Annotated in this window: 57 protein-coding genes and 1 other RNA gene (1 of these 58 cut by a window edge); 32 read left to right on the forward strand and 26 right to left on the reverse strand. The window is 63.5% G+C overall.

What is annotated here, in order from left to right:
• Window positions 1-287: 287 nt before the first annotated feature.
• Window positions 288-1412 (reverse strand): SPFH domain-containing protein, encoded by a 1125-nt coding sequence (locus tag PVW51_RS19195; RefSeq protein WP_274576847.1) that lies wholly within the window; start codon window positions 1410-1412, stop codon window positions 288-290.
• A gap of 426 nt (window positions 1413-1838) precedes the next feature.
• Between PVW51_RS19195 and PVW51_RS19200 the strand changes: the two genes are divergently transcribed.
• Window positions 1839-2552, forward strand: coding sequence for an SDR family oxidoreductase (locus tag PVW51_RS19200; protein WP_274576849.1), 714 nt, complete (start codon window positions 1839-1841; stop codon window positions 2550-2552).
• A 27-nt stretch (window positions 2553-2579) separates the two neighbouring features.
• Here PVW51_RS19200 and PVW51_RS19205 read toward each other — a convergent pair whose 3' ends face one another.
• The gene (locus tag PVW51_RS19205) at window positions 2580-3395 is read right to left on the reverse strand and encodes an alpha/beta fold hydrolase (RefSeq protein ID WP_274576851.1); all 816 of its coding nucleotides are present in this window, start codon (window positions 3393-3395) and stop codon (window positions 2580-2582) included.
• An 88-nt stretch (window positions 3396-3483) separates the two neighbouring features.
• Between PVW51_RS19205 and PVW51_RS19210 the strand changes: the two genes are divergently transcribed.
• Window positions 3484-4110 (forward strand): CGNR zinc finger domain-containing protein, encoded by a 627-nt coding sequence (locus PVW51_RS19210; RefSeq protein ID WP_274576852.1) that lies wholly within the window; start codon window positions 3484-3486, stop codon window positions 4108-4110.
• A gap of 122 nt (window positions 4111-4232) precedes the next feature.
• On the opposite strand, the gene PVW51_RS19215 is transcribed toward PVW51_RS19210, so the two are convergent.
• The 6 genes from PVW51_RS19215 to PVW51_RS19240 all read right to left on the reverse strand — a co-directional run bounded on the left by PVW51_RS19215 (window position 4233) and on the right by PVW51_RS19240 (window position 9398).
• Window positions 4233-5174 carry a DUF2927 domain-containing protein gene (locus PVW51_RS19215; RefSeq protein WP_274576853.1) on the reverse strand — a complete coding sequence of 314 codons (942 nt, stop codon included), beginning with the start codon at window positions 5172-5174 and terminating at the stop codon, window positions 4233-4235.
• Between the two features lie 25 nt (window positions 5175-5199).
• Window positions 5200-6396 (reverse strand): toxic anion resistance protein, encoded by a 1197-nt coding sequence (locus tag PVW51_RS19220; protein ID WP_274576854.1) that lies wholly within the window; start codon window positions 6394-6396, stop codon window positions 5200-5202.
• 39 nt (window positions 6397-6435) lie between these two features.
• A complete protein-coding gene (locus PVW51_RS19225; protein WP_274576855.1) occupies window positions 6436-7326 on the reverse strand; it encodes a 5-bromo-4-chloroindolyl phosphate hydrolysis family protein in 891 nt (296 codons plus the stop codon).
• Between the two features lie 2 nt (window positions 7327-7328).
• On the reverse strand, window positions 7329-7559 hold the full coding sequence (locus PVW51_RS19230; protein ID WP_274576857.1) for a hypothetical protein: 231 nt from the start codon (window positions 7557-7559) through the stop codon (window positions 7329-7331).
• A 44-nt stretch (window positions 7560-7603) separates the two neighbouring features.
• Window positions 7604-8422: a TerC family protein gene (locus PVW51_RS19235; protein WP_274576858.1), complete on the reverse strand. Its 819-nt coding sequence runs from the start codon at window positions 8420-8422 to the stop codon at window positions 7604-7606.
• 145 nt (window positions 8423-8567) lie between these two features.
• A complete protein-coding gene (locus tag PVW51_RS19240; RefSeq protein WP_274576859.1) occupies window positions 8568-9398 on the reverse strand; it encodes a pseudouridine synthase in 831 nt (276 codons plus the stop codon).
• Between the two features lie 62 nt (window positions 9399-9460).
• On the opposite strand from PVW51_RS19240, the gene PVW51_RS19245 reads away from it, so the two are divergent.
• From PVW51_RS19245 to PVW51_RS19255, 3 genes are read left to right on the forward strand one after another with little or no spacing between them, the layout of a single operon-like run.
• Window positions 9461-9919 carry a nucleoside deaminase gene (locus PVW51_RS19245; RefSeq protein WP_274576861.1) on the forward strand — a complete coding sequence of 153 codons (459 nt, stop codon included), beginning with the start codon at window positions 9461-9463 and terminating at the stop codon, window positions 9917-9919.
• Complete coding sequence (locus PVW51_RS19250) at window positions 9920-10540, forward strand: DUF5671 domain-containing protein (protein ID WP_114275885.1); 621 nt, start codon at window positions 9920-9922, stop codon at window positions 10538-10540.
• Window positions 10537-10983, forward strand: coding sequence for a hypothetical protein (locus PVW51_RS19255; protein WP_274576862.1), 447 nt, complete (start codon window positions 10537-10539; stop codon window positions 10981-10983). Before PVW51_RS19250 ends, PVW51_RS19255 begins: the two co-directional genes overlap by 4 nt.
• Here PVW51_RS19255 and PVW51_RS19260 read toward each other — a convergent pair.
• On the reverse strand, window positions 10973-11665 hold the full coding sequence (locus PVW51_RS19260; protein ID WP_274576863.1) for a metal-dependent hydrolase: 693 nt from the start codon (window positions 11663-11665) through the stop codon (window positions 10973-10975). The two genes, PVW51_RS19255 and PVW51_RS19260, sit on opposite strands and share 11 nt — an antisense overlap.
• Window positions 11666-11834: 169 nt before the next feature.
• Between PVW51_RS19260 and gatC the strand changes: the two genes are divergently transcribed.
• The 8 genes from gatC to PVW51_RS19300 all read left to right on the forward strand — a co-directional run bounded on the left by gatC (window position 11835) and on the right by PVW51_RS19300 (window position 17630).
• A complete protein-coding gene (gene gatC, locus PVW51_RS19265) occupies window positions 11835-12122 on the forward strand; it encodes an Asp-tRNA(Asn)/Glu-tRNA(Gln) amidotransferase subunit GatC (protein ID WP_274576865.1) in 288 nt (95 codons plus the stop codon).
• 78 nt (window positions 12123-12200) lie between these two features.
• Window positions 12201-13688 (forward strand): Asp-tRNA(Asn)/Glu-tRNA(Gln) amidotransferase subunit GatA, encoded by a 1488-nt coding sequence (gene gatA, locus PVW51_RS19270; RefSeq protein ID WP_274576866.1) that lies wholly within the window; start codon window positions 12201-12203, stop codon window positions 13686-13688.
• Between the two features lie 38 nt (window positions 13689-13726).
• Entirely contained in the window at window positions 13727-14485 is a 759-nt protein-coding gene (locus PVW51_RS19275) for a hypothetical protein (RefSeq protein WP_269366670.1), read from the forward strand.
• Window positions 14486-14497: 12 nt separating this feature from the next.
• Complete coding sequence (locus PVW51_RS19280; RefSeq protein WP_274576868.1) at window positions 14498-15139, forward strand: N-acetylmuramoyl-L-alanine amidase; 642 nt, start codon at window positions 14498-14500, stop codon at window positions 15137-15139.
• Between the two features lie 94 nt (window positions 15140-15233).
• An RNA gene (gene rnpB, locus PVW51_RS19285) (RNase P RNA component class A) lies at window positions 15234-15655 on the forward strand.
• Window positions 15656-15846: 191 nt separating this feature from the next.
• The gene (gene rpmG, locus PVW51_RS19290) at window positions 15847-16014 is read left to right on the forward strand and encodes a 50S ribosomal protein L33 (RefSeq protein WP_067289923.1); all 168 of its coding nucleotides are present in this window, start codon (window positions 15847-15849) and stop codon (window positions 16012-16014) included.
• A gap of 274 nt (window positions 16015-16288) precedes the next feature.
• Entirely contained in the window at window positions 16289-17371 is a 1083-nt protein-coding gene (locus PVW51_RS19295) for a Hint domain-containing protein (protein ID WP_274576876.1), read from the forward strand.
• Between the two features lie 112 nt (window positions 17372-17483).
• A complete protein-coding gene (locus PVW51_RS19300; RefSeq protein WP_162792969.1) occupies window positions 17484-17630 on the forward strand; it encodes a hypothetical protein in 147 nt (48 codons plus the stop codon).
• A 7-nt stretch (window positions 17631-17637) separates the two neighbouring features.
• Here PVW51_RS19300 and PVW51_RS19305 read toward each other — a convergent pair whose 3' ends face one another.
• The 3 genes from PVW51_RS19305 to PVW51_RS19315 all read right to left on the reverse strand — a co-directional run bounded on the left by PVW51_RS19305 (window position 17638) and on the right by PVW51_RS19315 (window position 19161).
• Window positions 17638-17946, reverse strand: a complete 309-nt coding sequence (locus PVW51_RS19305; protein WP_274576883.1) for a DUF1272 domain-containing protein — start codon at window positions 17944-17946, stop codon at window positions 17638-17640.
• A 68-nt stretch (window positions 17947-18014) separates the two neighbouring features.
• Window positions 18015-18791, reverse strand: coding sequence for a Bax inhibitor-1/YccA family protein (locus tag PVW51_RS19310; protein ID WP_114275877.1), 777 nt, complete (start codon window positions 18789-18791; stop codon window positions 18015-18017).
• A gap of 139 nt (window positions 18792-18930) precedes the next feature.
• Entirely contained in the window at window positions 18931-19161 is a 231-nt protein-coding gene (locus PVW51_RS19315; RefSeq protein ID WP_269366657.1) for a DUF1127 domain-containing protein, read from the reverse strand.
• Window positions 19162-19284: 123 nt separating this feature from the next.
• On the opposite strand from PVW51_RS19315, the gene PVW51_RS19320 reads away from it, so the two are divergent.
• From PVW51_RS19320 to PVW51_RS19335, 4 genes are all read left to right on the forward strand, one after another.
• Window positions 19285-20160, forward strand: coding sequence for a LysR family transcriptional regulator (locus PVW51_RS19320; protein ID WP_269366655.1), 876 nt, complete (start codon window positions 19285-19287; stop codon window positions 20158-20160).
• 289 nt (window positions 20161-20449) lie between these two features.
• Window positions 20450-20824 (forward strand): helix-turn-helix domain-containing protein, encoded by a 375-nt coding sequence (locus PVW51_RS19325; protein ID WP_274576888.1) that lies wholly within the window; start codon window positions 20450-20452, stop codon window positions 20822-20824.
• 62 nt (window positions 20825-20886) lie between these two features.
• The gene (hisN, locus tag PVW51_RS19330) at window positions 20887-21687 is read left to right on the forward strand and encodes a histidinol-phosphatase (protein WP_274576890.1); all 801 of its coding nucleotides are present in this window, start codon (window positions 20887-20889) and stop codon (window positions 21685-21687) included.
• 114 nt (window positions 21688-21801) lie between these two features.
• Complete coding sequence (locus tag PVW51_RS19335) at window positions 21802-23142, forward strand: 8-oxoguanine deaminase (protein WP_274576892.1); 1341 nt, start codon at window positions 21802-21804, stop codon at window positions 23140-23142.
• Window positions 23143-23362: 220 nt separating this feature from the next.
• On the opposite strand, the gene guaD is transcribed toward PVW51_RS19335, so the two are convergent.
• The gene (gene guaD, locus PVW51_RS19340) at window positions 23363-24667 is read right to left on the reverse strand and encodes a guanine deaminase (protein ID WP_274576895.1); all 1305 of its coding nucleotides are present in this window, start codon (window positions 24665-24667) and stop codon (window positions 23363-23365) included.
• Between the two features lie 200 nt (window positions 24668-24867).
• On the opposite strand from guaD, the gene mgtE reads away from it, so the two are divergent.
• The 6 genes from mgtE to PVW51_RS19370 all read left to right on the forward strand — a co-directional run bounded on the left by mgtE (window position 24868) and on the right by PVW51_RS19370 (window position 31451).
• Entirely contained in the window at window positions 24868-26271 is a 1404-nt protein-coding gene (gene mgtE / locus PVW51_RS19345; protein ID WP_269366648.1) for a magnesium transporter, read from the forward strand.
• Window positions 26268-26831 (forward strand): 5-formyltetrahydrofolate cyclo-ligase, encoded by a 564-nt coding sequence (locus tag PVW51_RS19350; RefSeq protein ID WP_274576899.1) that lies wholly within the window; start codon window positions 26268-26270, stop codon window positions 26829-26831. Before mgtE ends, PVW51_RS19350 begins: the two co-directional genes overlap by 4 nt.
• A complete protein-coding gene (locus PVW51_RS19355; RefSeq protein ID WP_274576901.1) occupies window positions 26821-27309 on the forward strand; it encodes a DUF2127 domain-containing protein in 489 nt (162 codons plus the stop codon). Before PVW51_RS19350 ends, PVW51_RS19355 begins: the two co-directional genes overlap by 11 nt.
• Before the next feature lie 187 nt (window positions 27310-27496).
• Complete coding sequence (locus PVW51_RS19360; RefSeq protein ID WP_274576903.1) at window positions 27497-28687, forward strand: hypothetical protein; 1191 nt, start codon at window positions 27497-27499, stop codon at window positions 28685-28687.
• Between the two features lie 58 nt (window positions 28688-28745).
• Window positions 28746-29558: a TIGR00282 family metallophosphoesterase gene (locus PVW51_RS19365; RefSeq protein WP_274576904.1), complete on the forward strand. Its 813-nt coding sequence runs from the start codon at window positions 28746-28748 to the stop codon at window positions 29556-29558.
• A gap of 120 nt (window positions 29559-29678) precedes the next feature.
• Window positions 29679-31451, forward strand: coding sequence for an SLC13 family permease (locus PVW51_RS19370; RefSeq protein WP_274576993.1), 1773 nt, complete (start codon window positions 29679-29681; stop codon window positions 31449-31451).
• Between the two features lie 24 nt (window positions 31452-31475).
• Here PVW51_RS19370 and PVW51_RS19375 read toward each other — a convergent pair whose 3' ends face one another.
• Complete coding sequence (locus PVW51_RS19375) at window positions 31476-32510, reverse strand: hypothetical protein (RefSeq protein ID WP_274576905.1); 1035 nt, start codon at window positions 32508-32510, stop codon at window positions 31476-31478.
• A gap of 334 nt (window positions 32511-32844) precedes the next feature.
• Here PVW51_RS19375 and PVW51_RS19380 point away from each other — a divergent pair, with 334 nt between their 5' ends.
• Window positions 32845-34260: a hypothetical protein gene (locus tag PVW51_RS19380; protein WP_274576908.1), complete on the forward strand. Its 1416-nt coding sequence runs from the start codon at window positions 32845-32847 to the stop codon at window positions 34258-34260.
• 104 nt (window positions 34261-34364) lie between these two features.
• Here PVW51_RS19380 and PVW51_RS19385 read toward each other — a convergent pair whose 3' ends face one another.
• Window positions 34365-36137, reverse strand: a complete 1773-nt coding sequence (locus PVW51_RS19385) for an SLC13 family permease (protein WP_274576910.1) — start codon at window positions 36135-36137, stop codon at window positions 34365-34367.
• A 252-nt stretch (window positions 36138-36389) separates the two neighbouring features.
• Here PVW51_RS19385 and PVW51_RS19390 point away from each other — a divergent pair, with 252 nt between their 5' ends.
• A complete protein-coding gene (locus PVW51_RS19390; protein WP_274576911.1) occupies window positions 36390-37136 on the forward strand; it encodes a YebC/PmpR family DNA-binding transcriptional regulator in 747 nt (248 codons plus the stop codon).
• Between the two features lie 87 nt (window positions 37137-37223).
• Here PVW51_RS19390 and PVW51_RS19395 read toward each other — a convergent pair whose 3' ends face one another.
• Together PVW51_RS19395 and PVW51_RS19400 are read right to left on the reverse strand one after the other, a co-directional pair.
• Complete coding sequence (locus PVW51_RS19395; RefSeq protein WP_269364720.1) at window positions 37224-37466, reverse strand: hypothetical protein; 243 nt, start codon at window positions 37464-37466, stop codon at window positions 37224-37226.
• A 103-nt stretch (window positions 37467-37569) separates the two neighbouring features.
• Window positions 37570-38454: a LysR family transcriptional regulator ArgP gene (locus PVW51_RS19400; protein WP_274576914.1), complete on the reverse strand. Its 885-nt coding sequence runs from the start codon at window positions 38452-38454 to the stop codon at window positions 37570-37572.
• Window positions 38455-38543: 89 nt separating this feature from the next.
• Between PVW51_RS19400 and PVW51_RS19405 the strand changes: the two genes are divergently transcribed.
• The 7 genes from PVW51_RS19405 to PVW51_RS19435 all read left to right on the forward strand — a co-directional run bounded on the left by PVW51_RS19405 (window position 38544) and on the right by PVW51_RS19435 (window position 46422).
• Window positions 38544-39143 (forward strand): LysE/ArgO family amino acid transporter, encoded by a 600-nt coding sequence (locus PVW51_RS19405; RefSeq protein ID WP_274576915.1) that lies wholly within the window; start codon window positions 38544-38546, stop codon window positions 39141-39143.
• A gap of 37 nt (window positions 39144-39180) precedes the next feature.
• Window positions 39181-40083 carry a DMT family transporter gene (locus PVW51_RS19410; protein ID WP_269364726.1) on the forward strand — a complete coding sequence of 301 codons (903 nt, stop codon included), beginning with the start codon at window positions 39181-39183 and terminating at the stop codon, window positions 40081-40083.
• An 85-nt stretch (window positions 40084-40168) separates the two neighbouring features.
• Window positions 40169-40741, forward strand: a complete 573-nt coding sequence (gene betI, locus PVW51_RS19415; RefSeq protein ID WP_269364728.1) for a choline-binding transcriptional repressor BetI — start codon at window positions 40169-40171, stop codon at window positions 40739-40741.
• Window positions 40741-42249 carry a choline-sulfatase gene (gene betC, locus PVW51_RS19420; protein WP_274576921.1) on the forward strand — a complete coding sequence of 503 codons (1509 nt, stop codon included), beginning with the start codon at window positions 40741-40743 and terminating at the stop codon, window positions 42247-42249. The genes betI and betC overlap by 1 nt, the downstream gene beginning before the upstream one ends.
• Before the next feature lie 59 nt (window positions 42250-42308).
• A complete protein-coding gene (betB, locus tag PVW51_RS19425; RefSeq protein ID WP_114275858.1) occupies window positions 42309-43766 on the forward strand; it encodes a betaine-aldehyde dehydrogenase in 1458 nt (485 codons plus the stop codon).
• 283 nt (window positions 43767-44049) lie between these two features.
• Window positions 44050-45708, forward strand: a complete 1659-nt coding sequence (betA, locus tag PVW51_RS19430) for a choline dehydrogenase (RefSeq protein WP_274576923.1) — start codon at window positions 44050-44052, stop codon at window positions 45706-45708.
• Window positions 45709-45795: 87 nt separating this feature from the next.
• Window positions 45796-46422, forward strand: a complete 627-nt coding sequence (locus PVW51_RS19435; RefSeq protein ID WP_274576925.1) for a thermonuclease family protein — start codon at window positions 45796-45798, stop codon at window positions 46420-46422.
• On the opposite strand, the gene PVW51_RS19440 is transcribed toward PVW51_RS19435, so the two are convergent.
• From PVW51_RS19440 to PVW51_RS19480, 9 genes are all read right to left on the reverse strand, one after another.
• Complete coding sequence (locus PVW51_RS19440; protein ID WP_114275964.1) at window positions 46423-47823, reverse strand: helix-turn-helix domain-containing protein; 1401 nt, start codon at window positions 47821-47823, stop codon at window positions 46423-46425. It lies immediately after the preceding gene.
• Between the two features lie 99 nt (window positions 47824-47922).
• Complete coding sequence (locus tag PVW51_RS19445) at window positions 47923-48216, reverse strand: putative quinol monooxygenase (RefSeq protein WP_274576930.1); 294 nt, start codon at window positions 48214-48216, stop codon at window positions 47923-47925.
• Window positions 48213-49832, reverse strand: a complete 1620-nt coding sequence (locus PVW51_RS19450; protein ID WP_274576932.1) for a GMC family oxidoreductase — start codon at window positions 49830-49832, stop codon at window positions 48213-48215. The genes PVW51_RS19445 and PVW51_RS19450 overlap by 4 nt, the downstream gene beginning before the upstream one ends.
• A 116-nt stretch (window positions 49833-49948) precedes the next feature.
• Complete coding sequence (locus PVW51_RS19455) at window positions 49949-51466, reverse strand: FGGY-family carbohydrate kinase (protein ID WP_274576934.1); 1518 nt, start codon at window positions 51464-51466, stop codon at window positions 49949-49951.
• On the reverse strand, window positions 51459-52301 hold the full coding sequence (locus tag PVW51_RS19460) for a class I fructose-bisphosphate aldolase (protein WP_269364747.1): 843 nt from the start codon (window positions 52299-52301) through the stop codon (window positions 51459-51461). The genes PVW51_RS19455 and PVW51_RS19460 overlap by 8 nt, the downstream gene beginning before the upstream one ends.
• Window positions 52301-54013, reverse strand: coding sequence for a glycerol-3-phosphate dehydrogenase/oxidase (locus tag PVW51_RS19465; protein WP_274576936.1), 1713 nt, complete (start codon window positions 54011-54013; stop codon window positions 52301-52303). Before PVW51_RS19465 ends, PVW51_RS19460 begins: the two co-directional genes overlap by 1 nt.
• Before the next feature lie 62 nt (window positions 54014-54075).
• Window positions 54076-55071 carry an aldo/keto reductase gene (locus PVW51_RS19470; protein WP_274576937.1) on the reverse strand — a complete coding sequence of 332 codons (996 nt, stop codon included), beginning with the start codon at window positions 55069-55071 and terminating at the stop codon, window positions 54076-54078.
• Window positions 55061-56041 (reverse strand): sugar-binding transcriptional regulator, encoded by a 981-nt coding sequence (locus tag PVW51_RS19475; protein WP_274576938.1) that lies wholly within the window; start codon window positions 56039-56041, stop codon window positions 55061-55063. Before PVW51_RS19475 ends, PVW51_RS19470 begins: the two co-directional genes overlap by 11 nt.
• Before the next feature lie 3 nt (window positions 56042-56044).
• Window positions 56045-56233, reverse strand: partial view of an ABC transporter permease gene (locus PVW51_RS19480; protein ID WP_274576940.1) — the final stretch only. It continues 801 nt past the right edge of the window; 189 of the gene's 990 nt are visible here — the last part of the coding sequence; its start codon lies beyond the right edge, outside the window; its stop codon occupies window positions 56045-56047.

Consider the following 56233-nt stretch of genomic DNA (forward strand, 5'->3'; position numbering starts at 1 on the left):
GCTGGCTATTCCTGCGCTCTCTTGCCTGGAACTGAGCAATTTTGGACTGAAACGGGTGGGCGACAATGAATGTCAACACGACCTAGGACACGGCCCATGCCGTCGCCCAGGAACCATGCGGCGGCGATGAGGATGGCGATCAGCCAATGCAGCGTGATCTGAAAGCCGGAGTAGGCGGATCTGGTGGCCATGACCGTGGTTCCGATGTCTTCCGACAGGTGGTCCTGTGTCACAGGCCCGCCCGCCGCTTTTCCCTGCACGTGCAGCAGCTACTTTTGCCCGTCGGCTCAGGCCCCGGGCGGCGGGGGTGGTGGCAGAACCGTGAACAATTGCGCCAGTTCGGTCACATCCTCGGCCCGCCGCCAGCCGTCCTGACCGGGGGTCCAGACATGGGTTTCGCGGGTCAGCTTGCCTTCGGTCACCATGCGCCCCAGGCGCGCCTTGGAGTAGGGGCCGCTGGTCTCGCCGCCTTCGGCGATGTGCCAGACATGTTCCACCGGTGGCGGCGGGGGCGGGGCCATGCCTGCCGGTGCCGCTGTGCCGGCGGGGCGGGTGCCCCATGGTCCTGCGCTGGCTGCGGCCTGCTGGCCGATCTGCATGCCCAGACCCGCGCCCAGACCCGCCTGCATTGCATCGCTTGCGCCGCCCTCGCGGCCCAATGCCTCGGCCGCCTGGAACTGCGTATAGCGGTTCAGATCGCCGATCACGCCCATGGAGGAGCGCTTGTCCATGACCTCTTCCACGGCGGGGGGGAGGGAGATGTTTTCGATGTAGAGTTCGGGGATGGTCAGCCCGTATTCGGCGACGGTGGCCGAGATTTCGGTGCTGACCAGCTTGCCCAGCTCGCGGGTATTGGCGGCCATGTCCAGCACGGGGATCTTGGACTGGGCGATGGTGCGGGAGAATTCCTGCACGATGATGTTGCGGATCTGGAAGCTGATCTCGTCCATGGTGAACTCACCATCGGTGCCGACAATCTCGGTCAGGAACCTGGCCGGGTCGCTGACCCGCACCGAATAGGTGCCGAAGGCGCGCAGGCGGACCGGGCCGAATTCGGGATCGCGCAGGATGATCGGGTTCTTGGTGCCCCATTTCAGGTCGTTGAAACGGGTGGTGTTTACAAAGTAAATCTCTGATTTGAATGGGCTTTTGAAGCCATGGTCCCAGTGCTGAAGGCTGGTCATGACCGGCATGTTGTTGGTTTCGAGCATATAGAGACCGGGGGTGAACACATCGGCCAGCTGGCCCTCGTGGACAAAGACGGCGGCCTGTCCCTCGCGGACTGTCAGCTTGGCACCATACTTGATCTCATGGCCCTCCCGCTCGAACCGCCAGACCATGGTGTCGCGGGTGTCGTCGGTCCAGTGGATGACGTCGATGAATTGCCCTGAGAGGAAGTCGAGAATGCCCATGATGTCAGCCCTTGGAGTGGATGTCAGGTCGAGGATATGGTGCGGGGCGGGGGTTATCAAGGTGCGGGGTGGTCCCGCCCCCTGGCAGAATGGTCGACAGCCCTGTTTTGTTGGGCGAGTCGGGGCACACCCCCTGCACAGGCTGTACAGGATGCGTGCACGGGCAGATGCGCAATCGTCTGTTGCGTGCAGATGTGAATGCGCCGGGCGGCCTGTTGCGTTAAGAAAGTGTTCCGTCCGACCGCAAAACGATCGCCTTGGACAAGGAAAATGGACGGGGCCTGTCAGGGACGGCCGACCGTCGCCCGCAGGCGCGCTGGCAAGGCGGAAATAGTTGCCAGGCATGTTTATGCTTGCCCTCAAGTTAGCTTGAACTTTTAGGGTGACAACAATCGAACCCGCAGATGCGTGAACAAGGTGAAGAACATGAACCTCTCAAATCGGAAATTTGCCATCACCGGTGCAAGTCGCGGGCTGGGTGCTGCATTGGCAATTGAAATGGCCCGGTGCGGGGCGCGGCTTGTCCTGCTGGCGCGCAGCAGCGCGGCCCTTCAGGATGTTGCCAGCGCCATCCTTGAGGAGACAGGCCAACAGGTCGTCACGATGACCTGTGACCTGGCGAGCAGCGCAAGCGCGACAGAGGCCGGGGCGCGACTGGCGGCAGAGCACAAGGATCTGGACGGGCTCATTCACAACGGTGCCATGTGGCTGTCGGGGCCGATGGGGGAGGTCTCGGACATCGACATTCAGGCCTGCATCGCCTCGGCCGCGATCGGGGCGCTGATCCTGACGCGTCACCTGTTGCCGCTGCTGAGGGCAAGAGAACATGCAGATATCCATACCGTGGTGTCGACCAATGGCCTGCCCAATCGGCCGCTTGACGGGGCATCGGTTCCTTTTGCGGCTGCAAAATCAGCGCAGGCAGGGTTTGTTCACGGTCTGGCGCAGGAGCTTGAGCATACGAACGTCCGGGTGACGTCGGTCTTTCCGGGAGACTTTGACGACAAGTCGCCCCTGGACCCGGATTGGGACGCATTGGCACCGGACCACACCCTGTGCAGTCGCGAGGTCGTCGAGGCGATCCTCTTCATACTGAACCAGCCGCGCAAGGTCGCCATACGTTCATTGGTGATCCAATAACCCGGTATCACGTCTGAGCGGCATTGGTCAGAAGAACTTTCTGATTTGATCGACAACCGCTTCCGGCGCTTCGAGTTGTGGCAAGTGGCCAATGCCCGGCATCGTGGCAAATGCCGCCCCGGGCATCAGCCTGTGCAGGGCCTTGCCGCGCGCCAGGGGAATCCAGGGGTCTGCGTCACCCCAAATGATCTTTGCCGGGCATCGGAGCTTGCCAAAATGCGGTTCGACCTCTGCGGTGTATTTTTCATCGGCCTGGGCGAACTGGCGATAAAAGCTGGATGACCCGTCTTCGGTCAGCCAGGGTGCGACAAGATTTGCAAGGTCTTCTGCGGCAATCCCGGTGACAAGGGCACCCTCGATATAGGCCTGTACGATTGCGCGATGGATATGGGCGGGCAATCCCTGGAAGGCATCGGCATGTTGGCCCATGTGATCGAAAAACGCCGATCCCCAGGGGCGCATCGCAACGACGTTCATCAGCATGTAGCGTTCAAAGTCGCATCCCTGCAGCAGATGCGCCCGCAGCGTTGTCGCGCCGCCGAAATCATGTGCGACCACGCGGGGGCGGGACAGCCCCCAATGATCCATCATTTCGACAAAGACCTCGCCCTGCACGTCGAGCGATGTGCGCTGATCCGCGCTTTTCGCGGATTTCCCATAGCCCGGCATGTCATACCAATGCAGGCGAAAGTCCTGTGCCAGCGCCGGGATCACACGATGCCAGGCAAAGGAGGACCAGGGCCAGCCGTGGGCAAGAACCAGGTCCGGTCCGTCGCCGGTCCGGCCCGCTGCGACCGTACCGGCCGAGGTTTCGTAACGTTCATCCAGGTGCCAGCCAGCCATCGCGCCCTCCAATCTTACCTTCTAATTTACTTTGTAGGTGAGATAGCAAAGCTATTCACACCGTCAAGTTTATATTTTATGGTGAGGAATGAGCGAATGGGATCAGAGCGCGTGGACAAAGGACGATTTGGTCGGAGGTCATCCGGTTCTTGATTTCGTCAACACGGTGGCTGGCCGAAGCAAGGAACGCAGTGTCGAGCGGCTGACGGATTATGGCGCGTATCTGAACTGGGCGGTTGCTGCGGAAGTGCTTTTCCCGGGCGAGGCGGCAGGTTTGCGGAACCTCGGTCTGAATGATCCGGCAGAGGCCGGTGCGGCCTTGGCAGCGGTGGTGGCGTTTCGTGAAGTCTTGCATGCCTGTCTGATGGCGGAACAGGCGGGGGAGATATGGCCGGAACCAGAGCGCCGCCAGGTGATGCAGGTCATTCGCGACGCGCTGCTTGATGCGCGGCTTGAAAAGGGAACCCAGAGCTATGCCTGGAGTGCGCCCGTCATCGAGACCGACTTGGCGCTTCCGGTGAAACGGATCGCCCTTGCAACCGAGGATCTGCTGCGAAGCGATGATCTGCCCCGGATGAGAAACTGTGATCGGTGTTCCTGGCTGTTCATTGATCGCGGACGTGGACGCGCGCGCCGGTGGTGCAGCATGGCAGCATGCGGAAGCCGCGCGAAGTCGGCGCGATACTACAAGCGGCAGAAAGCGCGCCACGCCTAGCTGTCATTGGCGCGCCAGATTTTCTGTGGCGCACCTTTGGTGCGACTGATGGGGTGTTTTGGGCGCGGGCCCGCTTCAAGGGAAGGGCAGTGTCCCTGGCCGGAATGTCCCTAGAAATGTCCCTAGACCGGCCCGCCTGCCAGTTCCTCGGCGATTTCGCGCACGATGGGTTGGGCCTCTGCCGCGTTCATGCCGATCTGCAGGCGCGGATCGTAGAGCATCTTCAGCAGCAACTCGTCATGACGGGTCAGCAGGGCAAATTCATCGTCATCGTTGAAGATCGACGGGCGCGCGGCGGGGCTGTCGTTGGCCAGTCCCATGCCCTGGGCCAGTTCCTCGTGAATGCAGCTGAGCCGCAGCAGATCGGGGTTTTCCGAGCGGATCACCGCGACCGCCGCCGTATAGGTATTGGCCGAGGGGCCAGCGGCATAGGCGGCGACAGCGCAATAGGTGTCGCGGCGCATGTCGCGCAGGGCGCGCAGGCTGTTGGCCGAAATGCCGGGCAGATGCCTGGAGATCGAGGCCAGGGTCGCGGCGCGGTCGTCTTCCGACGCGATGACAACCAGAAAGTTGGGCCGCCCGCCGGTGGAGACCGGATGGCCGGTGACCTGCGCCAGACGCCGGGCGTAGCTGCGGACATCTTCCGTGTCGGTCTTGCGCTGGGAGGGTGGCACGCTGTCGCCAAAGATCACTTCCATCCGCACGGGGCCCGCCCAGCGGCGCAGGGGGCTGGCCCCGCCACGGCCGGTAAAGGCACCGTCATATTCGTTGAAAAACGCGATCTGTTCAAAGTTCCGCGCCAGCACGGAGGCGGTATAGGGCGTGTCGAGGCCGCCGCCATCCTGGCGCAGCAACCCCTGGCTGAGCTGTGCCACCTGCACCTGGTTGAGATAGCTGCGCAGCGCCGCACTTTTCTGTGAGGTCGGCTGCGCGACCTGAGGCGGGATGGCGGCGGCAGCCTGCGCGGGGCGCGACTGTGGTTTCAGCGAGGGTTCGACCGGGGCGGCGACATCGCAAGCCAACAGGCTGGCGGACAATGCGCCCGCCAGACCCCATTTCAGCATTTCGGTTCGCCGCCGCACCGTGGTTCTATCCCGGCACGCTGGTGGAGGCGCTGTCGCCGAGGCCGGTCTTGGTCGCCTTGGCAGAGGCCAGCGTGTCGCGCAGCCTGGCTTCCATTTCCTTGAGCTCCACCTCTGCGGCGGCGCGGCGGGCCTTGCCTTCGTCGGCGATTTGCAGCGATTCCTCGATGGTGCCGATCAGGTCGGCGTTGGCCTGTTTGACCGCTTCGATGTCGAAGACGCCGCGTTCCATTTCCTCGCGGATGACCTTGTTGGATTCGCGCAGGTTCCTGGCGTTGGAGGTCAGCAGTTCATTGGTCAGGTCATTGGCCTCGCGGACCGCTTCCGCGGCCTCGGCAGAGCGCTGGATGGTCACCGCCTGTGCCAGCTGGGTTTCCCACAGCGGCACGGTGTTGACGAGGGTCGAGTTGATCTTGGTCACCAGGCTTTTGTCGTTCTCCTGCACCAGCCGGATGGAGGGCAGCGACTGCATGGTCACCTGGCGGGTCAGTTTCAGGTCGTGGACCCGGCGCTCAAGGTCGTCGCGGGCGGCGCGCATGTCGCGCAGCTCCTGGGCGACCATCACCTGATCGTCCTCGGCGGCGGCTTTCACCTCCGCTTCCTTGGCCGGGATCACGGTGCTGTCGAGTTCGGCCAGCTTTGCCTCGCCCGCGGCGATATAAAGCGCCAGTTCGTCATAGAACTGGAGCGTCTTTTCATAAAGCATGTCCAGCGATTTGATGTCCTTGAGCAGGGTGTGCTCATGGCTCAGCAGGTTGTCGGTGATGCGGTCGATCTGGCTCTGCACCTTTTCGAACTGGGCGGTGAACTTGGCAAAAGGGGCGGCGCGGCCCAGCAGTTTTTCCCACCAGCTGCGGTCGCGGCGCACATCCAGTTCAGAGACCGAAAAGCCCCGGATCGTGCTGACGATGCTGCGCAGGCTGTCGCCTGCGGGGCCCACGTCCTTGTTGCGCACATCGGCCAGCATCGCCTGGCTGATCTCTTGCAGTTCCGCCTGCGCGGCGGAGCCGAAGGAGACGATCGACTGGGTGTCGTTCATGTCGATTTCCGCCATGCGGGATCTGATCTCGTCGCCCAGGGGCTTGTCTGCCTTTTCCAGCGAGACTACCGCGTTGGCATCGGCGGGTTCGGGCAGGACGAGGGCGGTTACCTCTTCGACCATGCTGCGGGATTGAGTTGCTTTTTCACGAACGGAATCAGACATATACAGGGCTTCCTTGAAGGGTTGGATGAAGGGCGCAGGTCATTTGAGCCGGACCCCTTCACGCGACAGCCGCTCACGCAGCACATCAATTTCGACAGTCAGGTCGCTGCGGTCGTCGAGCAGCGATTTCTCGGTCCGGGCGGCGAAGTTCTGTTCCAGGTCGGTGAGCAGCGCGAGGTAGTCGTCGCGTGCCTGGCTGTCCCGGGTCCGGGCGTAGATATCGGCGAATTTCACGGTCGCATCCCGGGCACCGTGCAGATAGACGCTGAGGTACTTGCGCGCCGCGGTCAGGTCGCGCGGGTCTTCCTCGACGGTGCGGATCAGGGTGCGCGCGGCGTCCTGGAACTGGGTCAGCTGCGCCTCTGCCCGGCGGTCGCCGGCGCGGGCGATGGCGTCGGTCATCTGTGCCAGCGTCTTTTCGGCCTCGTCCACCACCCGGGCCACGCGGTCCTGCTGGAAGGTGTCGATGCCTTCCATCCCCTTGGATTTCAGCGGGTCGATGCCGAAGGCGGCCAGGTGCAGCGCGGCGGCGCAGAGGCCAAAGAGCAAGGGCGCCAGTATCTCCGACAGGCCGTTCTGGTGCGCGGCAACGGCCAGCGCGGTGCCCAGGCCGGCGGCGGCCGCGGCAAAAATCTTGCGCGGCAGGGCCGGACGGCGCGCGACCTTGCGTTCGGCAAAGGCGGCCTCGGCGCGCAGCCCTTCGCGCAGCAGCCAGGCCCCCAGCGCCAGCACGCCCGCGCCGATCATGCCCAGGGTCAGGCCACTTGCCCCGCCGCCAAAGCTTGTGGCCAGCAGCACCACAGGAGGCACGAACAGGATGTTGGCACGCCCGCCCACGGGATCGACGGTGATCCTTGCGCGTGGTGTCGGGGCCGCGGCATTGCCCGGCGCATCGTCGGGGCTGTATTTGCCGCCAAAGCGTTTTGCCATGGTCAGAGCCCCCCCAGCAGGCCGGAGGCGGTGCCGAGCAGCAGGGCGATCAGCGCGACATAGGCGACTTTCTGCAAACCGTTGGGGGCCATCATACCATCCTCTGTCGGGCCAAAGAAAGGCCGGAGGGCGCGGCGGCCCTGATCCACTGTATTGCTCCAGATTGATGCCAGAATGACAACAATGGCAATGATAACGCCCACAGCGAGCGCGAAAAGAAACAATCTGCCCATACCGACCTCACTGCGACGAACATAGGCTGTTTCCCCTGACCTTGCTAGTGCCGCGCCGCGGTGCGGCGTTCGGCGTTGAGCTTGCGGGTATAGCCGGACTGGATCACTTCGACCGCCACCAGGACCATGACCGAGAAATAGAAGGTCGTTTTCGACATCGGCACGACCTCATATCCGAAGAAGCGCAGGGCGAGGTCGGGGTCATGCATGGCATGGGCGGCGGCCTGGCCGGATTCACCCAGCAGGACAATGCCCACGATCAGCAGGATGAACAGGCCCAGGACCTCGTACATGCGGTTGGTTTCCAGAAAGGCGGTGACCCGGTCCGCCAGCAGCAGCATGGCCAGGCCGGACAGGATGATCGCGGTGGCCAGAACGATGAAGACATCGGTGATCGCCAGTGCCGAAAGCACGGAATCGAATGAGAAAATCAGGTTCATGAAGACGATCAGCATCACGACCTGCACCGCCGATTTGCCGGATTTCGCATCCAGGTCCGTGCCCAGATGTTCGAGCGCCAGCATATGGCTGATTTCCTTGACGGCAGTATAGATGATGAAGACACCGCCGATGACAAAGACCAGCGTGGCAAAATTGACCCCGCCGGTCAGCACGCCCTCCCAGTTCAGCACGAAGAAGGGGTCGGCCATGGCGTCGATCAGGCGTATCATGGCAAAGAGCAGCACGATGCGCAGGGCCACGGCGATCACGATGCCCCATTTGCGGACGGCCGCCTGCTGGGCGACGGGGGCGCGCTGGCTTTCGATGGAGATGTAGAGAAGGTTGTCAAAGCCAAGAACGGCCTGCAGGAAGCACAGCACCAGCAGATTGCCCAGGTTCTCGATGGTCAAAAGATCGGTCATGGCGTCCCCCGCTTTGGTTTCGGTGCTGTCTTAGGGATTTAGCGGCGGGATGTGAATTGCCTGTGACGGGGAATTTTCGCCGTCGGGTTGCAGGAAGGAGGCAGACTTTTCAAAAAGTCTGGTCCGTTTTTTTCAAAAAAATCGGTCAGCGCTTCGGTGGACGGTTCGGTTTCTTCCGCTGCGGGCGCTGCAGGGTTCTTGGCTTTTTCGCCGCCGTGCCGCTGTCATCCGCCAGTTCCAGCCCCAATTGATCGCGCACGATCTTGCGGCGGATCTCCTCGACCTCTCCGGCCTTCAGCTCACCCAGCTGAAACGGGCCATAGCTGACCCGGATCAGGCGGTTCACGGCCAGGCCCACTGCCTCCATCGCGCGGCGGATTTCGCGGTTCCTGCCTTCGCGCAGGCCCACGGTCAGCCAGGCATTGGCGCCCTGCTGCCGGTCAATGGTCACCGTCATCGGTTGAAAGCGTTCGCCGTCGATTGTCAGCCCGCGGCGCAGCGGTTCCAGCGTCTTGTCTTCCGGGCGTCCGTTCACCCGGACCCGGTACTTGCGCAGCCAGCCGGTGCTGGGCAACTCCAGCTTGCGCTTGATGCCGCCGTCATTGGTCAACAGCAGCAGCCCTTCGGAGTTGATGTCGAGCCGGCCCACCGACATCACCCGCGGCATGTCCTCGGGCAGGGCGTCATAGATGGTCTGGCGGTCTTTCTCGTCCCGGTCGGTGCTGACCAGCCCGATGGGCTTGTGATAGAGCCACATGCGCGGCGGTTCGGGGGCCGAGACATCCTTGCCATCCACCGTGATCTGGTCGCTGGCGGTGACGTTCAGGGCGGGGGACATGATCTGCGCGCCGTTCACGCTGACCCGGCCCGCCTCGATCATGCGTTCGGCTTCACGGCGCGAGGCGACGCCTGCGCGGGCAAGCACCTTGGCGATGCGGTCGCCCTTGGGCGGTTCGGATGGCGTTGACGTGTTCATCGCTTCCGCTTAGCGGGTTTGCGTCGCTTGCGAAAGAGCGGCTTTTGCAGCCAAGGTGGGTCATGACGTTTCGCTCTTTCATGGATCTGGCATTGACAGAGGCGCGCGCCGCCGCTGCGCGGGGCGAGGTGCCTGTGGGTGCCGTGGTCGTGGATCGGGCGGGGCAGGTCGTGGCGCAGGCCGGCAACCGCACCCGCGAATTGCATGATCCGACCGCCCATGCCGAGGTTCTGGCGATCCGTGCGGCCTGTGCGCAGCTCGGGTCGGAGCGGCTGGTGGGTCATGACCTCTATGTCACGCTGGAACCCTGCGCGATGTGTGCCGCGGCCCTTGCATCGGCACGGATTGCGCGGTTGTACTATGGTGCATCCGACCCCAAGTCGGGCGGTGTCGCGCAGGGCGCGCGGGTCTTTGCCCATGCGCAGTGCCATCATGTGCCGGAGGTCTATGACGGCATTGATGCCGCTGCCGCCGAAGCATTGCTCAAGGCGTTTTTCGCGCAAAAAAGGGAAGGGAACTGAATGGCCGTGAACAAGCAATTGTCGCGTTTCGTGCGCGATGCGCTGTCATCGGGCAAGACCCGGGCGGAGATTTCGCAGGCGCTGACCGACAGCGGGTGGAGCCCTTCGGAAGTGGCGGATGCGCTGGATGCCTGGGCCGAGACCCGGTTTTCCCCGCCGGTGCCGCGCCCGCAGGCGACGGTCTCGGCGCGCGATTTCTTCATCTATGCGCTGACCTTCGGGGTGATGATCTTTGGCGCGGTCTATCTTGTGCAATTGTTCCATGCGCTGATCGACCTCTGGCTTGATACTGACAGCTACCGCTGGCCCGGCCGCATTCGCTGGTCGATGGCGGTGCTGATCGTGACAACACCGGTCTATCTTTGGCTGACGCTGCGCGAGCGGGGCAAGCTGGCCGATGATCCGGCGCTTTACCGTTCCGCGATCCGGCGCTGGCTGATGTATCTGACGCTGCTCTTGTCGGCAGCGGCCCTGCTGGGTGATGGCGTGGCGGTGATCTATGCCTTTCTCAGCGGTGATTTCACCTTGCAGTTCTTCCTCAAGGCGTTGGTTGTCGCTGTCATCGCCGGGCTGATCTTTCTGTTCTACCTTGCCGACATCCGCAAAGGGGATGCGGCGTGAACCGGCTGTTGCTTGTTGTCCTGCTGGCGATTGTCGGTGGCGGGCTGATCGCGGGGTTCATGGTTGCCGGCGGTCCGGGTTATGCCCGGATGGAGCGTTATGACAACGAACGCGCCGCCGACCTGCGGACGCTGGGGGATTATCATCGCTGTCTGCTGGAACGGGAAGAGGACAGCGAGGGCAGCAACGCGCCGCGCTATTGCTCGGGTTTTGAGCAGGCACCCGAACTGACCGACCCGGCCACCGGCGCGCCCTACCGCTTTACCCGCCTTGGGCCGCAGGCGTTCAAGGTCTGCGCGACCTTCCAGACGGAGGCCCTGCGGGAGGCATCCGACCGGCGCTATTCCCAATTGGTGTTTGAGGGGGACGAGGGCTGTGTCATCTATGGGCAGGGCACCGGCGCCGAAGCGCCGGATGCCACGCTGAAGTGGACTACAAAGTAATCGCCTGCATCACCTGCGGCTCGATCACATCGACACCGGGCAGGCCTTTGGCCAGCGCCGCTGCATCCTGCTCCAGCAGGGGGAAGGTGCGGTAGTGGCAGGGGATGACCGTCCTGAAATCGAAGTAGCGTTTGGCGGCATAGGCGGTTTCGGCCATGCCCATGGTGAAATGGCCCCCCGCCGACAGGATGCCGATGTCGGGTTTGTAGTAATCCCCGATCCAGTCCATGTCCGCCATGATGCCGGTATCGCCCGAGAAATAGATGACATGGCCTTCGCCCTTGAGGATGAAGCCGGTTTCGGACCCCATGTAGACCGGGCCGCTGTCGGTCGCGACCGAGGATGAATGGGATGCAGGCACCATGCTGACGGCAACCTTGCCGCAGCTGATGGTTCCGCCCTTGCCGAAGCCGGTGGTGTTTCCGATGCCTTTTTCCGCGAACCAGCCCATCAGCTCGTAAATCCCGGCCATCGGCGCCTGTGTCCGCTTGCTCACCATGTCGAGGTCGCCGGTATGGTCGCCATGCCCGTGGGTCACCAGGATCTGGGTCACACCGGCAAGCGCCGCGTCATACTGCGCTTCTTCGATCATGGGATTGCCGGTCAGCCAGGGGTCGATCAGGATCACCTGATCTTCGATCTCGATGCGAAAGGACCCGTGGCCCAGCCATAGGATGTTCATGCAATTCTCCTTTTGTCTTCATGTCTTCATGTCTGCTTTGTCAGCAAGACTAGCGCGCCAAATGGATTTGGGGAGGTATTTTTGACCCGATGCCGCAGATGGGCGGGCCGCGCCCTTGCGAGGGAAGGGCAGCAAGGGTACATGAGCCGCAAAGAGATGGAGAGCGTTCATGTCAATTGACGAGAGCACCGCCGCACGCGTGGCGAAACTGGCCCGGATCAAGGTCGATCCCGAAGCGCTGCCCGCGCTGGCGCAGGACTTCAACGGCATCCTCGGCTTTATCGAACAATTGAGCGAAGTTGATGTGGAAGGGGTCGAGCCGATGACCTCGGTCACCCCGCAGCGCCTGACACGGCGCGCCGATGTGGTCACGGACGGCGATCTGCAGGACGACGTGCTGAAAAACGCGCCCGATGCGCGCGAAGGGTTCTTTGTCGTGCCGAAGGTGGTGGAGTGAGCGGCGTCCGGGAAACGCTCCGGGGGAGCGTTTCAGCCACGAACGGGCGGAGCCCATTTTTGAGATCAGGACAGACATATGAGTAATCTGAACAAACTGGGACTGGCCGGGGCACGCGATGCCCTGCGCGCGGGTGAAACCACGTCGAAGGCCCTGACAGAGGCCTGTCTGACGGCGATTGAAGGGGCAGGGGCGCTGAATGCCTTTGTCCATCACACGCCCGAGATTGCCATGGCGCAGGCCGAAGCTGCGGATGCGCGCCTGAAAGCGGGCGATGCCCCCGCCATGTGTGGCCTGCCCATCGGGATCAAGGATCTGTTCTGCACCAAGGGCGTGCCGTCGCAGGCGGGCTCGCGCATCCTGCAGGGGTTCCTGCCGCAATACGAAAGCACGGTCAGCCAGAACCTGTTTGACGCGGGCGCCGTCATGCTGGGCAAGCTCAACATGGATGAATTCGCCATGGGCTCGTCCAATGAGACCTCTGTCTACGGCAATGCGGTCAACCCCTGGCGGCGCGGCAATGACGATACGGCACTGACGCCGGGCGGCTCTTCGGGCGGGTCGGCGGCGGCTGTTGCGGCGGACCTCTGCCTTGCGGCCACCGGCACCGACACCGGCGGGTCGATCCGCCAGCCTGCGGCCTTTACCGGCACGGTGGGGATCAAGCCGACCTACGGGCGCTGTTCGCGCTGGGGCATCGTGGCCTTTGCCTCCAGCCTCGATCAGGCTGGTCCGATGACAAAATCCGTGCGCGACGCGGCCATCATGCTTGAGGCGATGTGTGGCCATGATCCCAAGGATTCCACCTCTGCCGATCTGCCCGTGCCCGATTTCGAAGCGGCGCTGACCGGCGACATCCGCGGCAAGAAGATCGGCATCCCGCGCGAATACCGCATGGATGGCATGCCCGAAGAGATCGAAAACCTCTGGTCCGACGGCATTGCGATGATGAAGGACGCAGGTGCCGAGATCGTTGATATCTCGCTGCCGCATACGAAATACGCGCTGCCCGCCTATTACGTGATTGCACCCGCCGAAGCCTCCAGCAACCTCGCGCGTTACGATGGTGTCCGCTATGGCCACCGCGCCGGGCTGGACCAGGGCGACGGCATCACCGAGATGTATGAAAAAACCCGCGCCGAAGGCTTCGGGCCGGAAGTGCAGCGCCGGGTGATGATCGGCACCTATGTGCTGTCGGCCGGTTTCTATGACGCCTATTACAACCGTGCCCGCAAGGTGCGCACCCTGATCAAGCGCGACTTCGAACAGGTCTTTGCGGATGGCATCGACTGTATCCTGACACCTGCGACGCCTTCTGCCGCCTTCGGTCTGGGCGAGATGACGGATGCGGATCCGGTGGCGATGTACCTCAACGACGTCTTCACGGTGACGGTGAACCTGGCCGGTCTGCCGGGGATCGCGGTGCCCACGGGGCAGGACCGCAAGGGTCTGCCGCTGGGCCTGCAGCTGATCGGGCGGCCCTGGGAAGAGGCCGATTTGCTGTCTTCCGCCTATGCGCTTGAGCGCAGCGCCGGGTTTGTGGCCAAGCCGGACAAATGGTGGTAGAAGCCTTGCCAACAAGTCTGAAAGACAAAGCAGGACCCATGATTTCAAGATCTTTTATCACTCTCGCCGCTGGCGTGATGCTGGCTGCATGTCAGCCGGCGGTCCCTGATTCCGGTCGCGGTGTCGGCTTTGATGACAGTGCCCGCGCCCAGAGGCAGGCCCGCGACGCGGCACTTGCCGCCGAAAGCACCTCCGCCGTGCCGGCCCCCGCCTCGGTGACCGAGGCCCCGCTTTCGGCCCCTGCCGAAGGTTCCGCCGAAGCGACGGCGGCCGAAACCTCCCGCGTGCTGGCGGCAACCCGCCCCGGTGCCAGCAACGGTCTGGGCAATGATGCCGCGACCAATTCCGGCGTGGAACCCGTGAATGCCAGCCCGTCCAACCCGGCGCCCGCTGTCATCAACAGCGCAGGCATCTCGAACGAGAACAATTTCGACGCGGTTTCCGGCCAGCGCAGCATCGGTGACGACGCCGCGCGCATCGCTGCGAACCGCGCGCAATACCAGGTCGTCCAGCCCGAAGCGCTGCCGGACCGGGCCGAATCCGGGCCGAACATCGTGGCCTATGCGCTGCAGTCGGACCACGAGCGCGGCACCCAGGTCTATCGCCGCATCGGCCTGAACAAGGCCGCCAAATACGCCCGCGCCTGTGGCGAGTATTCGCATCCCGACCGGGCGCAGATCGCCTTTCTTGAGGCGGGAGGGCCGGAAAAGGACCGCAAGGGCATGGACCCCGATGGCGACGGCTTTGCCTGTGACTGGGACCCGACCCCGTTCCGCCGGGCCGCAAAGGCCGGCTAGGGCTGCAGCCGGGTGGACAGCCTGTCCTCACCGAACTTCGGCCCGCGCCGCAACGGGCTGACGCCCCGGCTGATCGTGATCCACTATACCGCGATGGAAAACGCCGAGGCGGCATTGACGCGCCTCTGCGACCCGCAGGCCGAAGTTTCCGCCCATTACCTGATTTCGAACCACGGCCGGACCCTGCAACTGGTGGCCGATGAGATGCGCGCCTGGCATGCCGGGGCGGGTGAATGGGCCGGTCAGGCCGACATCAACTCGCGCTCCATCGGGATCGAGCTGGACAATCGCGGATGCCATCCGTTTTCAGAGCCGCAGATGGGGGCGCTTGAGACCCTGCTGAAAAGGCTGATGGCCCGCTGGGACATCCCCGCCGCCGGAGTTCTGGGGCATTCCGACATTGCGCCGGGGCGCAAGTCCGACCCCGGCCCGCATTTCGACTGGGCGCGGCTGGCACGGCAGGGGCTGGCGCTGGCCACACCGGCGACTGCAGCACAAACCGTGACCGAATCCGGGTTCCGTGCCGCGGCGCGGGCGGCGGGCTTTACCGCAGATGTGCCGTTTGAGACCCTTCTGGCTGCAACCCGCCTGCGCCACGGACCCTGGCGGCGCGGGCCGCTTTGCCCTGCCGATCTGGCGCTGCCGCCGCTCTGACCCTTCAGGCCGCACGTCTTTATGCCGGAAATGCTTCCGCGCGCCGGTCTGCCCATTGACGCGGTCCGCGTTCAGCGCCTATGCCAAAGCTCGCGCGGAAGGCTGGATGGCCGCTTCGTGATCCGCTTGCCGGATCCACGGGGAGGAAAGTCCGGACTCCAAAAAGAGACGGTGCCGGGTAACACCCGGGCGGGGCAACCCGACGGAAAGCGCCACAGAAATGATACCGCCACGCCACAGGTCGGGAAACCGAAACCACGGCGGGGTAAGGGTGAAAAGGTGGGGTAAGGGCCCACCGCGCCGCTGGCAACAGGGGCGGCATGGCAAGCCCCACCGGGAGCAATGCCAAATAGGGACCGCGCGCCACCGGCCTTCGGGCCGGGGCGGGGCCGCTTTTGCCCCAGCAGGTCCGGGTTGGCAGCTGTAGCCCTGCGGGCAATCGCAGGGTCAGAGGAATGGTCATCCACGGGGGATAACCCCCCGTGACAAAATCCGGCTTACAGGCCTTCCGCGCGTTTTCATCTGGGGGACCGGATTTTTGGAAAAATCCGGACCGGAAAATTGCAATTTTCCGGCCGCTTGAAAACGCGACCCCCGGATTGAAATTCTTGCGTCTTTTGCTGTTGACTCGGAGGCGCATCCGGGTAAAAGCCGGGGTTCAGAATTCACGCCAGACCCCCGGTGCGGTCGGCAGCAGGAGAAGCAAGATGGCGAAGCCAACCACGATCAAGATCCGTCTGAACTCGTCCGCGGGCACAGGCCACTTCTATGTCACCAAGAAGAACGCGCGTACCATGACCGAAAAGATGGTCATCAAGAAGTACGACCCCGTTGCGCGCAAGCACGTCGATTACAAAGAAGGCAAGATCAAGTAAGATCGGGCTGACTGACTTTGCAAGGCCGCGCGTTTCGCGCGGCTTTTTGCGTTTCAGGGTGCGGTTTTCCATGCCCGGCATCCCCCCGGGCGGCGCTGCCAGCCTGCACATTGCGGCGGCTGACGCCTGCCGGATGATACCTTCCGGATGACACAGGCCCCGTTAATCTCATCGAAAGATTGCCGCCCTATGGCTGAGGCAAGCCAGCATAGAGGCAACGGGTTAGCCCGCATCAACGGCTCGCCCGTCAGGTGCGGGACAGGGGAGGGCAGAGATGGCGACAATTCACGATCTTCTCGAAGTGACCGGCATCGCGTCGGGCACGACATATTCCCTTGAAAACGGCAATCTGCTTGGTGTCGTGGACAACATGACATCGACCGATCTTGACGATGGGGAGTTCGACGTCGGGGATCTGGTCACCATTGGCGGGGTCTCCTACACCATCGACCTGATCGAAGAGCCGGACAGCGCGGGATCGGTCCTGCTGGGTGACGGATCATCCGAGAGTTTCGGACCGGGCAGCGAAAGCAACCTCAGCTTCGTTTTCCTGACCCTGTCGAACGGCCCCGATGTCCGTTACTTCGCGATCCCGAACGACAGCTATGGCGACATGAACGTCCAGGCCATCACCACCGGGGTGATACAATCGGTGGCGGGCCATGATGCGGCGGTCATTTCCACCGTGGATAACGACATCGAGGTGGTATGTTTCACCGCCGGGACGCTGATCGAGGCCGAGGATGGCCGGCAGATCCCGGTGGAGGAGTTGCAGGTGGGCGACCGGGTTCGGGCGCTGGATTGCGGCGTACAGGAAATCCGCTGGATCGGTGCCAGACGGCTGCCCGCGCAGCTGCTCAGGGCTTGTCCCAGGCTCCGGCCCGTTCAGATTGCCGCCGGCACATTGGGGCCCGGCTGCCCGCAGCGGGACCTGCTGGTATCGCCCCAGCACAGCATCCTTGTGCGCTCGAAGATCGCGGCGCGCATGTTTGGCGCGCCGGAAGTCCTGGTTGCGGCCAAGCAGCTGGTTGGCCTGAATGGCGTCGCCCCGGCCGTGGCGGCGGGCGCTGTGACCTATTATCATGTGCTGCTGGACCGGCATGATATCCTCATGGCCAACGGAGCCCCCTGCGAGAGCCTTTATGCCGGGCCGCAGGCGCTTCGGTCGATGTCGGAGGCGGAAAGGGCGGAACTGTCCGCGATCCTGCCGGAGGTCATCCGGCAGCAAAGCGATCTCCCCGCCTGCCGTCCCATGGCGCCCGGGCGGCGCGCGCGCAGGCTGGCCTACCGGCACAGGAAGAACAACATGCCGCTGACGGGGGAGATCCTGCTTGATGCGGTGCGGCCCTGTCTTTGATTCGGGAGGCGGGTGGCGCGCGGAACAGGGGCAGGGGCAGGGCAGGCCGCCCTTGCGCCGGATCGGCCAAGCGGCAATAGTCGGCAGGTCCCAAGCTGCCAAGGAACACGACATGTCCAAGATGATTGCTGCCCTGACCCTCGTGGGTCTGCTCTCTGCCTGCACCGGCAAACTTGGCGGCCCGCCGCCTGCGCCGGTCTTTGGCGGCACCTATTCCGACAGTGTTGGCTTTACCAGCGTCGGCTACGAGCCTTTCTGAGCGCGCCTTACCTGTCTTCGGGCGGAATGCCCCGCGTCGCGGCGACAATGGCGGCGATGTCATCCAGCCCGTACTTCAGGCTGCGCCGCTCCGTGCCGGGCGGCTGGTGGGTCAGGCTGACACCCGGTCGCCGCGCCTGTCGGGGCCGGATCGGGCGTGGCACAAAACCGCCCGTGCAATTCGGGCAGACATTGCCCAGCACGGTCTCGACGCAATCCGCGCAGAAGGTGCATTCATAGCTGCAGATCCGCGCCTCTGCCGCATCCGGGGGCAGGTCGCGGTCGCACATCTCGCAATTGGGTCTGATTTCAAGCAAGGGTCGCTCCAACGAAAAAGGGCCAATCCCTTGCAGGATTGGCCCATGTCACATCAAGGATGCACGGCTTATTCGCGGTTGCCGAACAATTGCAGCAGCATCATGAACATGTTGATGAAGTCGAGGTAGAGGCTCAGCGCGCCCATGATGGCGGCCTTGCCCAGCCATTCGGTGTCACCGTGATGCGCATGTGCCAGATACTCGGTCTTGATCTTCTGGGTGTCATAGGCGGTCAGGCCTGCAAAGATCAGGACGCCGATCGCAGAGATGGCGAACATCAGCGCCGAGGAGGCGAGGAAGATGTTCACGATGGAGGCCACGATCAGGCCGATCACACCCATGATCAGGAAGCTGCCCCAACCGGAGATGTCCTTCTTGGTGGTGTAGCCCCAGAGCGACAGCCCGGCAAAGGCGATGGCGGTGATCAGGAACACCTGCGCGATGGAATAGCCGGTGAAGACCAGGAAGATCGAGCTGATCGAGATGCCCATCACGGCCGCGAAAGCATAGAAAACCGTCTGCGCCGTGGCGGCGGACATCTTGTTGATCATCGCGCTGAAGCCAAAGACAAAGGCCAGGGGTGCGAACATCACAACCCATTTCAGCGGCGAGGCATAAAGCGCATAGCCGATGTCCGTCAGGTATTTATCCGTCCCGATCTGCGCGGCCGCACCCGAGGGGTCGGTGGTGACCGCCAGGCCCGAAATCGCCCATGCGGCGGCAAAGGTGATCAGCATGCCCACGGACATTGTGCCGTAGACCTTGTTCATATGGGCGCGCAGCCCCTCGTCGATTGCGGCGGCGCGGGTTCCGGCAGCTGTCCGGATTGTATTCACGTCGGCCATGAATGGACCTCCAATTGGCTAAGTGTTGCTTACCACGCGGGATGCGGACGGTATCCCGGTGAATATCGGGACTGCGCCTTTGTTTTTCAAGAGGTAATAGCGCGCGCCGGGGCGGTCTTTTTCATGTGATCGGCGGCCCTTAGCGACCGGACATCCAATGGCCCGGCGCGTCCCAGGGCAACCGCCGCGCCTCCCTTTCGGCCTCGGTGGCATTGAGGCCGATGTCCTGCAGCTGGTGGCTGTCAAGCTGACGCAGGCTCTGCCTGCTGCGGGCAATGGCCCTGAGGTGCTGGAACCGGGCCCAGAGTGAAATCCGCCGGGTCTTGAGTGCGCGGCCCCGGCCCGAGGCGCTGTCGAAAAGCTGTGCCATTTCATTTATCCTTCGAAATTTGTGATGAAACTCCGGGTTCCATCGGGATGCTTGATATCTAGGGTGGCATGACGTATGATGAAAACGATTGTTTGTTAGGCAATGCATCAAGATTGGTGATATATGAGAAATCTGGACATCACGACCCTGCGGTCGTTCATGGCGGTGGCTGACAGTGGCGGGGTGACCCGCGCGGCGGGTTTTCTGCATCTGACGCAATCGGCCGTCTCAATGCAGCTCAAGCGGCTGGAGGAAATGCTGGGCCTGTCCCTGCTGGACCGGAGCGGGCGGACCATTGCCCTGACAGCCTCTGGTGAGCAGCTGCTGGTCTATGCGCGCCGCATGGTGGCCCTGAACGACGAGGTCATCGAACGGCTGACGGATCAGGCTTTCGAGGGAGAGATCACGCTGGGTGTGCCGCATGACATCGTGTACCCGATGGTGCCCCAGGTGCTGAAGCAGTTTCACGCCGATTTCCCAAGGGTGCGCGTGCAGCTTGAAGCCTCCCACACCAGAACGCTCAAGGCCCAGTTTGCCAAGGGCGAATGCGATCTGATCCTGACCACGGAGACCGAAATCGACAGGGGCGGCGAGACCCTGGTGACCAAGAGCCTGGAGTGGATCGGGGCTGCGGGCGGGGCGGCATGGCGGCAACGGCCCTTGCGGCTGGCCTTCTGCCGGTACTGCACCTTCCGTCCCAGTGTGCTGAGCGCGCTGGATGCGGCGCAGATTCCCTGGGAGATGGCCGTGGACACGGAAAGCGATCGCGCGGTCGAGGCGGCGGTCAGTGCCGATCTGGCCATTCATGCCATGATCGACGGCACCAAGCCGCCCCACCTGGAGGTGTTGGATCATGGCGGGGTGCTGCCGAAACTGCCGACACAGCACATCAATCTCTACGGGGCGGAGCAGAACAGGTCCGAGTCGCATCAGACATTGGTCGCGCTGTTGCGCAGCGCCTTCAGCCAGGGGCAGAACAAGCGTTCAATCGCGGCCTGACTGCGGGGCGGCGGGGGGGCATTTCCCGCCTGCTTTACGTGGCGTAAGCCTTGTGAAGACCGAAAATGTGTCAGAAACACCACATTTATGTTATCTTTTCTTTGTTGAATTCATGATGTTAGCTGCCAAGCTGTCAATAATGTGGTGAATATCTTTGCTGTGAAGAGAAGATTTCGTAAAGTGCTTGGGGTGGACCGCTGTCGGAACGCCCAGGTAACGCGCGGCCGGCGCCGTAGCCGCAAGCGCGTATTTCAGTGTTGTTAAGTGTGTAAGTTAGGATCTAATCTGCATGGCACATAGAGTAGACGTGCACGTCGGCAAACGAATTCGTCAGCGACGCTGGCTGACGGGGATGACCCAACAGAAGCTGGCAGCTATGGTTGGGATCAAGTTTCAGCAAATTCAAAAGTACGAGACCGGCGCGAACCGCGTCAGCGCATCCCGATTGTGGGAAATTGCCGATGCGCTGGAGGTTCAGGTGGCCTTTTTCTTCGAGGGTCTCGAACAGCCGGAAACCTCCGGGTCCGCTCCGATCGGTGACGTTCCATATGATCTGCTGGGCGACAAGGAGGCGATGGACCTGATCCGATCCTACTATGCCATTCCGGCAAACCAGCGGCGCCGCCTTTTCGATCTTGCCCGTGTGCTGAGCGACGTCGCCTGAAGGGTCGGCCTTGCCGCGACCGCAGGCTTGCGCGGGCGGGCACAAGCTGGCACTGACGCGGTATGACAACGAAGATTTCATTCGATCCCGATTTGCGGCGCGTTGCGCATCTGCTTGCAGATGCGGCACGTGATGTGATCCTGCCCCATTTCCGGGGCATGGCCCTGGTTGCGGAAAACAAACTTGATGCCGGGTATGACCCGGTGACGGTGGCGGACAAGGCTGCCGAACGCGCCATGCGTGAGATCCTGGCGCGGGAACGGCCCGATGACGGTATCCTGGGCGAGGAATACGGGGTGCAGCAAGGGCGGTCCGGCCTGACCTGGGTGCTGGATCCGATCGACGGCACACGCGGCTTTATCAGCGGCACCCCGACATGGGGGGTGCTGATTGCGGTCAGCGACGGGCAGGGCCCGTTCTATGGCATCATCGACCAGCCCTATATCGGCGAGCGGTTCGAGGGCGCGCCGGACGGGGCCGCGATGACGGGGCCGCGGGGGCGGCAAGTGCTGGCCACCCGGGCGGCGCGGGACCTGTCGCAGGCGATCGTTTTCACGACCTTTCCCGAAGTGGGCGAGGAGACCGACCGCGCGGGGTTTCATGCGGTGGCCTCCGGGGCGATGCTGACCCGCTACGGGATGGATTGCTATGCCTATGCCTTGCTGGCAGCAGGTCAGGTCGATCTGGTGATCGAGGCGGGGCTTGCCGCCTATGACATCCAGGCGCCGATTGCCGTTGTGCAGGCCGCAGGCGGCATCGTCACCGACTGGCGCGGCGGGCCTGTCCACGAGGGGGGCCGCGCGGTTGCGGCGGCGAATGCCCGGATCCATGCCCAGGCGCTGGCGATCCTGCAGGGGTATTGAGCGGCATTCTTGACCGCCCGTGCCGGCACCTGCTAACGGGAGCCTGTCGGTTCTGGGCCCGTTTTCCACCGACAGGTGAATGCATTCTGAGACGGGCGTGGAGAAATACAGACCATGCCCGAAATCCTGATCCGCAATGCCGACCATATTCTGACGATGGATGACAGCCGCCGCGAGCTGTCGGGGGCCGACCTGCGCCTGCGGGATGGTGCGATTGTGGAAATCGGCAGCGGCCTGCAGAGCGCAGGCGAGGTGATCGAGGCCGCGGGATGTGTTGTAACCCCGGGGCTGGTGAATACGCATCACCATCTGTTCCAGAGCCTGACGCGGGCCGTGCCGGGGGCGCAGGACGCGTTGCTGTTCGGCTGGCTGAAGACACTCTACCCGATCTGGGCGCGGTTCACGCCGGATCACATGTTCACCTCGGCGCAGGTGGGGCTGGCGGAACTGGCGCTGTCGGGCTGCACGCTGAGCGCCGATCACCTCTATCTTTACCCCAACGGCGCGCGGCTGGAAGACACCATTGAAGCCGCGCGCGTCGTGGGCCTGCGGTTTCAGCCGACCCGGGGGTCCATGAGCATTGGCGAAAGCGCGGGCGGCCTGCCGCCGGATATGCTGGTCGAGCGGGAGGCGGCGATCCTGGAGGATTGCATCCGGGTGGTCGATGCCTTCCATGATGCCTCCGAGGCGTCGATGTGCCGGGTGGGGCTTGCCCCCTGTTCTCCCTTCTCCGTCAGCCGGGATCTGATGCGGCAGACCGCATTTCTGGCGCGCGACAAGGGGGTGATGCTGCACACGCATCTGGCGGAAAACGAAGAAGACATTGCCTATTCGCAGGAGATGTTCGGCTGCCGTCCGGGACAATATGCGCAGGATCTGGGCTGGGTCGGGCCCGATGTCTGGCATGCGCATTGCGTGAAGCTCGACGCGGCGGAGATTGCGCTTTTTGCCGGGACCGGGACCGGTGTGGCCCATTGCCCCTGTTCCAACTGCCGGCTGGGATCGGGTGTGGCGCCGGTGCGCGCGATGCGCGATGGCGGTCTGCGCGTGGGGCTGGGTGTGGATGGATCGGCCAGCAACGATGCGGGCAATCTGGTGGCCGAGGCGCGCCAATGCATGTTGTTGCAACGGGTGGTCTCGGGGGCCGATGCCATGTCGGCGCGCGAGGCGCTGGAGATTGCGACGCGAGGCGGGGCCGATGTGCTGGGCCGCCCGGAATGCGGGCGGCTGGCGGTGGGCAAACGCGCCGATGTGGCGATCTGGGACGTCAGCGGGATCGAGGCGGCGGGCAGCTGGGACCCGGCGGCGCTGCTGCTGGCGGGGCCGACAACCGTGCGGGACCTGTTGGTGGAGGGTCAGCCAGTGGTGCGGGACGGGCAGATGGTGCGGTTTGACCTGGCGGAAGCGATTGCCCGGCAGAACGCATTGGCGCGCGGGTTGCAGGCGGAGATGTGATCCGGCGGCGCGGCTGCGCCGCATGCGATTATGGGTGCCTGTTACGGGCCTGAGCCCGCTATTTCAGCCGCCGCGCGGGCTTTGGGCTTTGGTGTGCATTTAAAGTGTCCGACCTTTAACCTGAAGCATCCAGCGACATGAATGTCCCGAGAGCGCCGCAGGCGCGGCAGGGTATTCATGTCTCAGGTCTAAGGTCGGGCGCTCTAGGGAACAATGAAGCTCAGTCGGGTTTGCGCCATTGCCGGCCCGCCACCCAGACATCGGCAATGGCGCGGTCGTCGCCCATCATGATCGTGGCGAAGAGGCTTTCCCAGATGTCCTCGGCCATGGCCGCGCGCTGGGAGATGGCCGGGGTCGAGGCCAGGTCGAGCACGGTGAGGTCGGCCTCGTTTCCGGGCTGGAGGCTGCCGATCCGGTCCTGCAGATGCAGGCTGCGGGCGGAGCCGGCGGTGGCCAGCCAGATCAGCTGGGCCGCGTGCAGGGGCGTGCCGCGCAGCTGGCCGATCTCATAGGCGGCCGCCATGGTGCGCAGCATCGAAAAGGAAGAGCCGCCGCCGGTATCGGTGGCCAGGCCCACCGGGATGGCCCGGCGGGTGAGGCCTGCCATGTCGAAGAGCCCCGATCCGATGAAGGTGTTCGACGTGGGGCAATGGACCAGCGCGGCACCGGATTCCGCGATCCGGTCGATTTCGCGCGGTTTGAGGTGGATGGCATGGCCAAAGACCGCGCGTTCGCCGATCAGCCCCTGGGTTTCATAGGTTTCCAGGTAGTCGCGGGCCTGGGGGTGCAGGTCTTCCACCCAGGCGATTTCGTCGGTCTGTTCGCTGAGGTGGGTCTGCATCAGGCAATCGGGGTAGGCGCGCCAGAGCGCGCCCAGGGCGGCGAGCTGTTCCGGCGTCGAGGTCGGGGAAAACCGGGGCGTGATGGCATAGGTCGCGCGGCCCCGGCCGTGCCAGCGGTCGATCAGGGCCTTGCTGTCGTCATAGGCCGATTGCGCGGTGTCGCGCAGCCCTTCGGGGGCGTTGCGGTCCATGCAGGTCTTGCCCGCGACAATGCGCTGCCCCCGCGTGGCGGCGGCGTCGAACAGGGCGTCGACGCTGTGGGGGTGGATGGTGCAATAGCTGGCCAGGGTGGTGGTGCCATGGGCCAGGGTCAGATCGAGGTAACGGGCCGCGATCCGGGCGGCATAGGCGGGATCGGAAAGGCGCATTTCCTCGGGGAAGGTGTAATCGTTCAGCCAGTCGATCAGCCGTTTGCCCCAGGATGCGATGATCGCGGTCTGCGGGTAATGGACATGGGCATCGACAAAGCCGGGGCAGATCAGGTGGCTGTCGCTGTAGCGGACGTGTTTTGCCTGCGGGTGGGCGGCGATCAGTGCCTCGCGGGTGCCGAGCGATGTGATATGGCCGTCCTGCAGCAGGACAGCGCCATCGGTGTCGATCCCGATCACCTCTTGCCAGGGCGCGCGGAAGGGGTCGCCGGCATAGCGCAGCAGGGGACCGGTCAGGAGCGTTTTGCTTGTCATGTCGGCACATTACAGCGTTTCGGGACAGGTTTGAAACATCCCCTATCACTTTTCGCCTTCGACCGAAGGGAGCGGCCACGAACATGTGATTCAACGATATCCCGAAACGCCAGGCGCGTGGTGCGCGCGGCACGACGGCCAAGCATTGTGTCCCATGTGCGGCTTGCATATGGTCGCCCGAGACAAGGGGAGTCACAGCGATGTCTGATCAGGTCGAATTGGAAGAAGACGCCCCCGAAGAGGAGGCGGAGCGCTCGGATTACGCGCTGGAGCCCAAGACGGTTGCCGCGGTTCTCTATGCGGTGGACATCGACGACCGCGAGAAGCTGATCGAGCTGATGGAGCCGCTGCACGCGGCGGATATTGCCGACCTTCTGGAGCAGATCAACGCCTTTGACCGGAGCCGGCTGATCCGGCTTTACGGGATGGAATTCGACGGGGACATCCTGTCGGAGCTGGACGAGAGCATCCGCGAGGATGTGATTGCGGTGCTGACGCCGCAGGTCCTGACCCAGGCGGTGCGTGATCTGGACAGCGACGATGTGGTCGACCTGATCGAAGACCTGGAGGATGCGCAGCAGGAGGCGATCCTGGGCGCGCTGGAGGATACGGAGCGTGCGGCGGTCCAGCAATCGCTGAGCTATCCGGAATATTCCGCGGGCCGGTTGATGCAGCGCGAGGTCGTGATGGCGCCCGAGCACTGGACCGTGGGCGAGGCGATCGACCATTTGCGCAACACGCCGGAGGAAGACCTGCCGGACCAGTTCTATCACATCATCATGGTGGACCCGCGCCTGCACCCGGTGGGTAATATCACGCTGGGCAAGCTGATGCGGTCGAAGCGGGTCACGCCGCTGACCGACCTGCTGGAAGAGACCTTTCAGGTGATCCCGGCGATGCGCGACGAAGGCGATGTGGCCTATGCCTTCAACCAGTATCACCTGATTTCGGCCCCGGTGGTGGATGACGAGGGGCGGCTGATCGGGGTGATCACGATTGATGACGCCATGGCGGTGCTCGACGAGGAACACGAGGAGGACATCCTGCGCCTTGCCGGTGTCGGTGAGGGGTCGCTGAGCGACAGGGTCGTGGAGACCACAAAGCAGCGGCTGCCCTGGCTGGCGGTCAACCTGGTGACGGCGATTGCGGCCTCCATGGTGATTTCGCAGTTCGAGGCGGCGATTGCCCAGATCGTGGCGCTGGCGGTGCTGATGCCCATTGTCGCCTCCATGGGGGGCAATGCGGGCACCCAAAGCCTGACGGTGGCGGTGCGGGCCATCGCGACCAAGGATTTGACCGGATCGAACGTCTGGCGGGTGATCCGGCGCGAGTGTCTGGTGGGGCTGGTCAACGGCGTGATCTTTGCCGCTGTCATGGGCGTGGTGGGCATTGTCTGGTTCGGCTCGCCCGCGCTGGGCTATGTGATTGCCATAGCGATGGTGATCAATATGGTGATTGCGGGGCTGGCGGGCACGGGCATTCCGATCCTGCTTGAAAAGGTCGGGGTGGACCCGGCGCTGGCATCGGGGGCCTTTGTGACGACAGTGACGGATGTGGTGGGGTTCTTTGCCTTTCTGGGGCTGGCGGCGGCGGTGTTGCTGTGAGCTATCTGGCTGAAATCAAGACGGCAGCGCGCAAGGCGGCCTTTGCCCGGCGCAAGCCGCTGTTCGACGCGGCGACTGCCGCGCAGGCGGGATACCTCAGCGAAGTGCTGGCGGGCTATCGCGGCGTGCCGGTGTCGGGGTTCATGCCGATCCGCACCGAGATCGACCCGACACCGGCGATGGCGGAAGCGGCCGCCCATGGGCCGGTCGGCGTGCCGGTGATCAGGGCGGCGGGAACACCGTTGCAATTCGCGCGCTGGCAGCCGGGGGCGGAGATGGTGCCGGGGGTCTTTGGTGCGCTGATCCCGGCAGAGCCGGAGTTTTTCGAACCGGAGCTGCTGATCGTGCCGCTTCTGGCCTTCAACCGCAGGGGCGGGCGTCTGGGCTATGGCGGTGGTTTCTATGACCGCACGCTTGAAATGCTGCGCGGCAAGCGTCCGACGCTGGCCATCGGCTTTGCCTTTGCGGGGCAGGAGGTGGATGACCTGCCGCTGGAGCCGACGGACCAGCCGCTGGACCTGATTGTGACAGAGGCCGGGGTGATCGAGGTTGCTGACTGAAGTGGAACGGCACGGCGCGGACCGGGTCGCACATGTGATTTTTGTGATCACCCTGTTGGGCAAGGGCGTGCTGGGTGCGGTCCAGATCGCGGCAGGTATCGCCATTGTCCTGGGTTTGGCGCGCCATCTGCCTGAGGTTGCGCAATGGCTTGTGGGGGCCGAACTGGCGGCGGACCCCAACGACTGGCTGGCGCGGCATGTGATTGCGCTGGCGCATGGTTTTCCGCCCGGCGAGATGACATTTTATGCGATCTATTTCCTGATGCATGGGGCGTTGCACCTGAGCGTTGTGGTGGCGCTTCTGGCCGGGGTGATCTGGGCCTATCCGGCGGCGATTGCCACGCTGGTCGGGTTCATCCTGTATCAGGGCGCCGAATGGGTTCACGTGGGCGGCATCGTGCTGCCGGTGCTCACGCTGATCGACGTGGTGGTGATTTATCTGACCCTGCGGGAATGGCGGGCCCGTCAGGCGGGCTGACGCTGTGCCCTGCGGCACAGGCCGGGCGGGGGCGTTTCGGGGTCAGCGCGCGCCGCGTCGTGACGGCAGCCTTCTGCGTTAGACGGACGTTCCGTGCAGGCTTGCAACACCCTGGCCGTCGTTCTAGGCCAAACCGGCAGCCTCGCCCGCCAAGGCTGCGGCTTTCCTTGATGAATGGCCCCGTGACATGATCCTGAACCTTGCCATCCTTGCCGCCGTCGCGATCTTCGGGGTTGTCCTGTGGTGGCCCGGCCTGCGGGCTTCTGCCACCTGGCGGGCGATGACCACGCCGCTGGCCTCCATCATCGGCAGCGGTTTTCTTGTTCTTGGCCCGATCCTGGACAATCAATACGGAGCCCTTGCCCCTGCGGTGATGCTGGCGCTTTGCCTTGGCAGTTACCTTCTGGGCGGTGCGATCCGGTATAACATGCACGCGATCGAGGCCGGTGCGGTATCCTGGCCCCAGGGGGTCGAGACATTGGCGTCCTGGGCGCTCAGCTTTGCCTATATCGTGTCGGTGGCCTATTACCTCAACCTTTTCGGGGCCTTCGCGGTCAGCTTGACGCCTTTTGATGACGTGATCTTTGCCCGGATCGTGACCAGCGCCATCTACCTTGTCATTGTCGGGGTGGGATGGACGCGCGGGTTCAAATCGCTTGAGGTGATGGAATACCTTTCTGTCAGCGTCAAACTGGCCATCATTGCGGGGTTGCTGGTTGGGCTGGGGTTCTTCTTTGCCGAAAAGTCCGGGCAGGGCGCGCTGGTGTTTCTTGATCCGCAGATCTCCGGCTGGGCGGCGCTGACGCTGGGCTTCGGGCTGATCGTGACTGTGCAGGGATTCGAGACTTCGCGCTATCTGGGGGCGACCTATGATACCGACACGCGGGTGCGGTCGATGCAATGGGCGCAATGGCTCTCGGCGGCGATCTACATGACCTATATTGTCCTGATCACCTACACTTTCGCACGCGATGACCTGCAGTTCAGCGAGACCGCGATTGTGGAGATGATGGGGGTCATCACACCGGTTTTGCCATTGTTGCTGGTTGCCGCGGCACTGGCCGCGCAGTTCAGCGCAGCAGTCGCCGATACCAGCGGGTCGGGGGGGCTGATGGCGGAACTGTCGGGCCATCGCATCCGGCCGCGCATGGGATATGTGATCCTGACCGTGGTGGGGCTGGGGCTGACATGGGTGACGGATGTGTTCCAGATCATCAGCTATGCCTCGCGCGCCTTTGCCGTCTATTACGCGCTTCAGGCGGCCATTGCGGCGATGGCAGCGCAGCGGCAGGGCGCGCGGGGCAGGGCAGTCTGGTTTGCCGCCCTGGCGCTGCTGGCATTTGCTGTTGCCGTCTTCGGGCAGGCGGTCGAGGTTTAGGCACCGCGCGGCAAGGCCCCTCTTGCCCTCATCCGCGCGGGGGCCTATCGCTGAGCATATGAAAATACTCTTTCTCGGCGATGTGATGGGCCGCGCGGGGCGCCGTGCCATCACTGAAAACCTTGCCCGTCTGCGGCGCGAATGGAAGCTCGATTTCATCGTGGTGAACGGCGAAAACGCCACCTCCGGCATGGGGCTGTCCGCCCCGCATGCCAAAACCCTGCTGGAGGCGGGGGCGGATTGCCTGACGCTGGGCGATCATGCCTTTGACCAGAAGGACATGCTCAGCTTTATCGAGCAGGAGCCGCGCATCATCCGGCCGCTGAACTTTTCCAAATCCGCGCCGGGCAAGGGCGCGCGGCTGTTCACGGCGCAGAACGGCAAGAAGGTTCTGGTGACGCAGGCGCTGGGCCAGGTCTTTATGAAACGTCCCTATGACGATCCGTTCTCGGCGCTGGAGCCAGTGCTGAAGACACATCCGCTGGGCGGGCTGGCACAGGCGATCATCGTGGACATGCATTGCGAGGCGACCAGCGAGAAGATGGCGATGGGCCATTGGTGCGACGGGCGGGCATCTCTGGTGGTGGGCACCCATACCCATGTGCCGACCTCGGATGCGATGATCCTGCCGGGGGGCACGGGTTATCTGACCGATGCGGGCATGTGCGGCGATTATCATTCCGTGATCGGCATGGAAAAGGCCGAACCCCTGCGCCGTTTCATCACCGGCATGCCGAAGGAGCGTTTCACCCCGGCGAATGGCGAGGCCAGCCTCTCCGGCGTCTATCTGGAGACCGACGACCGCAGCGGCCGGGCGACCCGTATCGTTCCGGTGCGCACGGGCGGCGTGTTGCAGGAGAACACGCCCTGACATCAGGCGACATGCTGTTTTTGCCGCCCCGGCGGCGGCCTGCGGCACCCGTGCCGCTTGCAGGGCGCGGCCGGATGGACCAATGTGTGCGCTGACCTAAGAAGAAGTTGAAACACCTTGCTGAACTTCCTGAGTTTTTCCCAGACCGAAAGCGCGGTTCTGACGCTTGTCGTCGTTGCCATCATGTTCGTGCTGTTCCTGCGCGAATCCTTCCCGACAGAGGTGGTGGCCATTGCCGGTGCCGCAACCCTGCTGGCCATCGGTGTCCTGCCCTATGAAGAAGCGCAGGCGGTGCTGTCCAACGCCGCGCCCTGGACCATTGCCGGGATGTTCATCGTGATGGGCGCGCTGGTGCGCACCGGGGCGCTGGACGTGCTGACGCAGACCGCCGAACGCTATGCCCGGAGCCATCCCAAGACGGCGGTGATCGGGGTGATCCTGTCGGTGATGGGGGCCTCGGCGATCATGAACAACACGCCCGTGGTGGTGGTGATGATCCCGGTTGTGGTGCAGCTCAGCAAGACCCTGGGCACCAAGGCATCAAAGCTGCTGATCCCGCTCAGCTATGCGGCAATCATGGGCGGGTCGCTGACCCTGATCGGGACATCGACCAACCTGCTGGTGGATGGTGTGGCCCGGTCGCAGGGGCTTGAACCCTTCGGCATCTTCGAGATCCTGCCGATCGGGCTGGTGGTCTGTTTCACCGGGCTGGTTTACATGGGCCTGCTGGGGCGCAGGCTGCTGCCGGAGCGCGACAGCATGGCCACCATGCTGAGCGACCGGTCCAGGATGAAGTTCTTTACCGAGGCCGTGATCCCGCCCGAAAGCAACCTGATCGGCCGCGAGGTTCTGGACGTGAACCTGTTCAAACGCGAAGGTGTGCGCCTGATCGACGTGATCCGGGGCGACCAGTCGCTGCGCCGCGCGTTGCAGGGGGTTGAACTGCAGGTCGGTGACAGGGTGGTGCTGCGCACCGAGATGACGGAACTGCTGAGCCTGCAGAACAACAAGGAACTCAAGCGTGTCGATCAGCTCTCGGCGGTGGAGACCCGCACGGTGGAAGTGCTGATCACGCCGGGCTGCCGGATGGTGGGGCGCTCGCTGGGCTCCATGCGTCTGCGCCGCCGCTACGGGGTCTATCCGCTGGCGGTGCACCGACGGAACCAGAACATCGGACGGCAGCTGGACGATCTGATCGTCAAGGTGGGCGATACCCTGCTGCTGGAAGGCGCGCCTGCGGACATCCAGCGTCTGGCCGCCGACATGGAGATGGTCGACGTCAGCCATCCCTCTGCCCGGGCGTTCCGGCGCGGCCATGCGCCGATTGCCATCGGCGCGCTGGTCGGGATCGTGGTGCTGGCGGCGCTGAACGTTGCCCCCATCCTGTTGCTGGCGGTGATCGCCGTGGCGCTGGTGCTTGTCACTGGCTGCATCGACGCGGAAGAGGCGTTTTCCTTTATCGACGGGCGGCTGCTGGCGCTGATCTTCGCCATGCTTGCGGTGGGTGCCGGGTTGCAGAACTCCGGCGCCATCGCCCTGCTGGTGGATGCCATTGCGCCGACGCTGGGAACCCTGCCGCCCGGCGCCGTGCTCTTTGCCGTTTTCCTGCTGACCACCATCCTGACCGAGGTGGTCTCGAACAATGCGGTGGCGGTGATCATGACACCGATTGCGATTTCGCTGGCAACGGCGCTGGGGATGGACCCGCGCCCATTGGTGGTCGCGGTGATGATCGCGGCATCCTGTGCCTTTGCCACGCCCATCGGGTATCAGACCAACACGCTGGTCTATGGTCCCGGCGGCTATCGCTTTACCGACTTCCTGCGCATCGGTGTCCCGCTCAACCTGCTGATGTCGGTCATGGCGAGCCTGGCGATCCCGGTCTTTTTCTGACCGGGCGCGCCGGACGTCCTGGGGTCAGGCGCTGCGCTTTTCCAACCGCTCGGCCAGGATTTCGGCAAAGCCGTCGCGCGCGGTGATGAAATTCTGCGTCAGCGGCGCGGTCAGGGTGGTCTGATCCGAGAAATAGGCCCCGACCTCGGCGATATGCTCGGCAAAGGCGGGGTTGCGGCCTGCGTCGTCATATTTGCGGATGTGATGCTTGCTGGCCCAGCCGCGCCTGCCGGCCTCGCGCGTGACAAGGTTCAGCCGCTGGATGGCATGGAACGTCGTGTAGATCGCCAGGTAATGCATGTAGTCTTCCAGCGGGATGCCACAGGAGGCGTCGAAGCTGTCGATCATCACATCGACCATCTGGTCCGGCGCGATGGGCCAGGCTTCGTCTCCGATCAGCCAGGCGAAATCCTCGGCGCCGTGGCGCATCCCGGCATATTCGAAATCGAACCAGCGCAGGCGGTCGTCATCGCCCATGGCCGCATTGCCGGACCGGCAGTCCCATTTGACGAACTGATGGCCGGTGATGGCAACCGCCGCGCAGGCGGCATTGCGATCAAAGCTGTCGGGGATGCCGCCGGTCAGCTCTTGCAACTGGTCGATCCCGCCGATGAAGTTCTCGACCCAGGCATCCGTCGCGCCCAGATGCGGCATGATCTCGTGCAGGTCGGTCTTGCGGGCCGCGGCGTGGATGCGGAACAGGGCCGCGACCGCCTCTGCGGCGAGGTCGAGCTGGCGGGTGCTGTCAAGCGTCGGGATCAGGGTGTTCAGCCGGCGCGCGCCCACGTCGGACTGGAACATCACCTCGCCCACGACCCCAAGGCAGACCGGCAGGTCGTCGCAATGTGCGTTCAGCGACTGCAGGACATGAGCCTCAAGGTGGGTGCGGCGGAAGTTGGGGCGTAATGTGGCAATCACGCTGCGCCCGCCGATCCGCAAACGGAAGCTGGACCGGCTTTCACCGCCCGGTGCCGTCACATCCTCGACAGGGCGGCCAAAGAAGGTCTCGGCGGTGCTGACAATATGCTCGCGCGTGGTGGTCTTGGCGTCTTCGGTCATCGGGTCTTCCTGTGCATCTGCGCTTTGTCACAGCGGTTAGACCAGCTTCATGGCGACAATATGGCCTTTCCCGGGCCGGGGATGCAGATGATTCGCGGAAGGATGAATCCCATTGGCCGGGTTCACAAAACAATGTTGGACGATGCGTCTGAACTGTTTCTGATTGAGGCGGCAAAACCATATAAATAAGGCAAAATTCGTCAAAATGTTTGTTCGATTCAAGTGCCCTGAGGTAACCAAGACCATCGCTTGACGATCAGGACTCCATCCGCGCGCCAGACCCTTCTGGCACGCCCTTGAGCGTTGACCAGTTGTTCTTAAGAGGGAAGTAGATATGACATTCAGATTTTCGAGCTTTGGCTCGTGGGGGAAAACGCCGGTAAAGGCGTCGTGGAACACGCATAGCCATACCAACAAGTTCTTTGGCCATACCTGGGGCCATGGGTCCGACGGGACCGGAAAAGGCTCCGATGGGACCGGCAAGGGCTCTGACGGCTCCGGCAAAGGTTTCGACTGGTTCAACGGCAGCGGCAAAGGGTCCGACGGCACGGGCAAGGGCTCTGACGGCACCGGCAAGGCATCTGGTGGCACCGGCAAGGGTTCCGACGGCACCGGCAAGGCATCTGGCGGCACCGGCAAAGGCTCCGGCGGCGAGGCCTGCGGTGGCCATTCCTACCACAATGGCGGCATCGAGGGTTCGAAATTCGCCCAATGGTACGACAACCACCTGTCCGACCATTTCGACAAATCGCATTTTGGCGGCAAATTCGGCAAATGGTTCGATCATCACGATGGCACCGGCAAGGGTTCCGACGGCACCGGCAAGGGGTCGGACGGCACCGGCAAGGGCTCGGATGGTTCCGGCAAGTGGTGGTCCTGGGGCTCTGACGGCACCGGCAAATGTTCCGATGGCAGCGGCAAGGGCTCTGACGGCACTGGCAAAGGGTCTGACGGTTCCGGCAAAGGCTGGCCCTGGGGTTCCGATGGCACCGGCAAAGGCTCTGACGGTACCGGTAAGGGTTCCGATGGAACCGGCAAAGGTTCTGACGGCACCGGTAAGGGTTCCGATGGAACCGGCAAAGGTTCTGACGGCACCGGCAAAGGGTCCTGTGGCACCAAGGGTTCGGAAGAGCCGGATGACGGCAAGATCACCCATCACTATACCATGGGCGATGAGGGCGAGATCGACATCGAGGTCACGCAGGACCTGCAAGGCCAGTTGTTCGTCAAAATCAGCCAGGCCAATTATGACGGCGAGCCGCTGGACATCGACGGTCTGTTCTTCAACCTGACCGACGACAGCGAACTCGACTCGCTGAACTTCTTCCCGGACGAGAACGCGCCAGGCTACGAGCTGACCGATGTTCAGGCCGAAGCGGACAGCGTCACCACCCTGCCGAACGGTGCCGGTGTGGAGCAGCCCTATGATGTGGGTCTGCAGTTCGGCCAGGTTGCGGACAGCACGCAGGGTATGGTCACCCAGACCAACTTTACCCTGTGGTCGGATGACGGTCCCGTCACCTTCGATGACATCGACCTGTCGGGCATGCGTCTGGTGGTCAACTCCGATACCGGCGATGGCGAAGTCCTGGGTGTCAGCGCCAGCGACGATCCTGACTTTGATCCCGCAGACGGGGCCGATGACAGCGAAATCACGGTTGCGGATGTGATGGGCCTGATGACGGTCGAACTGGACGACGAGGAAGAGATCGAAGAGATCGAGGAAGAAGAGGATCTGATGGAGGTCTGATCCCCCATCACCCTTCTGAACCAGAGGCGCGCGGGCAACCGCGCGCCTTTTGCGTTGTGGCAATCAGGTTGAATGTGGCGCGGGGTGCCGGGTGGTCCCGGCGCTCAGAGCGGCCAGAAGAACAGGATCGCGGGGATCGACACGGCAACCACGATGATCTCCAGCGGCAGCCCCATGCGCCAGTAATCACCAAAGGAATAGCCGCCGGGACCAAGGATCAGCGTGTTGTTCTTGTGGCCGATCGGGGTCAGGAATGCGGAAGATGCCGCGACCGCCACCGCCATCAGGAAAGGATCGGGCGAGACATTCAGCGATTGCGCCATCTGGATGCCCACAGGGGCCGCCACAATGGTGGTGGCGGTGTTGTTCAGCACGTCCGACAGCGACATCGTGACCACCATCAGAACGGTCAGCACGATCCAGGGGGCCAGGCCTTCGGTCAGGCTGACCAGCGCATTCGCGATCAGCTCTGTCCCGCCGGAGGTTTCCAGCGCCGCGCCCAGCGGGATCATCGACCCCAGCAGCACGACCACGGGCCATTCGATATGGGTATAGAGCTCCGCCAGGGGCACGATCCGGGTCAGCACATAGGCGACCACCACGATCCCCAGCGCGATGGGCAGATAGATCAGCCCGACGCTGGCCGCCGCCACCGCCCCGCCGAACAAGCCGATGGCCAGCCAGACCTTGGCGTTGTCGGTGACGGTCAGGCCCCGGTCCGCCAGCGGCAGGACCCCCAGCCAGTCGGTGACATGGGCTGCCGTCTCGCGCGGGACCAGCAGCAACAGGATGTCGCCGGGCTGGATTTCCGTGGTGCGCAGTGACGAGGTAATCTTGCGTCCCTTGCGCGATATGCCCAGCAGGATCGTGCGCTGCCGCCAGGCCAGACCCACCGCCTGTGCGGTGCGCCCGGTCAGACGGGAGTTTTCCGGCACCACGACCTCGATCACTTCGACCCCTTCGCCGCCCGCTTTCAGCCGTTCCTCGCGGCTTTCGTCGGCCAGGGCGAGGTCAAGGGTGGTGCGGAATTCATCCAGCGCATCCGGCGCAGCCTCCAGCACCAGCGCATCGCCCACCATCAGCGCGACATTGCGCGACTGGCCATAGCGGCGCTTGCCGTCGCGGATGAGGCCGAGGATGGCAACATCGGATTTCTCTGCCGTCTCGAAGAGTTCGGACAGGCGCTTGCCGATCTGCTTGTTGTTCTCGGGGATGGTCAGTTCGGCGATGTATTGCGAGATGTCTTCGGCATCCAGCGTCGCATCCTCGCGGGTGGGGATCAGCCGCCAGCCGATCAGCGCGACAAAGATCAGCCCGGCAATGGCCGCGATCCCGCCAACCGGGGCAAAGTCGAACATCTTGAACGGGGCACCCAGCGATTCCTGCCGGATGCTGGCGATGATGATATTGGGCGGTGTGCCGATCAGCGTGGCCATGCCGCCCAGGATGGTGGCGAAACTCAGCGGCATCAGGCTGAGCCCCGGCTGCCGGCCCGCCTTGCGCGCGGTCTGGATGTCCACCGGCATCAGCAGGGCCAGGGCCGCGACATTGTTCATGAAGGCCGACAGCACGCCGCCGATGGCCCCCATCAGCGTGATATGTGCGCCCAGGCTGCGCGAGGCATCCACCAGCGTGCGGGTGATCAGAAAAACCGCGCCCGACCGCACCAGCCCCGCAGAGACCACCAGCACCAGTGCCACCACGAGCGTGGCGGGGTGGCCAAAGCCGTCAAAGGCGTTTTCGCTGGGCACCACCCCCAGCACGACCCCCGCCATCAGGGCGGCAAAGGCCACGAGGTCATAGCGGAACCGTCCCCACAGCAGCAGCCCGAAAACCACGCCGAAGAGGGTGAAGAGAATGATCTGATCTGTGCTCATGACACAGGTGTAGCTTGGATGGATCAGGGGGGGAAGCGTACATTGTGACGCTCCGGCTGGCCCGCGGATGTGCAGAGGCGCTTGATATGATTGCCTTTTGTCGCTGCCGCGCAGCACCGCGTGCTGCGGGCGCCGCCACCGCGCAAAGACACCCGCCGCGAAAGGCAGCCTCAAGCGGCGCTGTGGCTTGTTTGGTCCCAAGCGCTCATTTATAGAGGCGCAACACCAGCTATCACTGAACAAGAGGTTTCCATGGCAGGCCATTCCAAATGGGCAAACATTCAGCACCGCAAGAACCGGCAGGACTCGGTGCGCGCCAAGGTGTTTTCCAAGATGTCCAAGGAAATCACGGTCGCGGCGAAGATGGGCGACCCGGACCCCGACAAGAACCCGCGCCTGCGTCTGGCGGTCAAGGAGGCCAAGGCGGTTTCCGTGCCCAAGGATGTGATCGACCGCGCGATCAAGAAATCCACGGTGCAGGATGGCGAGGATTACGAAGAGATCCGCTATGAGGGCTATGGCCCCAATGGGGTGGCGGTGATTGTCGAGGCGATGACCGACAACCGCAACCGGACAGCTTCCAACGTGCGTTCAACCTTCACCAAGAACGGCGGCAACCTGGGCGAGACCGGATCGGTCGGCTTCATGTTCGACCGCAAGGGCGCGGTGACTTACCCTGCGTCCGTGGGCGATGCGGATACTGTCATGATGGCCGCGATCGAGGCCGGGGCGGAAGATGTGGAAAGCTCGGAGGAGGGCCACACCATCTGGTGCGCGGATACGGACCTGAACGAGGTGGCCACCGCGCTTGAGGTGGAACTGGGCGAATCTGAATCGACCAAACTGGTCTGGCGGCCGACCACCACCACCGAGATGGATCTGGAGAACATGGAAAAGCTGATGAAGCTTGTGGACGCGCTGGAGGACGATGACGACGTGCAGCGGGTCACCACGAATTTCGAGGCCTCCGACGAGGTCATGGAAGCGCTGAACGGCTGAACGGCTTTCGCAGCGCTGACACCTCTTGCCGCCAACAAAAAACCGCCCCTGGCCGGGGGCGGTTTTTTCATGCGATCAGGGCGCAGTTTACCCGAGGCTGCGCGTCCTCAGCCAGCCGAGCGCACCGCGCGTGCAGCGTTTTGGCGCATCGGTAGGCTTTTGCTGAGACAGAAGTGCCAGCAGCCTTTTGACCTCGTTCAAGCGCTGCCGGGCGGCGCTGCCACCTGCTTCGGCCTGTACGTTCAGGATTTTGGATTGCGTGTGCAGCGCGGATTCGATCACTTCAAGTTGCTCGGCGCTGACTGCTATTTTTTGTTGGTTATCCAGCATGGCGTGTCCTTTGGTGCTGCGTGTTATCTAGAGGCACGGGTGGGATGCGCCAGAAGTTTCATAGCCGGATCACTCACTTGTGTACTTTTTATGACATGGGCTTTTAGGCCCGAAGGTTCAAGCGGTCTTGTGCAGTTTTTCGGACCGCTGTGGTCAACCGCTTCAGCGCCGGGGCCAGCGCCCGCGTGACCTGCCAGTAGAGCGGGACATCCAGCGGCGCATCCGGCACCAATGTGACAAGCCTTCCGCGCCGCAGATGCTCCTGCACCAGGCTGAGCGGATTCATGCCCCAGCCCAGACCGCAAAGCGCCGCATCGACAAATCCGTGGCTGGAGGGCAGGTGATGGATCGGCGGATGAAACCGCGCGGCCCCTCGCGCTTCGGCCCAGCGGTGTTGCAGCCGGTCCTTGGGGTTGAACACCAGCATCGGTGCCTGCGCCAGAGCAGGCAAGGAGAAGGTCCCGTCAAAATGGCGCTCCATAAAGGCCGGGCTGGCGGTCGCGACATAGCGCAGATGACCCAGGGCGTGAACATCGCATCCCGGTGCCGCGCGGGCATGCCCGGTGACGGCGGCGCTGACTTCCCCCCGGCGCAGCCAGTCGTCAGATGTGTCCTGATCGTCCAATACCAGGTCGAAACACATGTCCCCGACCTGCGCCAGCGCCGGGATCAGCCAGGTCGCCAGGCTGTCCGCAGGCACCGCAAGCGACACCCGGGGCGCGGCGGCTTGCCGATCCGTCAGCCCCGCCAATGCATTCGCCTCAAGCAGGGCCACGTCTTCGGCATGTTTGGCCAGCCGTTTGCCCAAAGGCGTGCCCGTGCAGGGCTGGGCGCGGTGGACAAGGGTGGTGCCGATACGTTCCTCCAGCGCCTTGATCCGTTGCGACACCGCAGAGGGGGTGACCCGCAGTGCCGCGGCCGCCGCGTCGAAACTGCCCAGCCGCAGCACGGCTGCAAGTGCGGCAAGCTGGTGCGTATCGAGTGACATTAGCTGTCCTTAATTCATCTGATCCGGATTAATTTGCGTAATCACCACCCGTCCCATAGTCAAGCGGCGCAACAAGTGCTGGAGTTCCGATGCTCACCTCCTTCCTGCCCGGCTTTGCCCTGAGCCTGACGCTGATTCTGGCGATCGGCGCGCAGAATGCCTTTGTCCTGCGGCAGGGATTGCGGCGTGCCCATGTGTTCTGGGTCTGCCTGACCTGTGCGCTGTCCGATGCGGCGCTGATCGCCGCCGGAGTCGCGGGCTTTGGCGCATTGGCGGAACAGGTGCCATGGTTCGAACCGCTGATGCGCTATGGTGGTGCTGCCTTTCTGATCTGGTACGGCGCGCGCAACGCAGTGTCGGCCTGGCGGGGCGGGGCCGCGCTGGCGGTCGCGGGCGGCGCGCAGGCAAGCCTGCGCAACACGCTGCTGACGCTGCTGGCGCTGACCTGGCTGAACCCGCATGTCTATCTTGATACCGTGGTCCTGCTTGGCTCGATCTCGGCGCAATATCCCGACCGGCTGGCCTTTGGCAGCGGCGCAGTGGTTGCCAGCTTCTGTTTCTTCTTCAGCCTGGGCCATGGCGCGCGGCTGCTGAGCCCGCTTTTTGCCAGCCCCTACAGCTGGCAGGTTCTGGATGCGGTGATTGCCGTGACGATGTGGGCGATTGCCGCAAAGTTGCTGCTGATGTGATCTTGCCCTTGCCTGGCGGCGCGGTCATGGTCGCGCCATGACAGATCCTTCCTCCCATCGCCCGCTGGTCGGCATCTTCTGGATGCTTGTCACCGGCTTCTGTTTTCTCGCCGTGACGGCGCTGGTCAAATACATGGGGCCGCGCCTGCCCTCGGCAGAGGCGGCCTTCATCCGCTATGGCTTCGGGCTGGTGTTCCTGCTGCCCGCCATCGGGGCGCTGCAGCGTGCGCGCCTGACCAGACGGCAGTGGTCCTTGTTCGGCCTGCGTGGCCTGTGCCACGCGCTGGGGGTGATCCTGTGGTTCTTTGCGATGCCCCGGATCTCCATCGCCGAACTGACGGCGCTCAACTATCTCGCACCGATCTATGTGACCGTCGGCGCGGCCATCTTCCTGGGGGAAAAGCTGGCCGCGAGACGAATCATCGCGGTCATGATGGGCCTTGCAGGCGCGGCCATCATCCTGCGCCCCGGCTTTCGCGAGGTCAGCCCCGGCCATCTGGCCATGCTGGCGGCGGCGGTGGTCTTTGCCGGGTCCTATCTGCTGGCCAAGGTGCTGGCGGACGAGGTGCGTCCGGCGGTTGTGGTCGGGATGATGTCGATCTTCGTGACCATCGGTCTGGCCCCCTTTGCCCTGCCTGTCTGGATCGCACCCACGGGCAAGGAGCTGATGCTGCTGGCCACTGTCGCGGTTTTTGCGACCGCGGGGCATTACACGATGACACTGGCCTTTGCCGCGGCCCCGGTCATGGTCACGCAGCCGGTCACCTTCCTGCAACTGGTCTGGGCCACGGCACTTGGTGCCGTGGCTTTTGCCGAGCCGGTGGACATCTGGGTCGTGCTGGGCGGTTTCGTCATCCTTGCATCCGTCACGTTCATCACCTGGCGCGAAGCGATGCTGAACCGCCCGGTCACCCCGGCCAACTTCCAGACCAAGGTCTGATCGCCGCCTGCCGCAGGTTATTGATTGACGGATCAATAAACATTTCATTAGGAAGGAGCAGTAGCAACCGAAAGGTCGAATCCGCATGCCCAAAGTCGGAATGGAGCCCATCCGCCGCTCTGCCCTGGTCGAGGCCACCATCGCCGAGATCGGTGCCGCGCATTCGCTGGATGTCACCGTGGGCCAGATCGCCCGCCGCGCAGGCATGTCCACTGCGCTGGCGCATCACTATTTTGGCGGCAAGGACCAGATTTTCCTCGCGGCAATGCGCCATATCCTGACGGAGTATAAGTCAGAGGTGCACAAGCGGCTGTCCAGGGCCCAAAGCGGCAAGGACCGCGCTGTGGCCATCATCGAGGCCAGCTTCGACGAGACCTGCTTTGCCCCCGATACGGTCTCTGCCTGGATGACCCTTTACGCCGCATCGCGCACCCATCCCGAAACCCGGCGCCTGCTGCGCATCTATCAGCGGCGGTTGCGCTCGAACCTGAGCCATGCGCTGCGCGGGATCAGCGCGCAGCCGCAGGCAGATGCCGACACGATCGCCGCGCTGATCGACGGGCTCTACCTGCGCGCCGCCCTGTCCCGGCGCGGGCACCCCGACATTGCACGCAACAGTGCACTTTCCACACTTGAACTGCTTTTGGGGGCGCAATGATGACCAGACCGAATATCCTCATCCTGATGGTCGACCAGCTGAACGGTACGCTGTTTCCCGACGGTCCGGCCGACTGGCTCCATGCGCCCAACCTGAAGCGGCTCGCGGCGCGCGCCACCCGGTTCCGCAATGCCTATACCGCGTCACCGCTCTGCGCGCCGGGGCGGGCAGCCTTCATGTCGGGGCAATTGCCAAGCGCCACGGGCATCTATGACAATGCCGCCGAATTCGCCTCCTCGATCCCGACCTATGCGCACCACCTGCGCCGCGCGGGCTACCAGACCTGCCTGTCGGGCAAGATGCACTTTGTCGGGCCCGACCAGCTGCACGGGTTCGAGCGGCGCCTGACCACCGACATCTACCCCGCCGATTTCGGCTGGACGCCGGATTATCGCAAACCCGGCGAGCGGATCGACTGGTGGTATCACAACATGGGCTCGGTCACCGGGGCAGGGGTGGCGGAAACCTCCAACCAGATGGAATACGACGACGAGGTTGCCTATAACGCCGTGCGCCAGATCTATGAATACGCGCGCGGCGGCGATGACCGTCCCTGGTGCCTGACGGCGAGTTTCACCCATCCGCATGACCCCTATGTGGCGCGGCGCAAATACTGGGACCTCTACGAGGATTGCGAACATCTGCAACCGCAGGTCCCGGCGATGGATTACGCAGACCACGATCCCCATTCGCAGCGCATTTTCGATGCCAACAACTGGCGCGAATTCGACATCACCGAAGAGGACATCCGCCGCTCGCGCCGCGCCTATTTCGCCAATATCAGCTATCTCGACGACAAGATCGGAGAGATCCTGCAAACGCTGGAGGACACCCGGCAAGAGGCCATCGTGGTCTTTGTCTCCGACCACGGCGACATGCTGGGCGAACGCGGATTGTGGTTCAAGATGTCCTTCTTCGAAGGCTCGTCGCGGGTGCCCCTGATGATCGCGGCACCGCAGATGGCGCCCGGCCTGCAGACCACACCGGTCAGCAACATCGACATCTGCCCGACGCTCTGCGATCTTGCCGGCGTCAGCATGGAAGAGGTCATGCCCTGGACCACCGGCACCTCGCTGGTGCCGATGGGGCAGGGGGTCGCACGCACCGACCCGGTTGCGATGGAATATACTGCCGAGGCGACGCAATCGCCCATGGTGGCCCTGCGGCAGGGGCGCTGGAAATACACCAATTGCGCCATCGACCCCGAGCAGCTGTTCGATCTGGATGCCGACCCGCATGAGCTTGCCAACCTCGCCGAAGACCCCGCCCATGCCGAAACGCTGGAGAATTTCCGCATCGAGGCCGCGGGCCGCTGGGATCTCGAAGCCTTTGACGCCGATGTCCGCAAGAGCCAGGCCCGCCGCTGGGTGGTCTACGAGGCGCTGCGCGAGGGCGGCTATTACCCCTGGGACTACCAGCCGCTGCGCAATGCCTCGGAGCAATACATGCGCAACCATATGGACCTGAACATCCTTGAGGAAAGCAAACGGTTCCCGCGCGGCGAATGACCGCCAGTGGTTTCATTGTTCCTCAAATACACCTGCACTCCGTTTCCGAAAGACGCGCCATGCCCTATGATACGCAACCTCCCGCCAGCCATTTCATCAATGGCGCCTATGTCGAAGACACCGCGGGCACGATCATCGACGTGATCTATCCTGCCACCGGCAAAAAGATCGCGACGGTCCATGCGGCAACGCCGGCGATCATCGAACAGGCGATCGGGGCCGCGCGCGCAGCACAGGTTGGCTGGGCGGCGATGACGGGCACGGAGCGGGGCCGCATCCTGCGCCGCGCCGCCGACATGATGCGCGCGCGGAACCACGATCTGAGCGTTCTGGAAACCTGGGACACCGGCAAACCCTATCAGGAAACATCGGTCGCCGATGCGACCTCGGGCGCGGATGCGCTGGAATATTTCGGCGGCATGGCCGCAACCCTGACCGGCGAGCATATCCAGCTGGGCGGGAACTGGGCCTATACCCGGCGCGAGCCGCTCGGGCTCTGCGTCGGGATCGGCGCCTGGAACTATCCCACGCAGATCGCCTGCTGGAAGGGCGCGCCGGCGCTGGCCTGCGGCAATGCGATGATCTTCAAACCCTCCGAGACGACGCCGCTTTGCGCCCTCAAAGTCGCCGAGATCCTGCATGAGGCCGGCCTGCCCGCAGGTCTTTACAACGTGGTGCAGGGCATGGGCGAGGTCGGCGGCGCGCTGGTGACCGACCCGCGCGTCGACAAGGTGTCGCTGACCGGATCGGTGCCCACGGGGCGCAAGGTCTATGCGGCTGCGGCGGCGGGGATCAAACATGTCACCATGGAGCTGGGCGGCAAGTCGCCGCTGATCATCTTCGAGGATGCGGATATCGAGAACGCCGTGGGCGGGGCCATCCTGGGCAATTTCTACAGCTCCGGCCAGGTCTGCTCCAACGGCACAAGGGTCTTTGTGCACCGCGCCATCAAGGAGAAATTCCTGGCCCGCCTGTCCGAGCGGCTGGGCAATGCGGTGATCGGCGATCCGATGGACCCTGCGACCAGCTTTGGCCCAATGGTGTCAGAGCGACAGATGAACATCGTGCTGGGCTATATCGAGAAAGGTCAGGCCGAGGGCGCGCGCCTTGTCACCGGCGGCAAGCGGATCGACCGGGAGGGGTTCTATCTGCAGCCCACGGTCTTTGCCGATGTGCGTGACGATATGGCCATTGCCCGCGAGGAGATTTTCGGCCCGGTCATGGCGGTGCTGGATTTCGAGGATGAGGACGACGTGATGGCGCGGGCCAATGACACGGAGTTCGGCCTGGCCGCCGGTGTCTTTACCCGGGACCTGGCGCGTGCGCACCGGGTGGCCGCCGGGTTCCAGGCGGGCACCTGTTTCATCAACAGCTATAACGATGCCCCGGTGGAAGCGCCCTTTGGCGGGTCGAAGAATTCCGGTGTGGGGCGCGAGAATTCAAAGGCGGCGATTGAATATTACAGTCAGCTCAAGTCGGTCTTTGTGCGCATGGACGATGTGGAAGCGCCCTTCTGAGGGGGCGTGATCCAATTGCGCGCTGACGCGCATGACATTGTGGGATGCGCTGACGCGCATGACATTCTCGGTGCCTGTTGCGGGCTGAGCCCATAGGATCAGCCGCGCGCGTGCCGGGAGGGATTTGAAATCTGCTGAGAGGTGCTTGAGGGATCAATCTGATCCTCAAGTCACCTGCACAATTTTGACGATGCGATTCCCCGCAGCGTCAAGGACAAGCCGGGCAAGCCCGGTCGCGTGCCGCGATCCTTGACCCTGCGCGGAATCACGAAAGGTGGGACAAATGCGGGCTGAATTTGTGATTGTGGGGGCCGGGTCGGCGGGATGCGCGATGGCCTATCGCCTGGCAGAGGCCGGGCGCAAGGTGATCGTGATCGAACATGGCGGTTCGGACGCGGGGCCGTTCATCCAGATGCCTGCGGCGCTGAGCTATCCGATGAACATGAAGACCTATGACTGGGGCTATACCTCCGAGCCGGAGCCGCATCTGGGCGGGCGGCGGCTGGCCTGCCCGCGGGGCAAGGTGATCGGCGGGTCGTCGTCGATCAACGGCATGGTCTATGTGCGCGGGCATGCGATGGATTTCGACCATTGGGAAGAGGCAGGTGCGCGCGGCTGGTCCTATGCGGATGTGCTGCCCTATTACAAGCGCATGGAAAGCTGGCATGACAATGGTCATGGCGGCGACCCCGCCTGGCGCGGCACCGACGGGCCGCTGCATGTCAGCCGCGGCCCGCGCAAGAACCCGCTGTTCGAAGCCTTTGTGCGGGCGGGCGAGCAGGCCGGTTACGAGGTGACCGACGATTACAACGGGGAAAAGCAGGAAGGCTTTGGCCCGATGGAGCAGACCGTCTGGGGCGGGCGGCGCTGGTCGGCGGCGAATGCCTATCTGCGGCCCGCGCAGAAGACCGGGAATGTGCAGCTGATCCGTGCCCTGGCGCAGCGCGTGGTAATCGAGGACGGGCGCGCCACGGGGGTCGAGGTTGTGCGCCGGGGCCGGGTGGAGGTGATCGGGGCCGAACGCGAGGTGGTGCTGGCCGCTTCCTCGCTGAATTCGCCCAAGCTGTTGATGCTGTCGGGGATCGGCCCTGCCGCGCATCTGGCCGGGCATGGGATCGCGGTGGTCGCCGACCGCCCCGGCGTGGGGCAGAACCTGCAGGATCACCTGGAGCTTTACATCCAGATGGCGTCGAGCCAGCCGATCACCTTGTACAAGCACTGGAATCTGGTTTCCAAGGGGCTGATCGGGGCACAGTGGCTGTTTACCAAGACCGGCATGGGCGCGTCGAACCAGTTTGAAAGCGCGGCTTTTGTGCGGTCCCGCGCAGGTGTGCCCTATCCGGACATCCAGTATCATTTCCTGCCCATTGCGGTGCGCTATGACGGTCAGGCGGCGGCGGAAGGGCATGGTTTTCAGGCCCATACCGGCCCGATGCGGTCGAAATCACGCGGCTCGGTCAGCCTGCGGTCGGCTGATCCGGCGGCTGATCCGGTGATCCGCTTCAACTACATGTCCCACCCCGAGGATTGGGAGGATTTCCGGACCTGCATCCGCCTGACGCGGGAAATATTTGCGCAGGAGGCCTTCAGGCCTTACGTCAAGCACGAGATCCAGCCCGGTGCTGCGCTGCAATCGGATGCGGAACTGGACGGGTTCATCCGCGACCATGCGGAGAGCGCCTATCACCCCTGCGGCACCTGCCGGATGGGAAGCGCCGATGATCCGCTGGCTGTGGTGGACCCGCAAGCCCGGGTGATCGGGGTGGAGGGGCTGCGCGTGGCGGACAGTTCGGTGTTCCCCCGGATCACCAATGGCAATCTCAACGGGCCGTCGATCATGGTGGGGGAAAAGGTCTCTGATCTGTTGCTGGGCCGGGAACCGCTGGCACGGGCGAATGATGTGCCCTGGATCCATCCGGATTGGGAAACTGCGCAGCGTTAATCATTCTTAACAACAGCCGTTGCCGGGGCGGGGAAATCCTGCCACGTTAACCAGATGTTAAGACTTTGTTCATGGTTTGTGCTGGCGATGGGCCTGGCGACAGCGGTGCTGTCGGCAGAGGTCAGCGGAACACTGCGCGTCATTGATGGCGATACGGTTGATGTGGGGGGCACGCGCATCCGGATATTCGGCATTGATGCGCCGGAGCGTGATCAGCCCTGCACCACATTGTCGGGCCAGAACTGGGGCTGCGGCGATTGGGTCACGCAGCAGGTGCGCGACCTTTTCGAGGGCCAGGCGGCGCGCTGCACGCCGCTGGACCGGGACCGATATGGCCGCATCGTGGCGCGCTGTTTCGTGGCGGGTGAGGATATTGGAAAAACCCTGGTCAGCGCCGGGTTGGCCTATGCCTATCGCAGATATTCATACGATTACGATCTGGACGAGAAGGCGGCGTTTGTCGCGGAGCGGGGGATTCACGGCTTTGCCCTGGACTCGCCCGCGCGCTACCGGCTGACCCGGATCAGGGGGCGGGTGACCAGCGATCCGGACTGCCGCATCAAGGGCAACATCAATGCGGCGGGCGACAGGATCTATCATATGCCGGGGCAGGCGTTCTACGACCGAACCGGGATCAGGCCGGAGCAGGGCGAGCGCTGGTTCTGTTCCGAAGCGCAGGCGCGCGCCTCGGGCTGGCGGCCCGCGCGTCGCTGATCATTCGATCCGGTAGGGCAGCAGGTCGCGCCGGTCAGGATCCACCACCAGATGCCGTTCCAGCGGGGGCACGGCGCGCTGGTGGCAATTCTTGCGCTCGCAGATGCGGCAGGAAATGCCGATCGGCTCAAAGGCGGAATGCCGGGTGACATCCAGCCCGTCGGCATAGACCAGCGCATCCGCATGGCGCACCTCGCACCCCAGCGCGATGGCATAGCGCCGCACCGGCGCGCCAAAGCGGCCCGCCGGTTTCGAAATGTCCCGCGCAAGGGAGATATAGCGCACGCCATCGGGGGTCTCGGCCAGTTGCCGCAGGAAGCGGCCCGGGGTTTCAAAGGCGCGATGCACATTCCACAGCGGGCAGGCCCCGCCGAACCGTGCAAATTGCAACCGCGTGGCGGAGTGGCGTTTGGTGATCGTGCCGGCCTGATCGACCCGGACAAAGAAAAAGGGAATGCCCTTGGCGCCCGGCCGCTGCAGCGTGGACAGCCGGTGGGCGACCTGTTCGATGGAGGCCCCGAAATGGCTGGCCAGGATTTCCAGATCGTGACGGCATTCCTGCGCCTTGGTCAGAAAGGCGTTGTAGGGCATCAGCACCGCACCGGCAAAATAATTGGCCAGCCCGATCTTGGCGATGTCGCGGGCGGCGCCGGGCTGGAACCGGGCGAGGTCAAGGGTGGCTTCCAGCAGCTTGTTCTGACGGGTCAGGGCGACCTGCAGCAGCAGTTGAAAAGTCTGGGTTTCGGGCGCACTGCGGTCAGACAGGGTCAGCACCCGTTCCGCCGGGTCAAAGTGGCGCAGCGCGTCGGTGTCGGCAAAGATGACGCTGACGCCTGCGTTGGACAGGGCAGAGACTGCCGCGACGCGGGTGTTGCGCGGCCCGCCGGGCTGCGATGCGAAATGTTCGGCGGCACGGTCCACAGCGTCGATGTAATTATCGCAGTAGTGAAAGAAATCGCGCACTTCCTCCCAGGGCGAGGGGGCGGCGCGGGCGTCTTCGCGGCCCAGGGCCTCGTCCAGCGAGGCGAGCCTTTCATGGGCCTGACGGTAATGCTGGTGCAGTTCCAGAAAGGCGCGCGCCAGGGCCGGGGCGTTCGAGGCGGTCAGCCGCAGGTCGGCCACCGGTGGCGTGTTGCCGCCAAAGACAGGATCGCTCAGCGCCTCGCGCATGTCGGTGACCAGCCGCTCGCCATCGCCAGCGCTGAGTTCGGTCACATCCAGCCCGAATTCCGCCGCTAAAGCCAGGACAACCGTCGTGCTCAGCGGGCGGTTGTTGTTTTCCATCTGGTTGAGATAGGGCAGCGAAATGCCCAGCCGAGCGGAAAAATCCTTTTGCGTCAGGCCCATCTTGGTGCGCAGCTCGCGCAGCTTGGCCCCGGCATAGAGTTTCTTGACCGCCATCATCCGCCCTTTGCAAATTTGCAATTCCTTCCAGGGTAGCTTTGCAAACCTAACTTCGCAAGAACGGAGGTTGAGCGTTATGGCACCCCAAGGGGGGTCTCAGAGGCGCTGAGCCTGAGGGAACTTATCAACTTCGACCTCGGCGCAGCTGCTGATCGCAGTTTTGAACAGCGCCACATGCGGCGTCTGGCCATGCGCTTTCAGATCGGCCGCGGACCGCCAGATTTCATGGATCAGAATATCCTGCCCCGAGGCGGCGGACAGGTAGACTTCGTACCGGTCGCACCCTGTTTCGCGGCGGCTCTCATCGGCGAGCTTTTCGACTGCGGCAAGGACGTGGTCGAACTGACCGTGTCGCGGCAGGATACGGGCAATGGCGACAATGGCGGTCATCGCCTGGCCTCCATTTGTATCATGTCGGCGGCTTTCTCCGCGATCATGACGACCGGTGATGCGGTGTTGCCCGAGGTGATTTTCGGCATGATCGACGCATCCACCACACGCAGCCCGCTCAGGCCACGGACCTTCAGTTCGCAATCCACGACAGCCCTGTCATCTGATCCCATCTTACAGGTGCCGACGGGGTGGAAGATGGTGGTCGCAATATCGCCCGCGCCCTTGATCAGATCGTCGTCGGACCGCACACCGGGGCCGGGCAGGATCTCATTGGGGTGAAAGGGGGCCAATGCCTTGGCGCTCATCAGCTGGCGCACCTGTTTCACGGATTTTACCGCGATCTGCCGGTCCTTCTCGGCGGACAGATAGTTGAGCCGGATTTCCGGCTGCACGCCCGCACCGCCCGCCGTGACATGACAGGAGCCCGTGCTTTCCGGGCGCAAGTTGCACACCGATACCGTGATGGCCGGAAACGGATGCAGCGGGTCGCCCAGCCTGTCGGTGGACAGGGGCTGAACATGATATTCCAGGTCCGGGGTTTCGAGCGACGGGTCCGATTTGGTGAACATGCCGAACTGGCTGGGCGCCATCGACATCGGGCCGGACCGGAGTGCGGCATATTGCGCCGCCATCCTGATCTTGCCAAACACATTGTTTGCCATCGTGTTGAGGGTACTGGCATTCTCGACGCCAAAGACCGTCCGGATCTGAAGGTGGTCCTGCAGGTTTTCACCCACCCCCTTGCTTTCATGCCGCACCTTTATGCCGAGGTCCGCCAGCAGCGCGCCGCGCCCGATCCCCGACAATTCAAGGATCTTTGGCGAATTGATGGCACCCGCGGTCAGCAGGACTTCGGCCCTGGCATTTGCCTCGAAAACCGCGCCCCTGTGGCGGAACCGCACGCCGGTAACCTGTTTTCCGTCCAGGACCAGCCGTTCGGTCTCTGCCTGCGTCAACACCCGCAGATTGGGGCGTTTCATCGCCGGGCGCAAAAAGCCGCGCGCGGTGTTCCAGCGCCGCCCGTTTTTCTGGTTCACCTCGAAGAAACCGCTGCCCTCGTTGTTGCCGTCGTTGAAATCATCGCGGGGCATGATCCCGAATTCCTGCGCGCCGGTCTGCACGGCCTTCAGGATGTCCCATTTCAGCCGCTGCCGTGAGACCTTCCATTCGCCGCCCGCGCCATGCAGGGCTGTCTTGCCGCCATGATGGTCCTCGGATTTCAGGAAATAGGGCAGGACATCGTCCCAGCCCCAGCCGGTATTGCCCAACTGCCGCCAGTGATCATAATCGGCCGCCTGGCCCCGCATGTAGATCATGCCGTTGATCGAGGTACAGCCGCCCAGGACCTTGCCGCGCGGATAGACCAGCGCGCGACCGTTCAGGCCCGGTTCGGGGGCTGTCTTCATCATCCAGTCGGTGCGCGGGTTGCCGATGCAATAGAGGTAACCAACCGGTATCTGCACCCAATGATACCGGTCCGATCCACCCGCTTCCAGCAAGAGCACCCTTACCTTCGGGTTCGCGCTCAGGCGGTTGGCCAGCACACAACCCGCCGTGCCTGCACCGACAATGATATAGTCATAGTCACCATCGAGGGTTTCGGATTTGCGCATGGGGGTGGACCTTTCCTGTCTGTGTTCGGTTCCCGGCGTGTTGATCGTTCAGCCCGTCGCAATGTCTGGCGGCTGCCCGCGACATTCGCGTCGAAAAACCGCCGGTTGCTGTCAGCTTATACTTGAGTTTCCCCAAATGGCACGCTCTCCCAGAAGCCGCGCATCGCGTCGATCAAAGACAGGTAGCGCGCATATCTCTGGCCGTAGTGATCATGCATATCCGCATCCGGCTCAAAGGTGGTCCGGGCGCGTACCATGCGGGCCAGACCCTCTTCGTAGGAATCTACTTCGCCCAGGGCGAGGGCCGCCCCGATCGCCGCTCCCAGTGCGCCGGTTTCCTGGGTTTCCGCCACCGTGATCGGCACGCCCAGGCAGTCGGCGAACATCTGCGGCCAATGCGGGCTGCGCGACCCGCCGCCGGACAGGACGGCACTGTCAAAGGAGACCCCGGCCATCTTCAACACCGATATGTGTCGGCGATGTTCGAACATGATCCCCTCGAACAGGGCGCGCAGCATGTGCCCCTCGCCATGCCACCCGGCCAGCCCGTAGAACCCGGCGCGGCAGGTGGCGCCCTGCGCGGAACCATAGAGAAACGGGTGGAAAAACGGATCATCGGCGCGGGGCTGCACCTGGCCCATCCGGTCATTGCAAAAGCCGAACGGATCGTCGTGATGTTTGCCGCGCTCGACGAATTCGCGCACGTACCATTCCAGGTTGGCCGCCGAGGTGGCACTGGATTCGATATTGGCAAAGCGTCCCTTGCCAAAGCCCGAGACCATGAAGACCTTCGGGTCCTTGACCGGTGTGTCAGAGAAAACCTGGTTGATGCCCCATGTTCCGGCGATGATCGAGGCTTGCCCGGCGCCCACCACACCCGATCCCATGGCGCTGGAGATCACGTCGAAATAGCCCCCGATGACCGGGGTGCCCGGCGCAATCCCGGTTGCCGCGGCGGCCTCGGGGGTGATGTGCCCCGCGATCTCCGCCGGGTCGATCAGCCGGGGCAGTTTCGCGCGGGCATCTGCCAGACCGTAAAGCTGCAACAGCCTGTCATCATAGGTGCACCCCGGCATGGCGGTCAGGCCGCATCCGGACATGTCCGACACCTCGCTGACCCGCTCACCTGTCAGTTTGTAGGTGATGAAATCCTTGCACAGAAGCACCGTATCGCATGCATCGTAAAGCGCCGGGCGGTGGCGTTTGATCCAGGCCAGCAGGGTGGGGGTCTGTGATGGCCATGGCTTTTGCAGGCAAATCGCGTGCAGAGCATCGCCGTTTTCTGCATCCAGTTCGGCGGCCAGCCCGGCGGCCCGCGTATCCAGCGACTGGATGCCGACAAGCGGCGCACCCGCGCGGTCAAGCATGTAAAGCCCGTTGCCATGCCCGGCACAGCCGACGGCCAGCACCTGCCGCGCATCGACCCCCGCCTTTTGCAGGCAGCCTGCAATCGCCTGCCGCGCGTTTGCCCAAAGCTCGGTCAGGTCGCGTTCGACATGCCCCGGTTCCGGGGTTGCGGATCTGCCATCCAATGCACAGCGTGCCACCTGCCCCCCGTCAAGGTCGAACAACACGGCCTTGATCACCGTATTGCCCGCATCCAGACCCAGAAGATATCTTTCGGTATCAGCCACGGTTGTAGATATCCCAAGCTTCTTCGCCGCCGGCCTTGTTGTGGATCATCGCCATCAGCGCCGACACCACGGCCTTTGGATTGTCATGCTGATAGATGTTGCGCCCATAGACCATGCCCTGCGCGCCCTGCGCCATCAAGGCGGCTGATTTTGTCAGGACGGTCTTGAGGTCTTCCTTGCCACCGCCACGCACCAGCACGGGGACGCGCGCCGCTTCGATCACCCGATGGAAATCCTGCGGGTTGGCGGTCGGGTCCGCCTTGATGATATCGGCCCCCATTTCCGAGGCCAGCCGCACCAGCGTCACGATCTTTTCCGCATCGCCGTCGACCTGATAGCCACCGCGCAGATCGTTGGGCAGCATCACCAGCGGTTCGATCATCAGGGGCATGCCGTAGCGCTGGCAGGCATCGCGCACCCGGGCGATATTGGCGACGCATTGGCGGAAGAGTTCCGGCTCGTCCGGCAACATGAACAGGTTCACGACAACCGCCGCTGCATCCATTTCCAGCGCGCCGAGGATCGGCTCATCGGCGTTTTGCAGGATCGACCACATCACGCGGTGGCGCTGATCGTTATAGGGGTTGCCCATGTCGATCCGCATCACCAGCGCCGGCTTGTCCTTTTCGGGGCGCGACTGCAGCAGGTCGGCCTGACCATAGGCGCATTGGATCGCATCGGGCCGCGCCGCGATCAGCGTGTTCATCACGCTTGCCATATCTTCCAGACCATCGAGGAAGCTCGGCTCGTTACACACGCCGTGATCGACGGCGACATCCAGACATCCCCCATTGGTAAACATCCGGTTCATTCGGGCTTTGGTGCTTATGCGCATTACATTCTCCTGCTTTCATTTCTTGCAACCAACATGGCGCTGGTCACGCCGTGATAGCTGTCCAGCTCGGCAATCAGCGCGTCGCTTTGCCGTTTTATTTCACGCTCCGGCAACACCCGCTCGCGCCCGAAAAGCGCGGCAAGCGCTGCGATGATCTCCATCGAAATCTGCCCGGAGATGGCCAGTGCCGTCCGCCGCAGCACGATGTCTGACAGGGTTTCGACAAATTCGTTGCGGCAGATCCAGAGGATTTCTGCCGTGCCATAGGTGCATCCGGCGACAAGCGGCCTGTCCTGCTCTGCCTGGCAGAAGCCGGCCAGTTCTGCGGCCCGGGTCCCGTAGCGGTCGATCAATTGTTCGGCCCGGTTCGGGGGCAGGGCATATTGCGCCCGCAACTGCCTGCACAGATCGGATGGATCATCCGGGAACTGCCTGCCGCCGCCGATGGCCATGTCACGCGTGGAGACGCGCCGGTTGCGGACAAGAGACGACAGAACGGCATCGGCGGTCTGCTCGGCGAAAGCCCGGAAGGTTGTCCACTTGCCGCCCACCATGCAGAATTGCGGCACCGCCCCGGGCAGCCGCCGGATGTCGTGCCCGCGCGAAATCCGTCCGGTGAAATCCTGATCGCTGTGGGGCAGGGGGCGAATGCCGCTGTAGCTGAACACCACCTCATCCGCCGATATCGCCACCTGCGGAAACACCAGCCGCAGCGCACCGAGGATATAGTCGCGTTCATCATCTTCGCAGCGCACGCGCCGGGCTTTCTCCACCCGGATGTCCGTCGATCCGGCCAGAACCTTGCCCTGATAGGGGAATACGATGCAGACACGGCCATCGGTGTTTTCGAAATAGGCCATGTGGCCGTTCAGGGCGTCGTAAAGTCTGGCATTGTCGATGATCAGATGAGAACCCTTGGTGCCTGATACCAGGCGTTCGGTCTTGCCCTGCACAAGTGCGGCGATGGTGTCATCCAGCCATGCACCGGTGGCATTGACCACCACTTTGGGCGAAATCTCGAAGGTTGCGCCGCTCAGGCTGTCGCGCAGGCGAAAGATATTCCCGTTCAGTTCGATCTCGGCATAATTCAGGGCAATCGAACCGGGGGCGGCCTCTGCTACATCGCGCAGCAACTCGACGCAAAGACGTTCGGGATGGCTGATCCAGGCGTCGTAATAGACGGCGGAGCGTCGCGATTTATCCGTCAGCGCAGGCCACAACCGCCGTGTCTGCGCGCCGGAATGGAACCTGTGTTTCGGCAGCACCCGCCGTTTGCGCGTGACCCAGTCATAAAGCGCCAGACCCAGTTTGATCGGCACCGCCCCGCGCGCCGCCGGTTTTCCGCCACGGCCCAGGAACTGGGCGGCCGCGTTCAAGGTCCCCGAAAACCACGAGGCGATGGGAATGACCGTGGGCAGGGGGCGCACCATATGCGGCGCATTGCGCAACAGGGCATCGCGCTCAAAAAGCGACTCCCGCACAAGGTCGAATTCGCCGTTCTCCAGATACCTCAGGCCGCCGTGGATCATCCGGGACGGTGCCGCGCTGCAGCCAGAGCAAAAATCGTTCCGTTCGATCAACAGAACCCGCAGCCCCTGCAAGGACAGATCCCGGTAGACGCCAATCCCGTTCACTCCGCCGCCGACGACAACCGCGTCAAAGGCCGCGTTGCGCGTCAGCTGTGCCAGGTTTTGCTTCCGTTGCTCGGACATTATTTCTCCGTTCGCCGAAATCGACGTTCCTGCGGTGCAGTGGTTCTGGTTTGAAGGCCGGCCTATGCGTCCAGACCGCTCAGGTGGGTTTTTGCGTTTCGATCAATCAGGGATACCTCCTCTGCCGAGAGCCGAATGCGACCGGCTTTGGCATTCTCTGACGCCTGTTGCGCATCACGCGCGCCGCACAGCGAAAAGGTGATCCCGGGTTGCTGCAAGGTCCAGGCGATCACGATCTGCGCCGGTGTCGCCCCATGCGCCGCACCGATCGGCCTGATGGTTTCCATCAAGGCGGCGACCTTCTTGCGGTTGGCCATGGAAAAGCGGGGGTTGTCCTTGCGCTGGTCATCGCCGGAGAAAACCCGCTCCGGCGTCATTTTTCCCGAAAGCAGCCCAAGCGCCAGCGAGGAATAGCTGAGCGCCGCCACGCCAGCCTTCTGGCAAACAGGCAAGAGGGTGTTTTCGATGTCGCGCCTGACCATCGAATATTCCTCCTGGATCGCATCCAGCTGACCTGCGGCGATATAGGCCTCGACATCCGCGACCGAGGTATTGCTGGCCCCGATCGAGCGGATCTTGCCCTGGGTCTTGAGCGCCTCCAGCGCCTCCATCGTCTCTTCGATGGGGGTGGTCGGGTCCTGCCAATGGGTGATGTAGTGATCAATGCACTCCACCTGCAGGCGTTTCAGGCTTTGCTCGACCTCGTAGATAATCGCGTCTTTGCCAAGGTAGCGGTGAACCGGTTTCCCCTCGTAATCGAAGAAATGGTTGCCCTGCTGACTGTGCCAGACAAGGCCGCATTTGGTGGCCAGCACAACCTTGTCCCGGCGGCCTTTCAGCGCCTTGCCGACAATCTCTTCGGCCACGCCCTGCCCATAGGCCGGGGCCGTGTCGATCAGCGAAATGCCTTCGTCGATTGAGGCGTGAATTGCGGCGATGGAGCGGTCAACGTCGGTGCCGCCCCACATCCAGCCGCCAATCGCCCAGGTCCCCAGTCCAACGGCGGATGCCGAAATTCCGGAGGCTCCTATCTCCCGCGTTAGCATCTCATGCGACATTCTGTTTCCCTTCAAGTTCCTTCAGGACCGATCCGGCGGTTTCTTCGTCAAGGATCAGTGAGTTCAAAAAATTGCCGTTCAGCGCGGCCGTGATCGGCTGGGCCTTTTCATGGCCGGAGGCCACCCCGATGACGCGGGCGCATTTGGGCAGTTCCTTGGGTGCAAGTGCGACGAGGCGCGAGTTCAGCGCATAGTTCGACACCGCCCCGTCGCTGTGGATGAGATGGGCCAGAAACTCGCCCACGACCCCCATGCCGACCAGCATCTTGCGGTCCGCATCCGGCACCGGGTGGAGGTCGTAATAGCTTGACCCTTCCGCCTGGATCGAGCCCACGCCGACAAGCGCCACATTGGCCCGGCGGGCGAGGTCAAAGACCTCGCGGATCGAGGCGACTTCCATCAGCATGTCCCGCTGTTCCCGGCTTTCGGCGAACAGCGGCGCATGCAGCAGCATCGTCTTGCCGCCCAGCCGTTCGGCCATGCGTGTCGCGAGATGGTTCACATCGGTGTAATACTTGCCCTGCACGCCGCCCGTCAGCGGCACCACGGTGACATCGACCCGGTGATCGGGGGCGAGGTTTTCGACAACCGCGCTGACCGCCTTGCCGCCGGTAATTGCGATGACATCGCCGTCGCGCAGCGTTTCGAGCACCTGACTGGCGGCGGCGCGGCCAACCTGCTGCAACGTGGCCTTCGGGCTGCCCTGCACGAAGGGGGCGACCATGGCGTCATCCAGGCTGGTGGCATCGGTCAGCGCGCGTTCGATATCCATGAGCGCCTGAAACGGGCTTTCGATGTCGATCTTGACCATCCCCATCTGGCGGCCCTGGGTGATCAGCCGGTTCACCTTGGAGGTGGACAGGTTGAGCGCCGCCGCGATCTCGGCCTGTTTCTGCCCTTCGAGGAAATGCAGGGTCAGGACCGTATGGATCTGTCGCACATGTTCAAAGTCATTTGATTTGTCCGTCATGACCTACCTCCGGCGCTTGTTGAGATAATGGTCAATCGTCACCGCGCTGAGCAGGATCGAGCCGCGGATGATGTCCTGCCAGTAGACCGACACATCGAGCAGGGCCAGGGAACTGGACACCAGCGACAAGAGGATAACCCCCAGAATGGCCCCCAGGATCGACCCCGAGCCGCCGTTCAGGCTGGCCCCGCC

This window comes from Sulfitobacter sp. PR48 (genome assembly GCF_028807335.1).
Classification (GTDB): Bacteria; Pseudomonadota; Alphaproteobacteria; order Rhodobacterales; family Rhodobacteraceae; genus Sulfitobacter.

Coding starts and splice junctions, on each gene's coding strand:
- PVW51_RS19230 (WP_274576857.1), bottom strand. CDS start 7,559: ATGGGCAGATTGTTTCTTTTCGCGCTCGCTGTGGGCGTTATCATTGCC.
- PVW51_RS19365 (WP_274576904.1), top strand. CDS start 28,746: ATGAAAATACTCTTTCTCGGCGATGTGATGGGCCGCGCGGGGCGCCGT.
- PVW51_RS19445 (WP_274576930.1), bottom strand. CDS start 48,216: ATGACCGCCATTGTCGCCATTGCCCGTATCCTGCCGCGACACGGTCAG.
- PVW51_RS19405 (WP_274576915.1), top strand. CDS start 38,544: ATGCTCACCTCCTTCCTGCCCGGCTTTGCCCTGAGCCTGACGCTGATT.
- PVW51_RS19315 (WP_269366657.1), bottom strand. CDS start 19,161: ATGGCACAGCTTTTCGACAGCGCCTCGGGCCGGGGCCGCGCACTCAAG.
- PVW51_RS19225 (WP_274576855.1), bottom strand. CDS start 7,326: ATGGCAAAACGCTTTGGCGGCAAATACAGCCCCGACGATGCGCCGGGC.
- PVW51_RS19205 (WP_274576851.1), bottom strand. CDS start 3,395: ATGGCTGGCTGGCACCTGGATGAACGTTACGAAACCTCGGCCGGTACG.
- PVW51_RS19300 (WP_162792969.1), top strand. CDS start 17,484: ATGTCCAAGATGATTGCTGCCCTGACCCTCGTGGGTCTGCTCTCTGCC.
- PVW51_RS19410 (WP_269364726.1), top strand. CDS start 39,181: ATGACAGATCCTTCCTCCCATCGCCCGCTGGTCGGCATCTTCTGGATG.
- PVW51_RS19465 (WP_274576936.1), bottom strand. CDS start 54,013: ATGTCCGAGCAACGGAAGCAAAACCTGGCACAGCTGACGCGCAACGCG.
- PVW51_RS19245 (WP_274576861.1), top strand. CDS start 9,461: ATGACGTTTCGCTCTTTCATGGATCTGGCATTGACAGAGGCGCGCGCC.
- PVW51_RS19375 (WP_274576905.1), bottom strand. CDS start 32,510: ATGACCGAAGACGCCAAGACCACCACGCGCGAGCATATTGTCAGCACC.
- hisN (WP_274576890.1), top strand. CDS start 20,887: ATGACAACGAAGATTTCATTCGATCCCGATTTGCGGCGCGTTGCGCAT.
- PVW51_RS19440 (WP_114275964.1), bottom strand. CDS start 47,823: ATGGCGGTCAAGAAACTCTATGCCGGGGCCAAGCTGCGCGAGCTGCGC.
- PVW51_RS19195 (WP_274576847.1), bottom strand. CDS start 1,412: ATGGGCATTCTCGACTTCCTCTCAGGGCAATTCATCGACGTCATCCAC.
- PVW51_RS19385 (WP_274576910.1), bottom strand. CDS start 36,137: ATGAGCACAGATCAGATCATTCTCTTCACCCTCTTCGGCGTGGTTTTC.
- PVW51_RS19260 (WP_274576863.1), bottom strand. CDS start 11,665: ATGAACATCCTATGGCTGGGCCACGGGTCCTTTCGCATCGAGATCGAA.
- PVW51_RS19220 (WP_274576854.1), bottom strand. CDS start 6,396: ATGTCTGATTCCGTTCGTGAAAAAGCAACTCAATCCCGCAGCATGGTC.
- PVW51_RS19210 (WP_274576852.1), top strand. CDS start 3,484: ATGAGCGAATGGGATCAGAGCGCGTGGACAAAGGACGATTTGGTCGGA.
- PVW51_RS19310 (WP_114275877.1), bottom strand. CDS start 18,791: ATGGCCGACGTGAATACAATCCGGACAGCTGCCGGAACCCGCGCCGCC.
- betB (WP_114275858.1), top strand. CDS start 42,309: ATGCCCTATGATACGCAACCTCCCGCCAGCCATTTCATCAATGGCGCC.
- betC (WP_274576921.1), top strand. CDS start 40,741: ATGACCAGACCGAATATCCTCATCCTGATGGTCGACCAGCTGAACGGT.
- PVW51_RS19250 (WP_114275885.1), top strand. CDS start 9,920: ATGGCCGTGAACAAGCAATTGTCGCGTTTCGTGCGCGATGCGCTGTCA.
- betI (WP_269364728.1), top strand. CDS start 40,169: ATGCCCAAAGTCGGAATGGAGCCCATCCGCCGCTCTGCCCTGGTCGAG.
- PVW51_RS19200 (WP_274576849.1), top strand. CDS start 1,839: ATGAACCTCTCAAATCGGAAATTTGCCATCACCGGTGCAAGTCGCGGG.
- rpmG (WP_067289923.1), top strand. CDS start 15,847: ATGGCGAAGCCAACCACGATCAAGATCCGTCTGAACTCGTCCGCGGGC.
- PVW51_RS19360 (WP_274576903.1), top strand. CDS start 27,497: ATGATCCTGAACCTTGCCATCCTTGCCGCCGTCGCGATCTTCGGGGTT.
- PVW51_RS19335 (WP_274576892.1), top strand. CDS start 21,802: ATGCCCGAAATCCTGATCCGCAATGCCGACCATATTCTGACGATGGAT.
- PVW51_RS19320 (WP_269366655.1), top strand. CDS start 19,285: ATGAGAAATCTGGACATCACGACCCTGCGGTCGTTCATGGCGGTGGCT.
- PVW51_RS19400 (WP_274576914.1), bottom strand. CDS start 38,454: ATGTCACTCGATACGCACCAGCTTGCCGCACTTGCAGCCGTGCTGCGG.
- PVW51_RS19470 (WP_274576937.1), bottom strand. CDS start 55,071: ATGTCGCATGAGATGCTAACGCGGGAGATAGGAGCCTCCGGAATTTCG.
- PVW51_RS19450 (WP_274576932.1), bottom strand. CDS start 49,832: ATGCGCAAATCCGAAACCCTCGATGGTGACTATGACTATATCATTGTC.
- PVW51_RS19275 (WP_269366670.1), top strand. CDS start 13,727: ATGATTTCAAGATCTTTTATCACTCTCGCCGCTGGCGTGATGCTGGCT.
- PVW51_RS19325 (WP_274576888.1), top strand. CDS start 20,450: ATGGCACATAGAGTAGACGTGCACGTCGGCAAACGAATTCGTCAGCGA.
- PVW51_RS19460 (WP_269364747.1), bottom strand. CDS start 52,301: ATGCGCATAAGCACCAAAGCCCGAATGAACCGGATGTTTACCAATGGG.
- PVW51_RS19435 (WP_274576925.1), top strand. CDS start 45,796: ATGGGCCTGGCGACAGCGGTGCTGTCGGCAGAGGTCAGCGGAACACTG.
- betA (WP_274576923.1), top strand. CDS start 44,050: ATGCGGGCTGAATTTGTGATTGTGGGGGCCGGGTCGGCGGGATGCGCG.
- PVW51_RS19235 (WP_274576858.1), bottom strand. CDS start 8,422: ATGACCGATCTTTTGACCATCGAGAACCTGGGCAATCTGCTGGTGCTG.
- PVW51_RS19390 (WP_274576911.1), top strand. CDS start 36,390: ATGGCAGGCCATTCCAAATGGGCAAACATTCAGCACCGCAAGAACCGG.
- PVW51_RS19215 (WP_274576853.1), bottom strand. CDS start 5,174: ATGCTGAAATGGGGTCTGGCGGGCGCATTGTCCGCCAGCCTGTTGGCT.
- PVW51_RS19295 (WP_274576876.1), top strand. CDS start 16,289: ATGGCGACAATTCACGATCTTCTCGAAGTGACCGGCATCGCGTCGGGC.
- PVW51_RS19380 (WP_274576908.1), top strand. CDS start 32,845: ATGACATTCAGATTTTCGAGCTTTGGCTCGTGGGGGAAAACGCCGGTA.
- gatA (WP_274576866.1), top strand. CDS start 12,201: ATGAGTAATCTGAACAAACTGGGACTGGCCGGGGCACGCGATGCCCTG.
- mgtE (WP_269366648.1), top strand. CDS start 24,868: ATGTCTGATCAGGTCGAATTGGAAGAAGACGCCCCCGAAGAGGAGGCG.
- PVW51_RS19395 (WP_269364720.1), bottom strand. CDS start 37,466: ATGCTGGATAACCAACAAAAAATAGCAGTCAGCGCCGAGCAACTTGAA.
- guaD (WP_274576895.1), bottom strand. CDS start 24,667: ATGACAAGCAAAACGCTCCTGACCGGTCCCCTGCTGCGCTATGCCGGC.
- PVW51_RS19475 (WP_274576938.1), bottom strand. CDS start 56,041: ATGACGGACAAATCAAATGACTTTGAACATGTGCGACAGATCCATACG.
- PVW51_RS19240 (WP_274576859.1), bottom strand. CDS start 9,398: ATGAACACGTCAACGCCATCCGAACCGCCCAAGGGCGACCGCATCGCC.
- gatC (WP_274576865.1), top strand. CDS start 11,835: ATGTCAATTGACGAGAGCACCGCCGCACGCGTGGCGAAACTGGCCCGG.